At 63.3% G+C, this 52,402-nt stretch carries 51 protein-coding genes and 1 pseudogene; 20 read left to right on the top strand and 32 right to left on the bottom strand.

Going from position 1 to position 52,402, the window contains the following annotated elements:
- The 5 genes and pseudogenes from C7G61_RS31635 to C7G61_RS31615 form a co-directional block, all read right to left on the bottom strand.
- Positions 1 to 468 (bottom strand): annotated as a pseudogene (locus C7G61_RS31635) (IS21 family transposase); the annotation flags it as partial.
- A gap of 138 nt (positions 469 to 606) precedes the next feature.
- Positions 607 to 849, bottom strand: a complete 243-nt coding sequence (locus C7G61_RS31630; RefSeq protein WP_145963714.1) for a hypothetical protein — start codon at positions 847 to 849, stop codon at positions 607 to 609.
- Positions 850 to 993: 144 nt separating this feature from the next.
- Positions 994 to 1,407 carry a hypothetical protein gene (locus tag C7G61_RS31625; protein WP_108521287.1) on the bottom strand — a complete coding sequence of 138 codons (414 nt, stop codon included), beginning with the start codon at positions 1,405 to 1,407 and terminating at the stop codon, positions 994 to 996.
- A gap of 293 nt (positions 1,408 to 1,700) precedes the next feature.
- Complete coding sequence (locus tag C7G61_RS31620) at positions 1,701 to 2,597, bottom strand: hypothetical protein (RefSeq protein ID WP_108521285.1); 897 nt, start codon at positions 2,595 to 2,597, stop codon at positions 1,701 to 1,703.
- 165 nt (positions 2,598 to 2,762) lie between these two features.
- Positions 2,763 to 6,506: a vitamin B12-dependent ribonucleotide reductase gene (locus C7G61_RS31615; RefSeq protein WP_108521283.1), complete on the bottom strand. Its 3,744-nt coding sequence runs from the start codon at positions 6,504 to 6,506 to the stop codon at positions 2,763 to 2,765.
- A gap of 715 nt (positions 6,507 to 7,221) precedes the next feature.
- Here C7G61_RS31615 and C7G61_RS31610 point away from each other — a divergent pair.
- The 4 genes from C7G61_RS31610 (at position 7,222) to C7G61_RS31595 (ending at position 11,444) form a co-directional block, all read left to right on the top strand.
- On the top strand, positions 7,222 to 8,118 hold the full coding sequence (locus C7G61_RS31610) for a DMT family transporter (protein WP_108521280.1): 897 nt from the start codon (positions 7,222 to 7,224) through the stop codon (positions 8,116 to 8,118).
- Between the two features lie 32 nt (positions 8,119 to 8,150).
- Positions 8,151 to 9,569 (top strand): MFS transporter, encoded by a 1,419-nt coding sequence (locus C7G61_RS31605; protein WP_108521278.1) that lies wholly within the window; start codon positions 8,151 to 8,153, stop codon positions 9,567 to 9,569.
- A gap of 190 nt (positions 9,570 to 9,759) precedes the next feature.
- Complete coding sequence (locus tag C7G61_RS31600) at positions 9,760 to 10,821, top strand: ketopantoate reductase family protein (protein ID WP_108521276.1); 1,062 nt, start codon at positions 9,760 to 9,762, stop codon at positions 10,819 to 10,821.
- A gap of 107 nt (positions 10,822 to 10,928) precedes the next feature.
- Entirely contained in the window at positions 10,929 to 11,444 is a 516-nt protein-coding gene (locus C7G61_RS31595) for an arginine repressor (RefSeq protein WP_108521274.1), read from the top strand.
- Positions 11,445 to 11,477: 33 nt separating this feature from the next.
- On the opposite strand, the gene C7G61_RS31590 is transcribed toward C7G61_RS31595, so the two are convergent.
- A complete protein-coding gene (locus tag C7G61_RS31590) occupies positions 11,478 to 11,810 on the bottom strand; it encodes an HNH endonuclease (RefSeq protein ID WP_108521271.1) in 333 nt (110 codons plus the stop codon).
- Between the two features lie 162 nt (positions 11,811 to 11,972).
- On the opposite strand from C7G61_RS31590, the gene C7G61_RS44970 reads away from it, so the two are divergent.
- From C7G61_RS44970 to C7G61_RS31580, 3 genes are all read left to right on the top strand, one after another.
- Positions 11,973 to 12,236, top strand: a complete 264-nt coding sequence (locus C7G61_RS44970; protein ID WP_190242049.1) for a hypothetical protein — start codon at positions 11,973 to 11,975, stop codon at positions 12,234 to 12,236.
- Positions 12,182 to 12,544 (top strand): DapH/DapD/GlmU-related protein, encoded by a 363-nt coding sequence (locus C7G61_RS31585; RefSeq protein WP_244608548.1) that lies wholly within the window; start codon positions 12,182 to 12,184, stop codon positions 12,542 to 12,544. Before C7G61_RS44970 ends, C7G61_RS31585 begins: the two co-directional genes overlap by 55 nt.
- A gap of 192 nt (positions 12,545 to 12,736) precedes the next feature.
- Entirely contained in the window at positions 12,737 to 13,789 is a 1,053-nt protein-coding gene (locus C7G61_RS31580) for a TIR domain-containing protein (RefSeq protein WP_190242048.1), read from the top strand.
- Positions 13,790 to 13,846: 57 nt separating this feature from the next.
- Here C7G61_RS31580 and C7G61_RS31575 read toward each other — a convergent pair whose 3' ends face one another.
- Positions 13,847 to 16,081 carry an ATP-binding protein gene (locus C7G61_RS31575; protein WP_108521266.1) on the bottom strand — a complete coding sequence of 745 codons (2,235 nt, stop codon included), beginning with the start codon at positions 16,079 to 16,081 and terminating at the stop codon, positions 13,847 to 13,849.
- 18 nt (positions 16,082 to 16,099) lie between these two features.
- Positions 16,100 to 16,504 carry a response regulator gene (locus C7G61_RS31570; RefSeq protein ID WP_108521306.1) on the bottom strand — a complete coding sequence of 135 codons (405 nt, stop codon included), beginning with the start codon at positions 16,502 to 16,504 and terminating at the stop codon, positions 16,100 to 16,102.
- Between the two features lie 176 nt (positions 16,505 to 16,680).
- On the opposite strand from C7G61_RS31570, the gene C7G61_RS31565 reads away from it, so the two are divergent.
- Positions 16,681 to 17,571 carry a DMT family transporter gene (locus tag C7G61_RS31565; protein WP_108521264.1) on the top strand — a complete coding sequence of 297 codons (891 nt, stop codon included), beginning with the start codon at positions 16,681 to 16,683 and terminating at the stop codon, positions 17,569 to 17,571.
- 78 nt (positions 17,572 to 17,649) lie between these two features.
- Here C7G61_RS31565 and C7G61_RS31560 read toward each other — a convergent pair whose 3' ends face one another.
- Entirely contained in the window at positions 17,650 to 18,378 is a 729-nt protein-coding gene (locus C7G61_RS31560) for a BA14K family protein (protein WP_108521262.1), read from the bottom strand.
- A 265-nt stretch (positions 18,379 to 18,643) separates the two neighbouring features.
- On the opposite strand from C7G61_RS31560, the gene C7G61_RS31555 reads away from it, so the two are divergent.
- The 3 genes from C7G61_RS31555 to C7G61_RS31545 all read left to right on the top strand — a co-directional run bounded on the left by C7G61_RS31555 (position 18,644) and on the right by C7G61_RS31545 (position 20,347).
- The gene (locus tag C7G61_RS31555; protein WP_108521259.1) at positions 18,644 to 19,054 is read left to right on the top strand and encodes an NADH:ubiquinone oxidoreductase subunit NDUFA12; all 411 of its coding nucleotides are present in this window, start codon (positions 18,644 to 18,646) and stop codon (positions 19,052 to 19,054) included.
- Between the two features lie 87 nt (positions 19,055 to 19,141).
- Positions 19,142 to 19,582 (top strand): MarR family winged helix-turn-helix transcriptional regulator, encoded by a 441-nt coding sequence (locus C7G61_RS31550; RefSeq protein WP_108521256.1) that lies wholly within the window; start codon positions 19,142 to 19,144, stop codon positions 19,580 to 19,582.
- A gap of 69 nt (positions 19,583 to 19,651) precedes the next feature.
- Entirely contained in the window at positions 19,652 to 20,347 is a 696-nt protein-coding gene (locus tag C7G61_RS31545; protein ID WP_108521254.1) for a hypothetical protein, read from the top strand.
- Positions 20,348 to 20,785: 438 nt separating this feature from the next.
- On the opposite strand, the gene C7G61_RS31540 is transcribed toward C7G61_RS31545, so the two are convergent.
- A complete protein-coding gene (locus C7G61_RS31540) occupies positions 20,786 to 21,490 on the bottom strand; it encodes a DJ-1/PfpI family protein (protein ID WP_108521252.1) in 705 nt (234 codons plus the stop codon).
- A gap of 128 nt (positions 21,491 to 21,618) precedes the next feature.
- On the opposite strand from C7G61_RS31540, the gene C7G61_RS31535 reads away from it, so the two are divergent.
- The gene (locus C7G61_RS31535; protein ID WP_108521250.1) at positions 21,619 to 22,557 is read left to right on the top strand and encodes a GlxA family transcriptional regulator; all 939 of its coding nucleotides are present in this window, start codon (positions 21,619 to 21,621) and stop codon (positions 22,555 to 22,557) included.
- 16 nt (positions 22,558 to 22,573) lie between these two features.
- On the opposite strand, the gene C7G61_RS31530 is transcribed toward C7G61_RS31535, so the two are convergent.
- From C7G61_RS31530 to C7G61_RS31510, 5 genes are all read right to left on the bottom strand, one after another.
- A complete protein-coding gene (locus tag C7G61_RS31530) occupies positions 22,574 to 23,086 on the bottom strand; it encodes a hypothetical protein (protein ID WP_108521247.1) in 513 nt (170 codons plus the stop codon).
- 166 nt (positions 23,087 to 23,252) lie between these two features.
- The gene (locus C7G61_RS31525; protein ID WP_108521245.1) at positions 23,253 to 24,152 is read right to left on the bottom strand and encodes a coiled-coil domain-containing protein; all 900 of its coding nucleotides are present in this window, start codon (positions 24,150 to 24,152) and stop codon (positions 23,253 to 23,255) included.
- Between the two features lie 174 nt (positions 24,153 to 24,326).
- Positions 24,327 to 25,547 (bottom strand): citrate transporter, encoded by a 1,221-nt coding sequence (locus C7G61_RS31520; RefSeq protein WP_108521304.1) that lies wholly within the window; start codon positions 25,545 to 25,547, stop codon positions 24,327 to 24,329.
- 61 nt (positions 25,548 to 25,608) lie between these two features.
- Positions 25,609 to 26,556, bottom strand: a complete 948-nt coding sequence (locus tag C7G61_RS31515; RefSeq protein WP_108521243.1) for an alpha/beta hydrolase — start codon at positions 26,554 to 26,556, stop codon at positions 25,609 to 25,611.
- Positions 26,557 to 26,670: 114 nt separating this feature from the next.
- On the bottom strand, positions 26,671 to 27,450 hold the full coding sequence (locus tag C7G61_RS31510) for an SDR family NAD(P)-dependent oxidoreductase (RefSeq protein WP_108521240.1): 780 nt from the start codon (positions 27,448 to 27,450) through the stop codon (positions 26,671 to 26,673).
- Positions 27,451 to 27,756: 306 nt separating this feature from the next.
- Here C7G61_RS31510 and C7G61_RS31505 point away from each other — a divergent pair, with 306 nt between their 5' ends.
- Positions 27,757 to 28,746 carry a DUF2155 domain-containing protein gene (locus C7G61_RS31505; RefSeq protein ID WP_108521301.1) on the top strand — a complete coding sequence of 330 codons (990 nt, stop codon included), beginning with the start codon at positions 27,757 to 27,759 and terminating at the stop codon, positions 28,744 to 28,746.
- 43 nt (positions 28,747 to 28,789) lie between these two features.
- Here the strand turns inward: C7G61_RS31505 and C7G61_RS31500 are convergent, their stop codons facing one another.
- Positions 28,790 to 29,749, bottom strand: a complete 960-nt coding sequence (locus tag C7G61_RS31500; protein ID WP_108521238.1) for a LysR family transcriptional regulator — start codon at positions 29,747 to 29,749, stop codon at positions 28,790 to 28,792.
- Positions 29,750 to 29,852: 103 nt separating this feature from the next.
- On the opposite strand from C7G61_RS31500, the gene C7G61_RS31495 reads away from it, so the two are divergent.
- Together C7G61_RS31495 and C7G61_RS31490 are read left to right on the top strand one after the other, a co-directional pair.
- Positions 29,853 to 31,034 (top strand): MFS transporter, encoded by a 1,182-nt coding sequence (locus C7G61_RS31495; RefSeq protein ID WP_108521236.1) that lies wholly within the window; start codon positions 29,853 to 29,855, stop codon positions 31,032 to 31,034.
- A gap of 28 nt (positions 31,035 to 31,062) precedes the next feature.
- The gene (locus tag C7G61_RS31490; RefSeq protein ID WP_108521234.1) at positions 31,063 to 32,097 is read left to right on the top strand and encodes an aldo/keto reductase; all 1,035 of its coding nucleotides are present in this window, start codon (positions 31,063 to 31,065) and stop codon (positions 32,095 to 32,097) included.
- A gap of 46 nt (positions 32,098 to 32,143) precedes the next feature.
- Here C7G61_RS31490 and aat read toward each other — a convergent pair whose 3' ends face one another.
- Entirely contained in the window at positions 32,144 to 32,824 is a 681-nt protein-coding gene (gene aat, locus C7G61_RS31485; protein WP_108521232.1) for a leucyl/phenylalanyl-tRNA--protein transferase, read from the bottom strand.
- 134 nt (positions 32,825 to 32,958) lie between these two features.
- Here aat and C7G61_RS31480 point away from each other — a divergent pair, with 134 nt between their 5' ends.
- The gene (locus tag C7G61_RS31480) at positions 32,959 to 33,900 is read left to right on the top strand and encodes an AEC family transporter (RefSeq protein ID WP_108521229.1); all 942 of its coding nucleotides are present in this window, start codon (positions 32,959 to 32,961) and stop codon (positions 33,898 to 33,900) included.
- A 21-nt stretch (positions 33,901 to 33,921) separates the two neighbouring features.
- Here C7G61_RS31480 and C7G61_RS31475 read toward each other — a convergent pair whose 3' ends face one another.
- Genes C7G61_RS31475 through C7G61_RS31450 form a run of 6 tightly spaced genes read right to left on the bottom strand, consistent with a single transcriptional unit; the run spans position 33,922 to position 38,564 of the window.
- The gene (locus C7G61_RS31475; protein WP_108521227.1) at positions 33,922 to 34,797 is read right to left on the bottom strand and encodes an amidohydrolase family protein; all 876 of its coding nucleotides are present in this window, start codon (positions 34,795 to 34,797) and stop codon (positions 33,922 to 33,924) included.
- A 24-nt stretch (positions 34,798 to 34,821) separates the two neighbouring features.
- Positions 34,822 to 35,202: a RidA family protein gene (locus tag C7G61_RS31470; protein ID WP_108521225.1), complete on the bottom strand. Its 381-nt coding sequence runs from the start codon at positions 35,200 to 35,202 to the stop codon at positions 34,822 to 34,824.
- A gap of 28 nt (positions 35,203 to 35,230) precedes the next feature.
- Positions 35,231 to 36,034: a 2-oxo-hept-4-ene-1,7-dioate hydratase gene (hpaH, locus tag C7G61_RS31465; protein WP_108521223.1), complete on the bottom strand. Its 804-nt coding sequence runs from the start codon at positions 36,032 to 36,034 to the stop codon at positions 35,231 to 35,233.
- Positions 36,035 to 36,037: 3 nt separating this feature from the next.
- Positions 36,038 to 36,898, bottom strand: a complete 861-nt coding sequence (locus tag C7G61_RS31460) for a fumarylacetoacetate hydrolase family protein (RefSeq protein ID WP_108521221.1) — start codon at positions 36,896 to 36,898, stop codon at positions 36,038 to 36,040.
- Between the two features lie 59 nt (positions 36,899 to 36,957).
- A complete protein-coding gene (locus C7G61_RS31455; protein ID WP_108521219.1) occupies positions 36,958 to 37,575 on the bottom strand; it encodes a flavin reductase family protein in 618 nt (205 codons plus the stop codon).
- Between the two features lie 11 nt (positions 37,576 to 37,586).
- A complete protein-coding gene (locus tag C7G61_RS31450) occupies positions 37,587 to 38,564 on the bottom strand; it encodes a Bug family tripartite tricarboxylate transporter substrate binding protein (protein WP_108521299.1) in 978 nt (325 codons plus the stop codon).
- 169 nt (positions 38,565 to 38,733) lie between these two features.
- Between C7G61_RS31450 and C7G61_RS31445 the strand changes: the two genes are divergently transcribed.
- Positions 38,734 to 39,528: an IclR family transcriptional regulator gene (locus tag C7G61_RS31445; RefSeq protein ID WP_108521216.1), complete on the top strand. Its 795-nt coding sequence runs from the start codon at positions 38,734 to 38,736 to the stop codon at positions 39,526 to 39,528.
- Between the two features lie 5 nt (positions 39,529 to 39,533).
- On the opposite strand, the gene C7G61_RS31440 is transcribed toward C7G61_RS31445, so the two are convergent.
- The 9 genes from C7G61_RS31440 to C7G61_RS31400 all read right to left on the bottom strand — a co-directional run bounded on the left by C7G61_RS31440 (position 39,534) and on the right by C7G61_RS31400 (position 48,742).
- On the bottom strand, positions 39,534 to 40,625 hold the full coding sequence (locus tag C7G61_RS31440) for a sensor histidine kinase (RefSeq protein ID WP_108521213.1): 1,092 nt from the start codon (positions 40,623 to 40,625) through the stop codon (positions 39,534 to 39,536).
- Positions 40,622 to 41,062, bottom strand: coding sequence for a response regulator (locus tag C7G61_RS31435; protein WP_108521211.1), 441 nt, complete (start codon positions 41,060 to 41,062; stop codon positions 40,622 to 40,624). The genes C7G61_RS31440 and C7G61_RS31435 overlap by 4 nt, the downstream gene beginning before the upstream one ends.
- Positions 41,059 to 42,591 (bottom strand): sensor histidine kinase, encoded by a 1,533-nt coding sequence (locus tag C7G61_RS31430; RefSeq protein ID WP_108521209.1) that lies wholly within the window; start codon positions 42,589 to 42,591, stop codon positions 41,059 to 41,061. The genes C7G61_RS31435 and C7G61_RS31430 overlap by 4 nt, the downstream gene beginning before the upstream one ends.
- A 118-nt stretch (positions 42,592 to 42,709) precedes the next feature.
- A complete protein-coding gene (gene accC, locus C7G61_RS31425) occupies positions 42,710 to 44,068 on the bottom strand; it encodes an acetyl-CoA carboxylase biotin carboxylase subunit (RefSeq protein WP_108521207.1) in 1,359 nt (452 codons plus the stop codon).
- A gap of 23 nt (positions 44,069 to 44,091) precedes the next feature.
- A complete protein-coding gene (gene accB, locus C7G61_RS31420; protein ID WP_108521205.1) occupies positions 44,092 to 44,577 on the bottom strand; it encodes an acetyl-CoA carboxylase biotin carboxyl carrier protein in 486 nt (161 codons plus the stop codon).
- Between the two features lie 77 nt (positions 44,578 to 44,654).
- A complete protein-coding gene (gene aroQ, locus C7G61_RS31415) occupies positions 44,655 to 45,134 on the bottom strand; it encodes a type II 3-dehydroquinate dehydratase (protein WP_108521202.1) in 480 nt (159 codons plus the stop codon).
- A gap of 305 nt (positions 45,135 to 45,439) precedes the next feature.
- Positions 45,440 to 46,234, bottom strand: a complete 795-nt coding sequence (locus C7G61_RS31410; RefSeq protein WP_108521199.1) for a DUF1236 domain-containing protein — start codon at positions 46,232 to 46,234, stop codon at positions 45,440 to 45,442.
- Between the two features lie 207 nt (positions 46,235 to 46,441).
- Positions 46,442 to 47,209, bottom strand: a complete 768-nt coding sequence (locus C7G61_RS31405; protein WP_108521196.1) for a DsbA family protein — start codon at positions 47,207 to 47,209, stop codon at positions 46,442 to 46,444.
- A gap of 126 nt (positions 47,210 to 47,335) precedes the next feature.
- Positions 47,336 to 48,742, bottom strand: a complete 1,407-nt coding sequence (locus C7G61_RS31400; protein ID WP_108521193.1) for a M48 family metalloprotease — start codon at positions 48,740 to 48,742, stop codon at positions 47,336 to 47,338.
- Positions 48,743 to 48,967: 225 nt separating this feature from the next.
- Between C7G61_RS31400 and C7G61_RS31395 the strand changes: the two genes are divergently transcribed.
- The 3 genes from C7G61_RS31395 (at position 48,968) to C7G61_RS31385 (ending at position 52,274) form a co-directional block, all read left to right on the top strand.
- Entirely contained in the window at positions 48,968 to 50,155 is a 1,188-nt protein-coding gene (locus C7G61_RS31395) for a pyridoxal phosphate-dependent aminotransferase (protein ID WP_108521191.1), read from the top strand.
- 59 nt (positions 50,156 to 50,214) lie between these two features.
- Complete coding sequence (locus C7G61_RS31390) at positions 50,215 to 50,832, top strand: biotin transporter BioY (RefSeq protein WP_420836807.1); 618 nt, start codon at positions 50,215 to 50,217, stop codon at positions 50,830 to 50,832.
- 113 nt (positions 50,833 to 50,945) lie between these two features.
- Complete coding sequence (locus C7G61_RS31385; RefSeq protein ID WP_108521188.1) at positions 50,946 to 52,274, top strand: dicarboxylate/amino acid:cation symporter; 1,329 nt, start codon at positions 50,946 to 50,948, stop codon at positions 52,272 to 52,274.
- Positions 52,275 to 52,402: the final 128 nt, after the last annotated feature.

The following is a 52,402-nucleotide window of genomic DNA, read 5'->3' as shown; positions in this document are numbered from 1 at the left end:
ACCATCCATCACCTCAAGCGTCGTGCCGGCGTAATCAACGAACATGCGCTCGCCAGCGACGTGGCTCTGTCGCATAGTCGGCGACAGCCGCGCCGCCCAGGCGCCATAGAGCTCACAGTAGCGGCTGTACCCGTAACCATCCGGGTAGGCCGCGCGATGCTCCTCCCACAATAGCTGCAGCGTCACCCCTGGCCGGCGAAGCTCACGGTGGACCGCCGCCCAGTCTGGCTGCGGTCGACGCTTTGCGCCGACCGTTGGAGGTCGGTAGAGTCGGGCCTCCAGCGCCTCGTCCGTCAGGCCTTCCGGTACCGGCCAGGTGAGGCCGGCGCGGCGTGCCCGCTGGATGCACTCCCCGGCGGCCGTTGCACTCATCCCCAGGCTGGCAGCGATCTTGCGTTTGGACATGCCGGCGGCGGACAGCCGCAGCACGTCGCGAATTTTGCGCATAGGTAATCTCGGTCCTGGCATTTGCCCCCGCTCCTCGTGGAAAGGAGCGAAACCATGCCGATTCGCAGATCACCCAACGGCGCCCGTCACACCCGTCCACAGGCTGGTCGCGATCGCCCGGAATGGGTGGTCGCGATCAATCGGAACGCCTGGTCGCAATCAATCGGTACAGCCGGTCGTGATCAATCGGAACGCCCGGTCGCGATCGCTCGGTACGCGCAATGGGAAGTCGCCTTGCAGTAGAAAGGTGCCGATCAGGACCATTGGAAATGTGTAGATGGCAATCCAAATATTGGCGAGGCCATCGGGGTTCGATCTCGAAAAAGCCAGCCAGATAACCATTGCTCCCGCGATGTAGAGGGCGGGCACGACAAATTTCATCACTCTGAACAGTCTGGACAAGGCGTTTCTCATGTTGTTGCCCAACTTAAACTCATTCGCCTACAATCAAAAGCAAGTGTAGCCCGGATGAGCGAAGCGAAATCCGGGGCGGTGTTAGTGTGGTCCCGGATGTCGCTTCGCTCATCCGGCTACGCTTGCTACGGGCTATTCACCGTAAATCATGACTCGTTCAAAAACTGCTTTGCAATGCGGGCAAACGTCTTTGCTCATTAGGCGGGTCAAGTGGTAGAATTGTCCATGTTGCTGCTCGCACACCGGACAAAATGCTGCGCCCTTTGGTTTGCCGTCCTCACCCTTCTTGTATTTGAATCCCTTTACTTCGATCGTCTCAGCTGAACGCTGAAATTGCTTCTTGAGAGCTGTAATTTCAGCGTCCTTACCCGTCAGTTCTTCCTTCGCTTCCGCGAGAGCTAGCTTTATCTCGGAAAGCGCTACGGTCAGATTGGCGATCTTCAGCTTGAACTCGGCCGCATCGATAGCTTTGTCGATGCCGCGCAACTCTTGCGCTAGCTTAATAGCTTGGCCAGCGGTCGCGAGCGCTGTCATTATGTCGACCATATCTAATCCTTCAAAACAATGTAGCGAGCGTAGCCCAGATGAGCGCAGCGAGTAGGGTGGGTTAGCGCAGCGTAACCCACCGACCTGATCGCGAGAGAGCGGCGGATTACGCTGCGCTAATCCGCCCTACGAATTTATCCGGGCTACGCTTGCTCAACCAAGTTTAGCGCGTGGGGCGCGCAATAGCGGAGCGCATTGCGCCGATCTGCCCACGGAGTTGCGAGAGTCCGCCCTGCGAGCTGAATTGCGATCCCTAACGAGGGCGGTCCCGGTTTTCCCTACGCTTCACCCGGTTACGCTTGCTTCTTGTCGTCTCTCACTCGCTCGCTCTCTTCTAAGATTTTTATAAATTCTGCTTCGGAATATTCGCGCAGCCGCTTAACCATCGGTACGCCCGACAATTTCAAGATTAGTTCGATGGCGGGTTCCGCATCACTTTTATGGCCAAAGACTGAAGAGTAAATCGATCGAAAAAAGCGCCGCCAAACTTCGACCTCTTCTTCAAGTCGAATGATCCGTCTTTGCATGTAGACCCGGGTTCTCATCATTCGCCAATTGAGATTTTCTATTCCTTTGTCCGCGGTTTCTTTAATTCGGTTTGCTTCGTTGTGAAGCGTTTCTAATTCGGACCGCAGTTGCTTTCGTTGGGCAGTCATAGTCAGCGCAAAAGTCAAATATAACAATGCAGTGAAGGCGGAGTTGAAAAATGTGGATGGACTCCAGAGTTGCCGTGCGACAATTTTTGTATCTTCCAAGAGTGTTATCGTCGAACTGGAGCTGGCACGAACTCGGTTGCTTTCGAATGGGGCATCTGTGGTCACGAAAAGCGTAGCTTCACTATGAGGAGCGATGGTCTTTAATTTGACCATGCTTGGATGGGTGGAGGTCGACGTTTCAATCGAAATCGCGCCGTCGTATAGTACCGACCCGAGCCCCTTAGGCGCATCGATATAGATCGAGAGCTCATCTATCGGACGTCGTGAATAGTTCTGAATCGAAAACAGGTAGCCCGAGTTGTTACCTAACGTTACGTGCCGGTAGCGAATTTCGGCTGGTGAATAGAATTGTTCAGCCAGAACCGGCAGCCAGTAAACAAGGAATGCGATTAGTAGTGCGGCGCCGACATTCTTGAAAATATCAAGACCCGTAATCTTGGGTCCGCCCTGTTTATCGTCCTTGTCGGCCGCCATTTTCCCTCTCAAAGGCAGGTCGCATATGACATCGCTGCGGGCATTACTGTCTTACCGACCAAGCGCGCTATCCTCACGGCCGGTCTTCCTGGCTTCGCTGAACGGCGGCGCTTCATAGCGCCTCCGTTAGCGGCCTTCTGCTGCCGATGAGAGCTGAGGTGCGGCTCAGCTACACCCCGTCGTAGACCCACACGTATCGCACTTCATGCAGGTCCCGTTCCGCACCAGCGTGAAGTTGCCGCACTCCGAGCACATCTCGCCTTCGTAGCCCTTGGCCTTCGCCTCCGCCCGGCGTTCGGCCTTGGACGGGGCGACGGCCACTGCCGTGCTGCCGGACTTGCTCCATTGCAGGGCTTCCAGCTTTTCCGTCGGCGACAGGTCGTGCTGGGTTTCCTGCTTTAGCGCGACCGCGCCTTCATGGGCGTCGGAGGCGCGCCCGCTGGGGCCGTGCGAGGCGATGGCGGTGACGTTGTGGGAGCCGCGGGCATCGGCATCGACGCCGCGCATGACGACCAGATTATCCGTGCGCGAGCGGGTCAGGCCCTTGGACAGATATTTGGTGGCCTGGTGGCTGTCGGACGGCTCCTTGCCTTCCTCGACGCCTTTGCCCATCGCGTCGAAGTTGGACTCAGAGGGATCGACGTGCGCGAGATCGAAGCGCGACATGTAGCTGACCGCGAGTTCGCGGAACACATAGTCGAGGATCGAGGTCGCGTACTTGATCGAATCGTTGCCCTGTACGGGGCCCGCCGGCTCGAAGCGGGTGAAGGTGAAGGCATCGACATACTCTTCCAGCGGCACGCCGTATTGCAGGCCGAGCGAAACCGCGATGGCAAAGTTGTTGATGAAGGAGCGGAGCGCCGCGCCTTCCTTGTGCATGTCGATGAAGATCTCGCCGAGACGGCCGTCATCATACTCGCCGGTTCGCAAGTACACCTTGTGGCCGCCAACCACCGCCTTCTGGGTGTAACCCTTGCGGCGATCCGGCATCTTCTCGCGCTCGCGCATCACCACGATGCGCTCGACGAGTTTCTCGACGATCTTTTCCGACACTTGCGCGGCACGCGCGGCCATCGGCTTGTCGTAATACGCCTCGGCCGCATCGTCCTCGTCGTCATCATCGCTGATGAGCTGCGAGTTCAAGGGCTGGCTCAGCTTCGAGCCGTCGCGGTAGAGCGCGTTGGCCTTCAGCGCGAGCTTCCAGGACAGCAGATACGCCGACTTGCAATCCTCCACCGTGGCGTCGTTCGGCATGTTGATGGTCTTCGAGATCGCACCCGAGATGAACGGCTGCGACGCCGCCATCATGCGGATGTGGCTCTCGACCGACAGATAACGCTTGCCGATCTTGCCGCAGGGGTTGGCGCAGTCGAACACCGCATAATGTTCCGCCTTGAGGTGGGGAGCTCCCTCCACCGTCATCGCGCCGCAGATGTGCACGTTGGCGGCCTCGATCTCGCGCTTGCTGAAGCCGATCGCGGAGAGCAGGTCGAAGCCGGGGGCTGCGATCGCTTCCGGTGCGATGTTCAGCGTCTCGCGCAAAAAGTCCTCGCCAAAGGTCCACTTGTTGAAGGCGAACTTGATGTCGAACGCGGTCGGCAGGGCCTTTTCCACTTTCGCCAGGGCTTCGTCGGTGAAGCCTTTGGCCTTCAGTGTGGAAACATTGATGCCGGGCGAATTGGAGAGCGAGCCGTGGCCGACGGCGTAGGCCTCGATCTCCGCGATATCGGCCTCGCTGTAGCCGAGCGTCCGCAGCGCCACCGGCACCGCCTGGTTGATGATCTTCCAGTAGCCGCCGCCGGCGAGCTTCTTGAACTTCACCAGCGCAAAGTCAGGCTCGATGCCGGTGGTGTCGCAATCCATCACGAGGCCGATGGTGCCGGTCGGCGCCACCACCGTGGTCTGCGCGTTGCGGTAGCCGTTGAGCTCGCCGAGCTCGAGCGCCTTGTCCCAGGCCGCCTTGGCGTGGGTGATCACATCAGCCTGCGGGCAGGAGGCGTGATCGAGCGGCACAGGGTTGACCGCCAGCGCCTCATAGCCGCGGCTCTCGCCATGCGCCGCGCGGCGATGGTTGCGGATCACGCGCAGCATGTGCTGGGTGTTCTTCTTGTAGCCGGGGAAGGGGCCCAATTCCTTGGCCATCTCGGCCGAGGTCGCATACGCGACACCGGTCATGATCGCGGTCAGCGCGCCGCACAGCGAACGGCCTTCCTTCGAGTCGTAAGGCAGCCCCATGGTCATCAGCAGGCCGCCGATGTTGGCAAAGCCGAGGCCCAGCGTGCGGAACTCGTAGGAGAGTTCGGCGATCGCCTTCGAGGGGAACTGCGCCATCATCACGGAGATTTCGAGCACGATGGTCCAGAGCCGGCAGAGGTGCTCGTAGGATTCGACGTCGAACCGTTTTGTGGTGGTCGAATAGAAGGTGATGAGGTTGGCGGAGGCGAGGTTACACGCCGTGTCGTCCAGGAACATGTATTCCGAACACGGATTCGACGCGCGGATGTCGCCGGACGACTTGCAGGTGTGCCAGTCGTTCATGGTGGTGTTGAAGTGCAGGCCGGGATCGGCCGAGGCCCAGGCGGCGTGACCGATTTTCTCCCAGAGCTCGCGGGCCTTGAGAGTTTTTGTAATTTTCTTGTTGGTGCGGCCGATCAGGTTCCAGTCACCATCGGTCTCGACGGCGCGGAGGAAATCGTCCTTCAGCGAGACCGAGTTGTTGGAGTTCTGGCCGGAGACCGTGAGGTAGGCTTCCGAATCCCAGTCGGTGTCGTAGGTCGGGAAGTCGATCTCCTTGTAGCCTTGTTTTGCAAATTGGATGACGCGCTTGATGACGTTGTCGGACACCAGCGCGCGGCGCGCGAGCTTGATCTCGCGGCGCAGGGCAGGGTTCTTTTCGGGATCGAAGCAGTCGTCGCCGCTTCCTTCGCAGTTCACGCAGGCCTTCAGCACGGCTTTCAGGTGCTTCTGGTTGATCTTGGAGCCGGTGACCAGCGCCGCGACCTTCTGCTCCTCCTTCACCTTCCAGTCGATATAGGTCTCGATATCGGGGTGATCGGCGTCGACCACGACCATCTTGGCCGCGCGACGCGTGGTGCCGCCGCTCTTGATCGCGCCGGCGGCGCGGTCGCCGATCTTCAGAAAACTCATCAGGCCGGACGAGCGGCCGCCGCCGGAAAGCTTTTCTCCTTCGCCGCGCAGGCGCGAGAAATTGGAGCCGGTGCCGGAGCCGTATTTGAACAGGCGCGCCTCACGCACCCAGAGGTCCATGATGCCGCCCTCGTTGACGAGGTCGTCACCCACGCCCTGGATGAAGCAGGCGTGCGGCTGCGGATGTTCGTAAGCCGACTTCGATTTTGTGAGTTTCCCCGTGAACGGATCGACATAGTAGTGGCCCTGGCCGGGGCCATCGACGCCGTAGGCCCAGTGCAAGCCGGTGTTGAACCACTGCGGCGAGTTCGGCGCGACCATCTGCTTGGCCAGCATGAAACGCAGCTCGTCGAAGAACGCTTGCGCGTCTTCTTCCGTGGAGAAATACTTGCCCTTCCAGCCCCAATAGGTCCAGCAGCCGGCGAGGCGGTCGAACACCTGCTTTGCGCTGAGCTCGCTGACAAATCGCTCGGATTCGGGGAGGAGGGCGAGCGCCTCGGTGTCGGGCACCGAGCGCCACAGCCAGGACGGCACGGTCTCTTCCTCGACCTTCTTCAGGCGCGCGGCGACGCCGGCCTTGCGAAAGTACTTCTGGGCGAGGACGTCGGAGGCGACCTGCGACCAGAACTGGGGCACTTCGACATTTTCCAGCCGGAACACGATCGAACCGTCGGGGTTGCGGATCTCCGATGTCGTCAGCCTGAAATCAATCCCTGCATAGGGTGACTGGCCGGAAGTGGTGTTGCGTCGTTCGATTCGCATAGGTCGTGCCCCGTCTTGCCCGGTCCGCTTTTTGCGGTTGCCGGATGTTGTCAGTGAGCGAACCTCCCGCTCCAAGGTTGAAGACAACCTTGGGCCTGAGATCCGCCAGTTCGACCGGTGGACCCGGCCCTGTTTCTGTCTTCGCCACCCCAAGGGTTCGTCCCGCCTGCCGGCGAGGCCAACCCCTTCCAACTCAACTCCGCAACGCGTCACCTGAGCCATTCAGCTCGTTATTCGGTGCGCCGATCGCCCCGTTTCAAGGCAGACAAGCCCTCTGCCCGTGCCTCGACCGGCCGACGGAGTGCTCGTTTCGGAACCCATTTGGGAGCGACCGGCGGGACCAAAACTTAACTCGCGCCGTCCAGGAAGAAGGCTAGGCCAAACCCGTCGCGCCCGTCAAGGACTAGTACGAGTTCCTGAATCAAATACTAAATATGGTGGAAAGTGAGGGATAACAGGGGGTGCTCCCGCGCCTGTGATGGTGCCAAGTATCAGTGAGTCCTGAAGGATTCCCAAGACAAAAAATTTGTTGCGACGTGTGGAAATCCGCTTCGCCCCGCTGTTCACAGGGCAGGTATTTTTTCGCCGTTCGGGATTGCGTTGATGAGACTCACGTAGGGCTACGGACAGGGAGGTCTGACATGTCCGCGCACCCGTGGTCGCGGCCGCCGATAAGCGGCAAGGTGAGGGCCGATTCCACCCTTTGCCGGGCTCCATGACAGAATCAAAACCCACCGCGCCGGCGCGGATCGCGCCCGCAGGGCTGATGTTCCTCGCCATCACCTCGGTGGGCTGGGGTTTTAATTGGCCCGTCACGAAGTATCTCCTGAGCGAGTTGCCGCCGCTGACGTTGCGCGGCTCGACCGGCGTGATCGGCGCGGCACTGCTGGCCGTGCTGGCGCTGGCGCGCTCCCAGAGCCTGAAGGTCGAGCGGCATCTATGGCCGCGGCTGATGCTGGCGGCGCTGCTCAACGTCACCGGCTGGATGGTGCTGATGGGGTTGGCGCTGTTGTGGCTGCCGGCCAGCGAAACCGCGCTGATCGCCTACACCATGCCGGTATGGGCCTCGCTGCTGGCCTGGCCGGTGCTCGGCGAGCGGCCGACCGTCCTGCGCACGGTGGCGCTGGTGATGGCGTTCGCGGGGCTCGCTGCAATCATGGGCGGCAACGGCATTGCTGCCACGGCCGAAAAACTGCCGGGCATGGTGATGGCGCTCGGCGGCGCGTTCGGGTTCGCGCTCGGCACGGTGCTGGCGAAAAAACTGCCGGTGCCGCTGCCGCCGATCCCGGCCGCCGCCTGGCAGATCGGGCTGGGATGTTTGCCGATCGTCATCATCGGTCTCGCCGTCGAGACCACGCATATCGATGATGTGACACAGCTCGGCTGGTGGCTTTTGGTCTATTCGACCGTGATCCAGTTCTGCATCGCCTATGTGAGCTGGTTTGCCGCGCTGGCGCGATTGAAGGCGTCGGTCGCGGCGATCGGCACCATGGCGGTGCCCGTGATCGGCGTCGTCGCATCCGCGGTCGCGCTCGGCGAGCCGTTAGGGCTGACGCAGATCGTGGCGCTGGTGTTCACGCTGGCCGGTGTAGTACTGGCGACAAGGTCGTAGCCGGCAGGCAATCCCGGCGTGTGAGTCCTGGAATGGAAGCAACAGGCATGCAGCAGGACCCGGGGCGCGAGGGATGGCGATCGCTGCTCAGATGGGAGTGGATACCGACGCTCGGGATCCTGCTGGGCGGCGTGCTGCTTCAATCGATGAATGTTCTGATGCTGACGACCGTGCTGCCGTCCATCGTCGGTGAACTGGGCGGCGTCACCATGTTGAGTTGGCCGACAACCGCATTTCTTGCGTCATCCATTGTCGCGGCAAGCTGTGCCGGCATGCTCGCGGCTGCGGTCGGTCCCCGCGCAGCCTACTGCGCCGGGGTAGCGACATTCGGTCTCGGAGCGCTGCTTTGCTCGCTCGCGCCAACAATGGGCTGGATCGTCGTCGGCCGCTTGGTACAGGGATTCGGCGGTGGCCTGGAGGCGGCCGCAGCCTATGTCGCGGTGCGAGCGACTTTCCCGGAAGCCGTCTGGTCACGGACGATTGCATTGATGTCGACCAGCTGGAGCATGTCCGTCTTGCTGGGGCCGCTGGTCGGGGGAATGTTCGCCCGCTTCGGCAATTGGCGCGGCGCGTTCGTCGCGACCGCGATCGTCGCCGGCATATTGGCGGTCAGCGCCTATGTCATCCTGCCGCCGGGCACGTCGGAACGCCGGACGCCCGCAGCAAGCCTGCCGGCCGGACGCGTCGCATTGATCTGGCTCGCAATCGCCGCGATGTCTTCAGCCTCGATCGTCGAATGGCCGTTGGCCAAAGCCGGTCTGATCGTCCTTGCGATTGGCGCGCTGGCGGCGACGCTGCGGCTTGATCGTGTCGCTGCGGCGCCGCTGCTGCCGAGCGATGCGTTTTCATTGTATACGCCAACCGGCGTGGGGTTGTGGCTGGCGCTGCTGCTTTGCATCACCTTCAGCCCGTTGCAGATATACGTGCCGATCTTCCTGCAGCACTTGCGCGGACTGGATCCGCTGGCGGCCGGTTTCATGGTTGCAAGCGGCTCGCTGGGATGGACGATCGCTTCCCTCGTCACGGCCGGCGCATCCGGGTCATGGCCGGACCGGCTCATGCTGGCCGGACCGGTGGTGATGGGCATCGGCCTGATGGCTATCGCGTCGCTGCTGCCAGGCTCTGCGGCGACGCTGGTCTTGATCCCGGCCATCGTCGCACTGGGAATGGGCATCGGCCAATGCTGGCCCTTTGTCGCCCACCGGATCATGAGCGGCGCCAAAACGGGTGATGAGGTCGTCGCGGCCTCCGCGGTCCCCACCGTCCAGCAGACCGGGTTTGCCCTGGGCGCGGCGCTCGCGGGCCTGGTTGCAAATGCCAGTGGATTCTCAGCCGGGGCAACGGATGAAAGCATGATGCAAGTGGCGTTCTGGGTGCCGGCAAGTTTTGTCGTACCGGCGATCATCGCCTGCCTGGCGAGCTGGCGCCTGCGGCATCTGCGCAAGCCCTGAAGTTGTTTCGCCGGGCGGCGTCGTGCAGGAGGCGCGGGCCTAGGAATACCTCCCGTTTTATTTCCGTCTTGGCAGGCCGCTATGTGATTGTAGCGCCTATAAATTCGTTGTATGCCACGGACGAAATTTCAGCCCCGCCTGGGGCGTGGGCATCAGAGACAATCCCGGCATCACCCGTGAAAGAGAGAGTATGGCGCGCAACATTTTGATCCTTGGAGCCTCCTATGGCTCCTTGCTGGCGACAAAGCTTTTGATGGCGGGGCACAACGTGACCCTGGTTTGCCGGAAGAAGACGGCCGACCTCATCAACCGCGACGGCACCGAAGTTCGCATCAAGCTGCGCGACGAGGCGGTGCATCGTGCGATCTTCTCGCGCGATCTGCCGGGCAAGCTGGACGCGACCACGCCCGCCGAGGTCGACCTTTCGCGCTACGATCTGGTCGGCCTTGCGATGCAGGAGCCGCAATACACCAACCATACGATCCGCGTTCTGATGATCAAGATCGCCGAGGCGAAACTGCCTTGTCTTTCGATCATGAACATGCCGCCGTTGCCCTATCTCAAGCGCATCCCAGCGCTGGCGGATATGGACCTGGAGGAGGCCTATACCAATGCGCTGGTATGGGAGCGGTTTAAGCCGGGGCTGGTGTCGCTGTGTTCGCCCGATCCGCAGGCCTTCCGTCCGCCGGAAGAGGCGGCGAACGTCCTTCATGTCGGCCTGCCGACAAATTTCAAGGCCGCCGCCTTTGAAGACGCGCAGCACAACAAGATGCTGCGGGAGCTCGAAGCGGATATCGACGCGGTGACGCTGGACGGCAGGGACGTTCCGGTGAAGCTCAAAGTGTTCGACTCGCTGTTCGTACCCTTGGCCAAATGGTCGATGCTGCTGACCGGCAATTACCGCTGCATCACGCCGCACGAGCCGCAGTCGATCCGCGACGCCGTGCACGGCGACCTGAAACTCTCGCAGTCGATCTATGACCACGTCGACGGCGTCGCGCGACGTCTGGGCGCCGACCCGGCGGATCAGGTGCCGTTCGAGAAATATGCCAAGGCAGCCGAAAGCCTGCTCAAGCCGTCATCGGCGGCCCGTGCGGTCGCCGCCGGAGCGCCCTTCATCGAGCGGGTCGACCTCCTGGTAAAGCTGATTTCGCATGAGCTTGGCGCGCCCAATGCCGAGATCGACCGCACGGTGCAGACCGTCGATCAAAAACTGAACGAGAAGATCGTGTCGGGCGGCTCCGGCTCGTAGCGACGAGTGCGCGATCGCGCTTCGAGAACGCCGCGCCAGCATAGGCTGGCGCGCAAGAACATGCATGTTAAGAATTGAAGGCTGTGCAAGTTCTCGAAAATATCCCAATGCCCGGCGTCATCGCCGCCCTTCAATATGCGACCGCGGTCACGTTCCTGGTCATCGGTCTGGCAGCCTATCGGTACGGCGCCGCTGGCCAGCGTGCTGCCGAGACCGCCGTGACCAGACAGGGCTTCTCGGTTGAGATTCTTTCGCGGCACCGGGTGCGGATCGAAGAGAGCCTTGCAGAGCTGATGCTCCCCTTGGGGATAAGCGTAGTCCTCGCGACGCTCGCCACGCTCAACCTGACCGCGCCCTATATCGGCCGTATAGCGACTTGGATCATCCATCCGATCCTTCTCATCGCCGGGGGATTCATCACCGCCGGCCAGGTGTTCACGGTCCGGTTCGTGGAGGCCGAGTTTCGGAAGTCTCAAGACCCCGACGCCCGGGCGGTCGACGTCAGGGACGTCATCAACGCCGCATCCGCCGTCTTCCCGGTCTGGCTGCGTCCCATGATCGTGACCCGCTTTGTCCTCGTGACGCTCGGCTCGGCCCTGATTCTGTTGCTGACGGCCGGTTAGAGATGTGGAGCCGCGACATCTACGGATCATGCCCTAGACGTAAACCTGTTTCACCAGTTCGGGCAGGAGCCGTTTGAGCTGCCCGTGACTGAGAGGGCGCGTCGCGGCGATCTCGGCAAGCCTCCGTTGGACGTGCGGCCATTGATTCGTCTCGCGCGGGTCGGTGTCGCCTTTGGCGAGATTGCAGGGGTAGCAGGATAGCACACGGTTGCTCCGGCTGTTCTGACCTCCCTTTGAAAGCGGGATGAAGTGGTCGATGCCGGCCTTGACCTTGCCGTCCCACTTTATGCGCGGGAGTCCAATGTCACAGTAGGCGCAGCGTCCGCCCCAGTCGAAATAGCAGCGCTTGTAGGTTACGTCGGCCATTAGCCTTGGCTCTTCCCCCGAATCCCTTCGTCCAACGTATCATCCATTCATACATCAAGTCGGCATAAGACGACGCCGCAAGAGAAGAGGCTTGCGCTTTGGTCACCCCGACAGCGCGCGGCAGACCATGTTGGCCGCCTTGTCAGGGCGAGGGGGATAACGGTGAGCGCACAAGCGGGCCGGCAGAAAGAAGCCCCTTTTCAGTTTGCGGGATTGTGCAAACCTTCAGGAATGATCCGGATCATTGGCATCGCTGGTCTTATCGTTTCCGTTTTCAGCTTGGTGATGGCGTTGGCGCGGACGTCACCCGAGGAAGCGCGCACGACGCTCGGAAAGTGGCAGAGCGAGTTTAGTGGATACGCAAAAAAACCGTGGGTATCGGCAATTCTGTTGGTTGTTGTCGCCTTAAGCCTGCTCGCTTCGTAAATCAGAATTGCACCTTCTATGACCTTGGCGGGCTGGACATTGCCGATGATGTGATGATCGGACCGAACGTGAGCATCATCACGTCTGGCCATCCCATTGAACCTTCTCAGCGGCGCGCCGGCGTAACCGCGAAGCCCATCGCTATTGAGAGAAATGTCTGGATCGCAGCCGGCGCAACGATCATCGGCGGTGCGACTGTGGGCGAAAACTCTGTTGTTGCAGCGGGTTCCGTCGTCACCAAGGACGTTCCCCCAAATACTCTTGTCGGTGGGAATCCGGCGAGGATCATTCGCTCAATTGCCGAGTGAGGAAACGCCCGAAAGGGTCGAATGCAGCGGGAGCTGCTGGGCCAGCGTTAACGGTGGTAAGGTATGCTGCAAATCGGCCGAAGAAGTCGCTCTTTGCGCCACAACCGCATCTCGGAAACGAGAAAAATTGAGAGAGAATTCGTCTGAATGAAATGCGCGAGACGTGCGATTCACGTCCGTAGGAGCCTGCCCATGAAGATCGCCGCATTCGGGAGCTGGATAGTCGATTCAAAAGAAAACTGGAAATCGACAGGCAAGCAGGAGCAGTTCAAGGAAGCCTGCAACGCGATCGGTAAGGCCATCATTGCCGCAGGGCACGAGGTCATCGTCGGCAGCTCTCGAGAAAGTACGGCTGACAAACATGTTGTCGACGGAGTGTTGGCTGCACTGCCTCGCACGGAGCGCGAGGTGCGGAGTATCACGGTCATTCGACCCTACGAAGAAGTGGCCGCCTATGCTGAGCTCAGCGAAAAGTACCTGAATCGCTTTCTCTTTATCGATCGACCTGGGCTGCCGGCGGCAGCCGTCAAGGTACTCGCCGTCGCAGACGCTGACGCCGTCATCACGATCGGCGGTGGAGCAGGTACATACATGGCCGGCCTAGCCGCGATGATGGCCAAGAAGCCGCTAATTCCGATCGGGTCCTTTGGTGGAGCCTCCCGACAGTTGATCGCAGCCGCCAGGGCGTTCGACCAAGATGCCAAACCGTTGGACGCTCTGAACGCGCCCTGGGGACCGGGCGTGCTGCAGTGGGCCGAGACGATAGCCGGGCTGAGGCGGCCCGCGACAATTCTTCTGATCCACGGCCGCAGCAACGATTGGGAAAAACTGAGGTCATGGCTTTCCGACGAGCTCAAGGTCAACGTAATCGTGATGAAAGAGCAATTCGGCGATGGCAAGACATTGCCCGAGAAATTTGAGCAACTTGCCTGGGAGGCCGACGGCGCGATCGCTCTCGCAACGCCGGATGATTTCGGCGGCCTGGCGAGCCGGTCCGCGAAAGGAAAAGCCCTTAGAGCCCGCGAGAACGTTTGGATCGAATACGGTTGGTTCTGGGGACGCCTGGGAAGGAGCCGGATTCTCCTCCTTCACAAAGGTGACGTTCGGGTTCCGTCCGATCTGAACGGGCTTGAATACAATTCATATAGCAAAAAACCGACCGAACACTCTGAAACGATCCGCGTCTTCATCGAGCGGCTTGGCTGTGGAGGGCGCGCAAACTCTGAGAGCCGGGGCCGGATATGAAGGAGCGCCTGGAGCCGCTTCACATCGAGCATCGGCTCGCTCAAAACATTCGCCTGTTTACCCCGTCAGCGCGCGGCGGACCATATTCGCCAGCTGGGACTTCCGATACGGCTTGGTCAGCAGCAGCACGCCGGGGTCGAGGCGGCCCTGATGCACGATGGCGTTGTCGGTATAGCCTGATGTGTAGAGCACCTTGATGCCGGGCCGGAGCTTCAACACCTTCTCGGCCAGTTCGCGGCCGGACATGCCGCCGGGCATGATCACATCGGTGAACAGCAGATCGAACGCCTGGCCGTCTTCGATCAGGTTCAGCGCCGCCGGTCCGTTGGCGGCGCCCACCGTGCGGTAGCCGAGGCTCTGCAATTGCGTGGTGACGAAATTGCGCACCAGCGCATCGTCTTCCACCACCATGATGGTTTCGTTGCCATGCGGCAGCGGTGGCGCCGCGCTGGGGGCCGCCTCGACCTGGCCGCGGGCCGGCGGCAGATAGAGTTTGATCGTGGTGCCGTGGCCGACCTCGCTGTAGATCCGGATGTGCCCGCCGGACTGCTTGACGAAGCCGTAGACCATGCTCAGGCCAAGGCCCGAGCCCTTGCCGACCTCCTTGGTGGTGAAGAACGGCTCGAACACCTTGTCCAGCACTTCCTGCGACATGCCGGCGCCGTTGTCGCTGACCGCGAGCATCACATAGGGGCCGGGTTTCACGCCCGGATTGGCCTGCGCATAGGCTTCGTCGAGCACGACGTTGCGCGTCTCCAGCAAGAGCTTGCCGCCGTTCGGCATCGCGTCGCGGGCGTTGATCGCCATGTTGAGCAGGGAATTGGCGAGCTGCGAGGCGTCGATATGGGCGATCGCCGTTTCCTGTTCGAGGATCGAGTCCACCTCGATCTGCTCGCCGAGCGTCGGCCGAAGCAGTTTGGCGATATCGAGCACGGTGGCGTTGATGTCGACATTGCGCGGCTGCAGCGGTTGGCGGCGGGCGAAGGCGAGCAGATGCTGGATCAGTTCGCTGCAGCGTTCCGCCGCCTGGTCGATCAGTTCGGCCGTCTTCTGCAGCTCCGGCTCACGCGCAAGCCGCGCGACCAGCGTTTCGGTGGTGCCGGTGATCACCGTCAGCATGTTGTTGAAATCGTGCGCGACGCCGCCGGTGAGCTTGCCGATGGCGTCGAGCTTCTGCGCTTGCTGCAGCTTGTGTTCGGTTTCGCGCGAGGCGGTGGCGTCGTGATAGACCAGCGCGGCGCCGCTGATGGCGCCCGCGGCATCGCGCAGCGGCCGCCCGCTGATCAGGAGATGAACCGGCGGATTGCCGCTGACGGGGCGTACCACGATCTCGATGGCGTCAAAGCTTTCGCCGCGCAGCGCACGCGAGGCGGGCATGTCGTGGACCAGCAGCGGCGTGACGCCGTCGGCATGAAACACCGTGCTGAGCGAGCGCAGCAGTTCCACCGTCATTCCCGGCCGGTAGCGCAGCATCTTCTCGGCGGCCGGATTGGAGAGCAAAACCTCGCCTTTGGTGTCGATGACCAGCACCGCCTCCGCCATGCTGTGAAAGGTGCTGCGCAGCACGGCTGCCGAAAGCCTGAGTTCGTCATGCGCGGCAACCAGATGCTCGGTGCGCTCGGCGACCGCGGCCTCCAGCGCCTCGTTGGTGGCCTGGGTGGCACTCAGCGAATCCTGCAGTGCCCGGCGCGAGCGGCGGGCCGACACCGTCAGAACGGTGGCGAGGATCAGAATCAGCGCGACGCCGGCGAGATCGATCGCCAGCAGGAACCTGCCGATGGTTTCGGATTCGGCGCGTCTGGCGAACAGCAGCCGGCGCTCTTCCGCCACCGTCCTTTCGAGGTTCCCGGCGATCACGGCCGTCGCCGCACGGTCTTCCTGGCCGACAAGCGCCGCGACCGCGGCGGTGTCTCCCATGATTCGGCGCCTGATCAGCTCGCCATTGACCGTAACCTGGCGCTCCACCAGCGCGTTGGTCTCTTCGATGAGCTGCTTTTCGACTGGATTGTCCTTGGCGGCCTCGATCAGCGCCGCCAGCGCCGGCAGGATCGCGTCGCTGGCCTCGCGATATTCCCTGGCGAATTCCTGATCGCCGTTGATTGCGAAGGCGCGCGCCGCGCTTTCGGCCCGGCGCAGCAGCGGGCGCATGTCCGAGATTTTGCCGAGTATGCCGAGCGCACGGTCGACGGAAGCGGTATCGGACCGCGACTTGAGGTCCAAACCGATCGAGGCAGCGCCGATAACGAGGAGGATGGCGAGGCCAATCCCAAGAATGATACGCTGCGAGGGCATTGCCAGTTGCTTACTTCACTATCTCGAGTGGCGCGCAGAAACTTTCGGTGTGGCGATGCACTGTTTGAGCGAGGTCAACAGCGCATCCGGCGTGAAGGGCTTGCGCAGGCAGCATGCCGCGCCGAGCTCGATGGTCATCCGCAGGAAATCCGGCGCGCGCTCGGTGTTGGCGAAGGCGTAGCCCGACATCGCGACGATCGGCAGGTCCGGCCTGCGCTCGTGAAACATCCGGATCGATTCGAAGCCGCGCATATGCGGCATGAACACGTCGATCAGCATGACGTCGAAATCGGAGGATTCGAGTGCGCGCATTCCCGCTTCACCACCGTCGGCAACGGTGACCTCGAAACCCTTGCGGGTCAGACAAACCTCGATGGCAACGTAGACCATCGGGTCGTCATCGACCACGAGAACGCGCGGCACGATGATTCCTTCTTCCTCGGGCGGCGGCCAGGTGACCAGCACATCCCATGTGACGATTAAGTCGAAACGCCGACAGGTCGTCTGTATGATAGAGTGCACATAAAAGTTGTTGAGGGCAATTACGTTTAGCTGTGTCAGAACGAGAACAATCCACCGGTTCCGGAGCTGCGCCTGCCATGCCCCCGATCGATCGCGCGGGGCGGCTGTCGCCGCTCGGGTTCGTCCTGCTCGCCATTACGTCGGTCGGGTGGGGCCTCAACTTCCCGATCATGAAACATTTACTGACGGAATGGCCGCCATTGTCCTCGCGCGGCTTGTGCGGCATCGCCGGCGCTGCGGCATTGGCGCTGATTGCGCTCGCGCGGCGGCAAAAATTGAGCGTGCCGCGGCCGATGTGGCTAAGATTGCTAATTGTTTCCATGCTGACGATCGGCGGCTGGGTCGCGTTCATGGGACTGGCGCTGTTGTGGCTCAGTGCCAGCGAGGCCGCGGTGCTCGGCATATCGATCCCGGTCTGGGTGGCACTTCTGGCATGGCCGATCCTGGGGGAGCGGCTGTCGCCGCTGCGCGCCGTCGCGCTGACGGTCGCGCTCGCCGGCATCGCCGTGCTGATCGGCGGCAACGGCATTGAGGCCAGCGTCGATAAATTGCCGGGCGTCGCGTGCGCGCTGGCTGGTGCGGTGTGCGTCGGCCTCGGCACCGTGCTGACCAAGCATTTTCCGCTGGCGATGCCGCCGCTGTCGCTGGCCGCTTGGCAGATCGGGCTCGGCTGCCTGCCGATCGCGATCGTTGGGCTTGCGGTCGAGCAGCCGCAACTGGCAGCGCTATCATATGTCGGCTGGCTGTCGCTGCTCTACATGACGCTGGTCCAGTTCTGCCTTTGCCATGTGTGCTGGTTTGCCGCGCTGGAGCGGCTGTCGGCGGCGACGGCTTCGATTGGAACCCTGCTGGTCCCGGTCATCGGGGTGCTTGCGGCGGCGGCGATGCTGCGCGAACCGCTCGGCCTGCGCGAAATCTCGGCGCTGGCGTTCACGCTCGGTGGGGTCGCGGTGGCGCTGCGCGCGTAATTTCGCACACGAAAAGGGCGGCGCAGTAAGAATGCGCCGCCCTTCGAACTAACGATATCCTGCTATTGCGCGGTCCTTCTATTGCGCGGGGCAGGGATGCCGTAGTCCGTCATTGCCGAGATAGGTTCCCGACGCCGGATCGTAGGACCGGTATCTCCGCGTGCAATACGCCACAGCATCATCGTCGGCCGGGGGCGCTTCGGCTACTACGCTGTCGTCGTAATATCCATACGAGTCATCGTAGTAGGCGGGGCTGTCGTAATAGCCATAACTCGACCCGATGCCGGCGCCGATCGCGAAGCCGGGCCAGAAGCCACGGTGATGACGATGGTAACGGCCGCCGTAGTAGCCGCTACCCGCGACGGCACCTGCACCGACGCCGGGCGCGGGCCGGACGAAGCCGGGGCGGCCTTCCGTGCCGGCAACCGCGCCAGCCCGGAAGCCGGGACTTCCGCTGGGCGCAACGGCCACGCCACCACCTCTGAAGCCACCGCCACCGCTGGGTGCAACGGCCACGCCGCCACCTCTGAAGCCACCACCACCGCTGGGTGCAGCGGCCATGCCGCCACCCCTAAAGCCGCCACCACCGCCGGGTGCGGCGACGGAGCCGCCGCCACCGCCTCTAAAGCCACCGCCACCGCCAATGGCTGCGCCGCCGCCACCACCGCCGCCGGCCCTGGCACCGCCGCCACCGGCCGCCATGCCGCCTCTGCCTTCCTGGGCCTGGGCGGCGCTGATACTCGACGCGACTATCGGCAACACAAGCGCGATCGCCGCTGCTGTACTCAAAACTTTCAGATTAATCATCGTAGGCTCCATTTCCGGGATAGGGGTTCCAACCATCTTCGGAGGTGGACGTTCCCAAACCCACGCACTGATCGTGCGCATACCGAGCCTGTCCCGCCGGAGCTGTATGCGAAATGAACGAATTGCGCCGGTTCCGCGGCAACTGCCGCCGAAATGTGCCGTGTGGACCAAGGCGACGGGCAGGACGGGAAACAGCCTTTGGCTGGACAATTCGCCCCGCCGATGGCATCAGAGCGACACGTCACCTCGAACCGGCCGAGCCCTCATGAAGCAGTTTCTGCTCAAATTTTTCACTTGGTGGAACGGCCAGACGTTCGGCACGCAATTGTGGACGTGGCGATTCGGCGAGCTGGTCGGCCAGGACGAGCAGGGCAACCGTTACTATCGCACCAAGGGCCGCAAGATCGATCCGACGCTCGGCTTCGAGCGGCGCTGGGTGGTCTATAACGGTTATGCCGAGGCGAGCCGGGTGCCGCCATCGTGGCATGGCTGGCTGCATCACACCGTCGACGTTGCCCCGACCGAGGAGAGCTACACGCCGCGGGAATGGGAAAAGCCGCACGTTCCCAACCTGACCGGCACGCCCGCAGCCTACCGTCCGTCCGGCTCGACGCTGGCCAGCGGCCGCCGCCCCAAGGCGACCGGCGATTATCAGGCCTGGACGCCCGGAAGCTGAACTCCGGAAGCTGAACTCTCGGCAAGTTTACCCGCCGCTACCACCAGGTGTCTTGCTGGGCATTATAGGTGTATATACACTTATGGGATGAAACAACCGTCCGATCACAACACCGACTACATGGCCGCAGCCGGCTGCTTCTGCCTCGCGTCGCGACAGGCCGCGCGGAAGATCACCCGGCTGTACGATTCCCATATGCAGGGTTCTGGCGTCCGCATCACGCAGTTCACCATCCTGTCGCAATTGATGCTCCGCGGCGAAATGCCGATTGGCAAGCTGGCGGGTCTGCTTGGGATGGAGCGCACCACGCTGAGCCGCAACCTGACCCTGCTGGAGGGCAAGGGTTGGATTTCGATCAGCGCCGGCGAGGATCCGCGCGCGCGCATGATTGCCATTACCGCGCAGGGACGCGGCCTCGTTCGTCGCGGATTTCCCCACTGGTCGAAAGCGCAGGCGCATATCGGCAAGCTGCTCGGCGCCGACGGCCAGGCGGCGCTGAAGCTTTTGGGTTCCCGGAATTTGGGGTGAGACGAACCAGACACCTGGTCGGCATTTCATTCGTCTCAATAGGTGTAAGTACACATAAGGAGATGTATCATGCTGGACTTCATTGGAACCATCGTTCTCGTTGCCGCGATCATCGTCAGCGTCAATGCGCTCACCGGCGCGATGCCGATCAGCGCATCGCAGCTCATTGCCCTTTCGGTCGGCGCCGGTCTGTGGACGGGCCTGGCTGCCGCACTGGCCGCCGCGAACCTGTTCCTTGGCACAAATCCGATAGGGCCGCCGGTGATCGGTACGATGATCGCGCTTCCGCTGGTCGCGACGGCCGTTGCGGCGTCGATCTCGCCGTCGGTGCGCGCTTCGCTGCTCGGAATGCCGATGCCCTTCCTGATCGCTCTGAACCTCTGGCGGCTGGCGGGAGGATTTTTCCTCCTCCTCGCGGCCGAAGGCCGGCTTGGCGGACCGTTTCCAACGTCGGCGGGCTGGGGCGATGTCATCACCGGCGTATTGGCTTTGCCGGTGGCCTGGCTCGCGCTGCGCGGACAAGCTAGTCCGCTGGTCTGGGCATGGAATACATTCGGCATGCTCGATCTCGTGGCCGCGCTTGCACTCGGAATTATCTCCGCGAATGGCTCGCCGCTGCAGATCATTCACGCCGGGCAAGGCTCGGAAGCGGTGCAAGTGCTACCATGGTCGCTGATTCCGACCGTGCTGGTGCCAATGTATCTGATTGTGCACGGCATCATCTTTGCGAAGCTGGCGCAGGGCAGCCAGCGCGCGCCGGGCTGAAGCTCTGCGCCGCACTGCACGCGTTCCTATTTTGCACAAGCCTCGCCTGTGGATAACGGGATCAGCGGGTACAACCAACGCGACCGTCTTGCCCTCTCCGCGAGCTTGCTGCTCAATAGGGACATCTTACGGAGATGGGAAACCATCGCGTCGGTGTCGGGCTCCAGTTCGCGACTGTCCCGGCTAGCAGCGGCCACCGAGTAGGACACGGCCGGGAGATAGGCCCCTGGTGCAGAGGTTCTGAAATCGCCCGCTAATGTGTGGCTGCCGTAGGACAGGAAAGGTCGTCTGGGAAACCAGGCGGCCTTTTTCTGTGTTCGCGCGATATCGTGTGTTGTTTTTCATCGTCCGCCTTGTGCGCGATTGCGCACTGGGGCGGACGATCCAGTACGCCGTGATCTCTCGGCTCCAGCCGCCTTCACGGGCATGACGGCAGAGCTACGCCAGCCGCGCGGCGGCGCGGTCGATCATTTCACCACGGCGGATCTGCGCCGGTGCAATCCTGTCTTTCATGAAGGCGAGGACTTCCGGCGGCGCGGTGTCGGGCGAGCCGGAATTGAACGGCGGCGCAGGATTGTATTCGAGCCGGAGCTGGATCGTCTCCGCGGTCCGCCTGTCGTGCAGCAGCGAGACCAGCGTCAGCGCGAAGTCGATGCCTGCGGTAACGCCGCCGCCGGTGACGCGATTGCGATCGACGCAGACCCGCGTCTTGGTCGGGATCGCGCCGAACGCCGACAGGAAATCCATCGCCGTCCAGTGCGTCGCCGCGCGATAACCCTTGAGAAGGCCGGCGGCGCCGAGCACCAGTGAACCCGTGCAGACCGAGGTGATGTATTTGGCGCCGGGCGCCTGCTTGCGCAGGAAGGCCAGCATCTCGTCGTCGTTGATCATGTCGTCGGTGCCGAACCCGCCGGGCACGCAGATGACGTCGAGTTGCGGGCAGTCCGCAAAGGTCGTGGTCGGCGTCAGCATCAGCACGGAATCGCTGGTGACCGGCTCGATCCGCTTCCAGACCAGATGAACTTGTGCGCCGGGCAGGCTGGAGAACACCTGCAACGGCCCGGTGAAGTCGAGCTGGGTGACCTTGGGGAACAGCACGAGACCGATCTGAAGCGGCGTGGGCGTGGGAGACGGCGCGGACATCGTGACCTCCGGAAAGTTTGGCTTGACGCAAAATTGGCTTGACGGAAGGCATCCTGACATGGTCGCTTCGTGTCCGAAATGGCATTTTTCCCTCATTTCAGGACATTAGCCAAAAAGCGGGCTGCAGGATGATCGGCGTTCTCGTATTTCCGGATTTCCAGTTGCTCGACGCCGCCGGTCCGATTTCGGTGTTCGAGATCGGAGCGCGCTACGCCGAAAACGCCGCTTCGATCAGGGTTGTGGCCGTGACGCCGGGACCGGTGCGCTCGTCCTCCGGCGTCGAGATGCTCGCGCGCGGGCTAAGGCCGTCGGGCGCGATCACCACCCTGATCATCGCGGGGGGCGAGGGCGTGCGGCAGGCGGCGACCTGCGAGAAGACGCTCGGCTTCGTGCGCGCGATTGCCAAACGTGGCGTCCGCATCGCCAGCGTCTGCTCCGGCGCCTATATCCTCGCCGAGGCCGGCCTGCTCGATGGCCGCCGCGCCACCACGCATTGGCAGCGCACGCCGCATTTTCTCAAAACCTATCCGCAGGTGAAGCTCGAGCCGGACCGCATCTTCGTCCGCGACGGCGACATCTGGACGTCGGCCGGGATATCGGCCGGCATCGATCTGTCGCTGGCGATGATCGCGGAAGATTACGGCGACGAGATCGCGCAGAAGACCGCGAAGCAACTGGTGCTCTATCACCGTCGTAGCGGCGGCCAGTCGCAATTCTCCTCGCTGCTGGAATTGAAGGCACCGAACGGCCGGTTCGGACCGCTATTGGCCTGGGCGCGCGAGCATCTCGATGCGCCGCTCACGGTCGAGGATCTTGCCGAACAGGCCGGCATGAGTTCGCGGCATTTCACCCGCGCTTTCATGGCGGAGACCGGCACCACGCCGTCAAAGGCGGTGGAGCGGCTGCGCATCGAGGTGGCACGGCAACGCGTGCAATCGTCCAGCGAGGCGATCGAGCGGGTTGCCGAAGTCACGGGCTTTCGCGATCCCGAGCGGATGCGCCGCGCCTTCATCCGCGCCTTCGGCCAGCCCCCGCAATCGCTGCGCCGCGCGGCCCGGGCGGGATAGGGGCATTGGAGAAACGCTATCTCCGGAAATCCACCCGGCCTTGCGTAAAGTAACCGTCTATTCTCTGATCGCTCACCATCAGGCCGACCCAGGGGACCGTGATCTCCGGGTTGTTCAGGTTGATATATTTCCCGACCAGCCGGCGCGGACCTTCGCGCCTGGCCTCGATCAGGCCCCTGCGCTTACCGGAATCCCAATCGAATAGCAGGTACACGCGGTCCCCGACGATTCTTGCTTCGCCCTGGCCCGGCTTCCATTTATCGGGGGCATCGCCCGGTATGGTGGGGTCCGCTGCACCCTTCCAGCGGCTCGACCACTCGCCTTCGATCGTGCCGCGCGGGTCGCTCGTATTTCCAGCGCTCCATGGCTTTGCATTTTCGTCGGCGGCGGATTCTTCCGGTACCGTGTTGCGGGCAAACTGCGTCACGTCATCGTCGTTGGGGTTTGGAACGTCCATGACGCCGAATGGATTTCGGATTGCCGGATCGTTTTCGGATACGACGTTTCGGTTTGCGCTTTCGGATTTCATCGGTGCCTCCAACTGCCATGGCCGTGCTTCGCTCCGAGCGGCACGGCCTGCTTCAGGGGCGTTGGATCGCAGGATGGAGGCGCGGCGGCCACCCGATTTCCGGGGGAACCTTGTTGGCTATGTCTGATGTCTCCGGCGCGCGATGATCCGGCGCCGTTCGCCTGGCTCACGCAACATCGGCTTGCGCGCTCGGCGTCTCCTCCGCGAGCAAGGCATCGAGATCGACGAGCTGCGGATCGTCATTCTCGGGTTCGCCGTTGAGTCCCGCGCTGCCATGAAGATGCATCAGGGTCTGCACGCGGCGGGCGTTGAGATGGTCCACATGCTGATGCTGCAGGGCTACCGGCAGCAGCGCCTTGGGCAGCCCGACCAGCGCAAAGGCCGGAACCTTGCGCACCTCGTCGCCCTCGCGCCAAAGCAGGGGATGGAGGGTGTAAATCAGTTGCCGATCGATCTCCGCCGATGGCGGTTGCTCCGCCTCTGATAGCGTGATGCTGGCGAGGTTGGCGTTACCCGCGCGTGTGCGTACGGCTGCGGATCGCAGCTCCCAACATATCAAGTCTGCCGCCGCAAGAACCTCGCGGCGAACGGCATCCACGTTGCTCGAGAACCTGGTCGCTTCCGGTATCGACATCGCGCTTTTCGTGACGGCCTCGACCAGCGCGGTGGCGCCGCCGTCAAATCCCGGCGCGGCCCGCTCTATCGCCGCAGCCATCGCCTCGATCTGATCCGCCAGCCCATCGCGGTCGCGCTGGGCCTTGGCGTCCGCCAGTGCGCGTTCGGCTGAAGCGACCTGGTCGTCGAATTCCAGCAGTTCGGCACGCATCGTCTTGGTGCGGTCCTCGACCGCGCGCATGGCAGCTTCGGCGCGATCGAGCCGGGCATTGGCAGCACCGGCTACCGCCAGCCGTTCGGCGGCGGTGCGTTTTTCTGCAAGTTCCGACTCGGCGACGCTCAGCCGCTCGGCCAGCTTCTGCCGCGCCGCCAACTTTTCCTTCAGCGCGTTCTCAAAGCGCTCGATCGGGCCGAGCTCGCGCATAAAAAGCTCGCGCTTAAAAAATGCCATGGCAATACCCCCGCGCATCACGATCGTCCGCCGAATCAGCGGGCCGATTCGCTACATGTAAAAACTAGCCTGAAACTTGGATGACATTGCGGCTTTAATCTGTTTGGCGAAACCGGGCAGTGGATGATGGCCGGCGAGGGGCCGGTCATCAACGTCGCTGTGCATGGAACGCGGCTAAAGCGGCTTGTCAGGGTGCCAGCCGAGTACCGCCAGCATCACGAAAAATCCGACGACATAGGCCAAGGCCACCGGCCAGCCCTGGCTGATCCAGCGGCCGACGGATTTGGCTTCCGGATACATGTTCGACAAAGCGACGCCCGCCGACGAGCCGAACCAGATCATCGATCCGCCGAAGCCGACGGCATAGGCCAGATAGCCCCAGTCGTAGCCGCCTTGTTTCAGCGCAAGCGCGGTGAGGGGAATGTTGTCGAACACGGCGGAGACGAAGCCTAAGCCCAGCGCCGTCGGCCATGACGCGGCCGGCAGTTTCTCGACCGGCATCAACGAGGCCGCGGTGACCAATGCCAGAAGAAAGATCGTGCCCTTGAAGGTTTCGGGCATCACCTTCCAGTCCGGCGTGCGCAATCCGGCCGTCAGCAGAATGACGACCCAGACGGCGATGCCGAGAACCGGGACAGCATCGAGCAGGGCAGGGAACTTCAAATTGGCGGTGATGTTCGCGGCCAGTGCGGCGATCAGAATGGCGGCGACGATGAAGACCCGCGTCGGGTCGATCTTCAGCCCCTTCGACGCATCCTTCTGGATCGGCGAGTAGCGCTGTTGCTGAATGGAAGCGGGCACCGCGAAGATCAGCATCGCAACGATGGCCGCGACATAGGCCTCCACCACGGCGAGCGGACTGACGCCCGCGATCCACATCATGGTGGTGGTGGTGTCGCCGACGACGCTGCCGGCGCCGCCGGCATTCGAGGCCGCGACGATCGCCGCGAGATAGCCGATGTGAACCTTGCCCTGGAACACGTGCCGCGCAACGGTGCCGCCGATCAAGGCGGCGGCGATATTGTCGAGGAAGCTCGACAGCACGAACACCAGGACGAGCAGCACGACGCCGCCCTTCCAGTCGTCCGGCAGCAGCGCCGGCATCTCATCCGGAATGCGGCTTTCCTCGAAATGCCGGGACAGCAGCGCAAACCCCATCAGCAGCAGGAACAGATTGCCGAGCGTGACCCATTCATGCGCCATGTGGTGGCCGAGGCCGCCGATGCCAGTGCCGTATTTGAACCCGGTGAAGATCAGCTTGTAGACCACGATTGCGCTGAGCCCGGTCAGCGCGACGGGGAGGGTGTGATGATGAAACAGCGCGACCCCGAGCAGCGTCAGCGCGAACAGGATGAAGTCGACGGGTATCCCGAATACAAGGATGGGTTCGATCACAACGGCCTCGGATGAGGGCAAAGGAAATTCACGGGGTTCAGCGCGCAATCTGTAATGTGCATTATTTCAGCGTCTTGAGCCAATCGGCGATTTCGCTGACCGCGACGTTGGCCTGCTGCAAGAGCTTGCCCATGGTGAAGAAGCCGTGGAACTGGCCGGGGAAGTGCCGGTAGGTCATGGGCACGCCGGCTTCCTTGAGCCGCGCGGCATATTCGGCGCCCTCATCACGCAGCGGATCGGCGCCGGCGGTCAGCACATAGGCCGGCGGCAAGCCTGCGAGCGTTTTCGCGCGCGCGGGCGAGGCCTTCCAATGATCGATGTCGGCGGCGCCGTTCAGATAATGGTTGCAGAACCATTTGATCACGGAGTGCGTCAGCAAAATGCTGGTCTCGGGTTCGCTGTGCGAGGGATGGCTCATCGCAAAATCGGTGGCGGGATAGATCAGCACCTGCCCGGCGAGTTTTGGGCCGTCGCCGTCGCGCGCGGCCAAGGCCACGACGGCTGCAAGATTGCCGCCGGCACTGTCGCCGCCGACCAGCAATTGCGCGGCGTCGATGCCGAGCTGTCTGGCGTTGTCCGCAACCCATTTCGTTGCCGTGATCGCGTCATCGGCGGCGGCCGGGAATTTGTGTTCGGGCGCGAGGCGGTAATCGACGGAGATGACGATCAACTCGCCTTCATGGGCGAGCATGCGGCACACCACGTCATGAGAGTCGAGATTGCCGATCACCCAGCCGCCGCCATGGAAGAAGACGAGGCATGGCGCGAGACCGTTGGTCTTGCGCAGCGTCTTCGGTGTGTAGATGCGGGCCGGGAGCGCGCCATGCGGTGCCGGGATCGACAGCGGTTTGTCCGATTCCAGTTCAGGCGGTTCGGGATTACTGACGAAGCGGGCGTTCAGATAGTACTCGCGCGCTTCCGGTGCGGTCAGCGTTTCATAGGCGGGACGGCCAGCTTCCTGAAAAGCCTTGTAGACGGCGGCGGCATCGGGATCGAGCGTGACGGGCATGGTGGCGACCTTTGGTTCTCTGTTTCGTCATTCCGGGGCGGTCCGAAAGGACCGAACCCGGAATCTCGAGATTCCGGGTTCGATGCTTCGCATCGCCCCGGAATGACAGTTGCGCTACGCGGCGGTACGGCCGCCGTCGACGGTATAGGCGGAGCCGGAAACGTAGCTCGCCTCGTCGGAGGCCAGGAACGCCACGACGGAGGCGACTTCGGATGCCTGTCCGAGCCGCCGCGCCGGAATCCGGTCGACGATCTTCTCGGTCGGCGGCGGTTCATTGCCGGGATTGCGGCCCTGCAGGATGGTGCTCAGCATCCGGCTGTCGATCAGGCCGGGGCAGACACAATTGACCCGCACGCCGGTACCGGTGCATTCCCAGGCGGCGCTCTTGGTCAGCCCGATCACCGCATGCTTGCTGGCGCTGTAGACGGCGATCATTGGCGATCCGATCAGGCCGGCGATCGAGGCGGTGTTGATGATGCTGCCCTTGTTCTGTTTCAGCATCACCGGCAACACATGCTTCATGCCGAGAAAGACGCCGACGACGTTGACGTCGAGCACGCGCCGAAAACTCTCCAGCGAATATTCCGGGATCGGCTTGACGTCGCCCTCGACGCCGGCGTTGTTGTAGAACGCGTCGATCGCGCCGAACCTGTCGACGGTGGCGCGGACATAGTCCGCGACCTCGTCCTCCCTTGTGACATCAGCCGTCACCGCGAGCGCTTCGGCGGAGGCGGGCAGATCCTTGATGGCGGCCGCAAGATCCTGCTCCTTGCGGTCGACGGCGACGATGCGGGCACCGCGATCGGCCAGGAGGCGGATGGTTGCGGTTCCAATGACGCCGGCGGCGCCGGTCACGACGGCCACCCGGCCATCGAGACGAATTCGATCGGGCATATCCTGGGGTTTCCTCTCGCTCCTCCGGTTATCCCGGATTTTGGTGGTTATCGCGCCGGGAGTGGGCACCCTCGCGCGAACGGAAGTGACTATTTCATCTGAAACGGGGCGTGACTAGATCGTGGGGCCACGATCGAGATCATGGCGCGACCATCGAAAGCCGGGTTGTGGGCCAGGATCGAGTGCGGCGGGAAGGGGGCAAGCCGCCCTTTCCGCGCCGTATTCGCCGTGTTAACCGGGTGGGACGCGAGCGGCGGATAAGTCTGTACTATGTCGCGAGCCCGATTCGCCTGTAAAAGCCGCGAGATGCTTCGAACCATTGCCCTGACCGGTCTTGCGGCGCTGATCGCCGCCACCATGACTTCGCTTGTGCCGCCGGCGCAGGCGCAGATCGGCAATATCTTTTCCGATCCGCCGCTGCGGCCGCCGGGCGCCATTCCCCGCGGCAATCAGCAGCAGCAACAATTTCCCGACGACGACGAGGAAGTGCCGGAACTGCCGCGCGGCCGGCTGCTGCCGACCCCGAACCGTCCGCCGCCGGGGCAGGGCGCTCCGCCGCCGGGAAGCTTCCAGTCGCAGCCGCTGGCGCCGCCGCCGGGAACGACCGTCGCTCCCCAGGGCACGCAACCGGGTGTTGCGGTTCAGCCCCCGCAGCCGGGCCAGCCGGGCGTCGCCACCGCGCCGCCAGGCCAGCGCCAGCCGCCAGCCAAAGGCGTGCCGCAATCGCCGGCGACGCTACAGCCGGGAGATGAGGTCGTGTCCGAGCCGCCGGCCACCAAGATCACCAACAAGAAGGCGAGCTTCTCCGGCCTCGACAAGATCACCGGCCGCATCATCAATTTCGAGGAGGATATCGGCGAGACCGTGCAGTTCGGCGCGCTGCGCGTGAAGACCAGTGCCTGCTACACGCGGCCGTCGACGGAAGCTGCCAACACCGACGCCTTTGTCGAGGTCGACGAGATCACGCTGCAGGGCGAGGTGAAGCGGATCTTCTCGGGCTGGATGTACGCTGCAAGCCCCGGCCTGCATGGCGTCGAGCACCCGGTCTACGACATCTGGCTGACCGACTGCAAAGGTCCCGACCAGACCATCGTCAGCGCACAGCCCGATCCGGCGAAGACAGTCGCGCCGCCGGCCGGGCAGAAGCGTCCGCCGCAGCCGAAGCAGGCGGCGCCGCGTCCACCGGGACTACCGCCGCAGCCGCAATTCCAGCAGCAGCCGCAGCAGGCTCCGCCGCCGCCACCCCCGCCGCAGCAGCGGCCGGGTGGACTGTTTGGCGGATTGTTCGGGAATTAGGACGTCCGCGCCTCGGCGTCGGCATGTTGTATGCCCCAAATACTCAGCATTCACCGTGTAGCCGCCACTTGCCGTCGGCGGTGCGCCTTACAGTAAGATCGCCCATGCGGATGTGCGTCGCGAGGAAATCGATGAAGCTGCGCACGCGCGTCGGCAGCGGCCCGGCGTGGCCGACGTAGATCGCATGGATGTCTTCGCGGTCCCCCGGATTGTAGTTCTGCAGCACCGGAACCAGGCGCCCGGCCTCGATGTCCGGACCGACGTGGAATAGAGCCAGGCGCGCGCAGCCGACTCCGCCGAGCGCGAGCCGGCGGACCGCTTCGCCGTCGCTGGCGCGTGCTGCTGGCGGCGGCAGCACCTCCTCGATCCGCTCGCCGCGACGGAACGGCCAACCGCGAATGCTGCGCGGAAAAGTCCAGCCGATGCCGCGATGGCTGGCGAGTTCAGCCGGGGTCTTCGGCTCGCCGAAACGGGCAAGATAAGTCGGCGCGGCCACCACCGCCATGCGGCTGGTCCCGAGCTTGCGCGCGACGAGGCGCGAAGCCCCCAGCGGCCCGACGCGAATCGCCACGTCGGCACGCTCCTGCATCAGGTCGATGACCGTATCAGTGAGAACGACGTCGAGCGTGATATCAGGATGCTCGGCGAGGAAGCGCGGCAGCAGCGGCATCACGTGCTGCATGCCGAAGGGTATGTTGCTATTCACCATCAGATGCCCGCGCGGCGCTGCACCGGAGCCGGCCTCGCGCTCCGCCTCCTCGATTTCGCCGAGGATGCGCAACGAGCGCTGATAGAAGGCTTGGCCTTCCTCGGTCAGTTGAAGCTTGCGCGTGGTCCGGTTCACAAGTCGCGTGCCGAGCCGGGCCTCCAGGCGGGATACCAGCTTGCTCACGCCGGATGGGGTCATGCGAAGGCTTTTTGCCGCCGCGGTGAACCCGCCGAGGTCGACGACCCGGACGAAGACCTCCATCTCGGCGGAACGATTGGTATCGAGCCGGCTCATGTTGAATTCGTGTCACAAATGATTGGACTGCCGGCATCCTAATTCTTCCGCCGCGCTTCCGCTATTTGCGTTGCAGCAACCCTGTCCTGATCCGGAGCAACGCATGCCTGCCGCCGTCCTTGCGCTGACCGCCGGTGCCTTTGGCATCGGCACCACTGAATTCCTCATCATGGGCCTCTTGCTGCAGGTCGCCGCCGATATGCAGGTCTCGGTCTCCGCGACGGGCCTGCTGATCTCCGGCTATGCGCTCGGGGTGTTCGTCGGCGCGCCGATCCTGACGCTGGCGACGCGGCGGATGCCGCGCAAGGCGGTGCTGCTTGCTCTGATGGCGATCTTTACCTTCGGCAACGCCGCCTGCGCGCTGGCGCCGGACTACGGGCTGTTGATGGCGGCGCGGATCCTCACTTCTCTCGCCCATGGGACGTTCTTCGGCGTCGGTTCGGTGGTGGCTACGAGCCTCGTCGCCGAGGACAAGCGTGCTTCCGCGATTTCCACCATGTTCATCGGGCTGACGGTGGCTACTCTGCTCGGCGTTCCCTTCGGCGCGTGGTTCGGCCTGATGCTGGGATGGCGCGCCGCGTTCTGGGCGGTGACCGCGATCGGTGTGGTCGCCTTCGCCGTGCTGGTCATTCTCGTTCCCGGCAATGTGGGCGGCAATCAGAAAGTAACTTCGCTCCGCGAGGAACTGGCGGTGGTCGGCCGTCCGCAAGTCCTGCTCGGCCTCGCCATGACCGTGTTCGGCTTTGCCGGCCTGTTCGTGGTCTTTACCTATGTCCAGCCTATCCTGACGCGGCTGACCGGCTTCTCTGAAGCGGCGGTCTCGCCGATCCTTCTCGTGTTCGGGGTCGGCCTGTCGATCGGCAATGTTGCGGGTGGGCGGCTCGCGGACCGCGGTCTCGGACGCGCCCTGATCGGCACACTTGCGGCGCTTGCGCTCGTGCTCGTCGCGCTTGCGGCGGTGCTGTCGATCAAAGGCCTCGCCGTTGCGTTTATCTTCCTGCTCGGCGCCGCCGCTTTCGCCACTGTGGCGCCGCTGCAGCTTCGCGTGCTCGAAGCGGCCGGCACGGAGGGGCGCACGCTCGCGTCCAGCCTCAACATCGCGGCCTTCAATCTCGGCAATGCGCTCGGCGCCTGGGCCGGCGGGCTAACGATCGATCACGGCCTGGGTCTGGCCGCGCTTCCACTCGTCGCGGCGGCGATCACCGCGGCGGGGCTCCTGCTGGCGCTATGGAGTGTGCGTCTCGACCGGCCGGTATCTTCCGCTGCGGCGTGCCCGGCGGAATGAAGCAAAAGCATCAAAAGGGAGCACGACAATGCAATATCGCAACCTGGGTGCCTCAGGCCTGAAGGTTCCCGTTCTCAGTTTCGGTACTGGCACGTTCGGCGGAGAGGGGCCGCTGTTCTCGGCTTGGGGCCGGAGCGGCGCCGAGGAAGCGAGGCGGCTGGTCGACATCTGCCTCGAAGCCGGCGTCAATCTGTTCGACACCGCCGATGTCTATTCGAACGGCGCGTCGGAAGCGATTCTCGGCGCCGCGATCAAAGGCCGCCGCGACAGGGTGCTGATCTCTACCAAGACCAGCCTGCCGATGGGTGACGGTCCATTCGACGCGGGCTCATCGCGGCATCGCCTCGTTTTGGCGGTGGACGCCGCCTTGCGGCGGCTCGGGACCGACTACATTGACTTGCTGCAGCTCCACGCCTTCGATGCCTTCACGCCGATCGAGGAAGTGCTGTCGACGCTCGATGGGCTCGTCCGTGACGGCAAGCTGCGCTATGTCGGCGCCTCCAATTTCTCGGGCTGGCAATTGATGAAGTCGCTCGCCATTGCCGAGCGTCACGGTTGGCCGCGCCATGTGGCGCACCAGGTCTATTATTCGCTCGTCGGCCGCGACTACGAGTGGGAGCAAATGCCGCTCGGCCTCGATCAGGGCGTTGGTGCGCTGGTCTGGAGCCCGCTGGGTTGGGGACGTCTCACCGGCAGGATAAGACGCGGCCAGCCGCTGCCGGCGGGCAGTCGCCTGCGCGAGACGGCGCAGTTCGGTCCGCCCGTCGACGAGGAGCGGCTCTATCGCATCGTCGACGTCCTGGATGCGGTCGCGACCGAGACCGGTCGCACCGTGCCGCAGGTCGCCATCGCATGGCTGCTCACCCGCCCAAGCGTGGCGTCCGTGATCATCGGCGCGCGTGACGAAGCGCAGCTCCGCGACAATCTCGGCGCCATTGGCTGGTCGCTGACCGCCGAGCAGATCGCGCTCCTCGACAAGGCGAGCGCGGTGATGCCCTGCTATCCCTATTATCCTTATCGTGTCCAGGAAGGCTTTGCGCGATTGAACCCGCCGCCGGTTTGAGCCGATCGGAAGCGGACGCCACCGCGCCTCGGTGTTTTGCAAGACATCAATTGCGTTCGGCAATGATCGCGAGCGCTTCCGCGCCGCTGACCGGCTGGCCGGCGGCCAAATTCAGGAAATCCGCAGGCTCGCCCGCAATCGCCTTGTCGAGCAACATGCGATAGCGGCGCCTTGGAATTTCGACCGCGCCGAAGCTGCGCAGGTGTTCGGTCACATATTGCGTGTCGAGCAGCTCGAATCCGCCAGCGATCAACCGCGCCACCAGATGCACCAGCGCCACTTTCGATGCGTCGCGGGTGCGATGGAACATGCTCTCCCCAAAGAACGCCCGCCCGAGGCTGACACCGTAGAGGCCGCCGACGAGGTCGCCGTTCTGCCAGACCTCGACGCTGTGGCAGTGCCCGAGCTCGTGGAGCCCGACATAGAGATCGCGGATGCGCTTGTTGATCCAGGTGTCGTCGCGGCCCGGCTGCGGCGCCGCGCAGCCCGCAATGACCGCCTTGAAGGCGGTATCGACGGTAACGCTGAAGGCGTCCGAGCGCACGGTGCGGGCAAGCCGCGAGGCGATGCGGAAGCCCTCGAGCGGGATCACGCCGCGCATTTCCGGCTCGACCCAGAACAGCGTCGGATCACCGGCGCTCTCGGCCATCGGAAAGATGCCGCAGGCATAGGCCCGCAGCAGCACTTCGGGCGTGATTTCGGAAACGGCTGACTCGCGCGATGTCATGGGCTGATGATAGCAGGACGGAGGGGGCCTATGCTACGTTCCGCAAACAATCAGTGCGCAGCCGTAGCCGCACAATGCGAGACGGATGACGGTAAGGCAATCCGCCCGGCCGAATTTCCGCAGATGAGTGCAGCATGAGCGCAGTGTTGATCGTCGTTCCGGTGTTCGCGTTGATCGCGGCCGGCTATGCGGCGGTAGCGCTGCGCTTCATCTCGCCTACGGCGCACAAGGGCATTTCCGAGTTCGCCTTCAGCATCGCCATTCCCGCGCTCTTGTTCCGGATCGTGGTCGTCGCGGAATTTCCCGCCGTCAACGCCTTCGCGGTGTGGGGCGCCTATTATGGCGCAACCGCGGCTATATGGATCGTCGCGCTGCTGGCGTCATCCGTTCTTCGGCAATCCCGGGCCGACGGCGTGGTGCTTGCGATCGGCGCGGTCTACGGCAACGTCGTGATGCTCGGCCTTCCCCTGACGCTGTCGGCGCTGGGAAGTCAGGCGGCCGGCTCGATGGCGTTGATCCTGTCGGTCAACACGCCGCTGCTTTGGCTTTGCGGCACGCTGCAGATGGCATGGGCCGAGCGGAAGTCTTCCGAGTCAGCGCCGCTGCTGGTGCTGCGGGCCGTGCGCGAGATCGCGCGCAATCCGATCATGCTCGCGCTCGGCTTCGGCTTTCTCTGGCGCCTGACCGGATTGGGGCTGCATCCCGTTGCGGACAGGACGTTGGAACTGCTGGCGCAGGCGGGTTCGCCCACGGCCCTGATCGCGCTCGGCATCAATCTGTTCGGATTCAGGATCAAGGGCCAGGCGGTCGCGATGGCCGTGATGTGCGCGCTCAAACTGCTGGCGATGCCGGCCATTGCCGCGATCCTCGCGTTCTACGTCCTCGCACTGCCGCCGATTTCTGCGGCTGTGGTTGTCCTGTTTGCCGCGATGCCGACCGGCGCCAATGCCTACCTCTTCTCGGCCCAGTACGGACGGCTGAGCGAGGCCGTCTCGGGCGCGGTGGCGCTCGGCACGGTCCTGGCCGCCGTGACGTTGCCCGTCATCGTGGCGTTCGTGACGGTCGCGCTGCGCTAGGCGCTCGACAACGGTCGCATCCTAGTCCTCGAAGCCGAACAGCTTTGCCGGATTGGTCACCAGGATCTTCCGTAGCTCGGCCTCGTCGGGCGCGTAGCGATAGAGCAGCTCGAGCAGGTCGGCGTCGTTGGGCGGCTGCACCACCGAAACCGGATGCGGCCAGTCGCTGGCCCATACGCAGCGGTCGGGGGCGGCTTCGATATAGGCGCGCGCGATCGGAATGACGTCGTCCCAGGGCGGGCCGTTTTTCGACGTCTTCTCCCCGAGCGACAGCATCACCCAGAAATTGCCCTTCGACAGCAGCTCCAGCATCTTTTGCAAATTCGGATCTTCCTTGCCGCGCACAGGGTCAGGGCGGGCCATGTGGTCGATCAGCACTGGTACGTCGAGGTTTTCGTATTTGGCGGCGCTGGAAATGATGCCGTCCTTTTCAGGCTGGATTTTTGCGTACCAGCCGAGCTCGCGAATTTTCGCGATCGCGCGGGCAAAATCCTTGTCCGAGAGCACCGCACCCAGTTCCTGTCGGAAACTGAAGCGGGCGCCGCGCACGCCGGCATCATGCAGTTTGGCGAGATAGGCATCGTCGGCTTCGGCAAACACCAACGCGTTGGCGCAAGCGCGATAGTTCGGTCCCATCGCCGCGAGGGCGTCGAGCACCACGGAATGATCGGCGCCATAGGTCGTGGTCTGCACGATGATGCCGCGCTCGATGCCGAGCGCCTTGTGGACGCGAAGCGCGGCTTCCCAGGTCGCGGTCGGCATCTGGTAGGCGGCGCCCGGCCGCACCGGATATTTGTCCAGCGGACCCAGCACGTGAAACTGGCTGTCGATGCTCTTCGACGGCGGCAGTTTTGAGGGACGGCGCGGGTTCGGATCGAAGGGGAGATAGGTCGGCATGTCAGGTTCCTTGACTGGTCGCGGTCAGCCGATCACGGCGGTGAAATCGCATTGCACGAGCGCGCCGTTCTCCATGTCCATCTGCAGCGCATGGCGGGCGGGGCGCGAATGCTCGTCGGGAAACATTTTCAGCCATTCGGTATTTACGGGCGCGCGCTGCGTGCGGTCTTGCAGCCATACGGTCATTTTGATGATGTCGTCCGTGGTCCCGCCGCCGGCTTCCACGATGGCCTTCATGTGGCCGAACATGTTGGCGCACTGGTCTTCGATCTTGTCCGGCATCTTGCCGGCGGCGTCGCGGCCGAGAATGACGCCGGACATCAGGAGATTGCCGATGCGGCAGGCGTTTGGAATTGGATTGGCGTGCTTGAATTCGCCGATATGAATGCTCTTGCGCCGTGTCATCGGTTCTCTCCCTGGGACGCTTTCTTGTTCAGACGAACTGGCAGGACACCGATCCGAACTGGCCGTAATCGGCATGAAACGTGTCGCCCCTGATAATTTCGACCGGGCGCGTAAACGATCCCGCCAGCACCACTTCGCCGGCTTCGAGATACTCGCCCTGAGCCGCCAGCCGGTCGGCAAGCCAGGCCACGCCGTTGGCGGGATGATTGAGAACGCCGGCGGCGATGCCGGTCTCCTCGATCTGGCCGTTGCGAAACAACAGCGCGCCGATCCAGCGCAGGTCGAAATCGAGCGGCCGAATGGGCCGGCCGCCGACGACCAGCGCTGCATTCGCGGCATTGTCGGAAATCGTGTCCATCACCTTGCGCGGCGCTTTCGTCTCGGGATCGACGCGATGCATCCGGGTTTCCAGGATTTCGAGGGCCGGCGTGACGTAGTCGGTGGCGTTGAGCACGTCGAACAGCGTGCAGTCCGGGCCCTTCAACGGCGTCTTCAGTACGAACGCCAGTTCGACCTCGATGCGCGGCGCGCGAAAGCGGTCGAACGGGATCGGCGATGCATCCGGATAAAACATGTCGGCGAACAGAACGCCGTAGTCCGGCTCGGAAATGCCGACGGCGTTCTGCATCGCTTTCGATGTCAGGCCGATCTTGTGCCCCCTGACGACGCGACCGCGGGAGAGCTGCAGTTTCGTCCATGCGCGCTGGATGGCGTAAGCATCCTCGATCGTGAGATCAGGATATTCGCGCGTGAACGCAGGTATCAGCGACTTGCTGCGTTCGGCCTCGTCCAGGCGCTGCGCCAGCCGTTCGACGGTTTGTTGATCGAGCATCGGTTACTGCTCCTCCGCCACGGTGTTGCGAAGGACGCCGATCCGAGCGGATTCCACCTCGACGACGTCGCCTGGCTTGAGCCAGCGCGGCGGCGTGAACCGGGCGCCGGCCCCGGTCGGGGTGCCGGTCGCGATCATGTCGCCGGGTTTCAGGGTGGCAAAGGTGGAGAGGTAGGCGATCAGGAAATCGAACGGAAACATCAGCCGCTCGGTGGAATCGCTCTGGCGCACCTCGCCATTGACGCGGGTAATGATGTCATGATGCCCACGCGGATCGCATTCGTCCGAGGTGACGATCCACGGCCCGATGCTGCCCGATCGATCGAAATTCTTGCCCTGGGTGACGTTGAACTTGCCGTGGTGCAGCCAGTCGCGAACGCTGCCCTCGTTGCACAGCGTCATGCCGAAGATGTGCTCAAAGGCGCGCTCGCGGGGGATGTGCCGGCCTTCCTTGCCGATCACGATGACGAGCTCGCCCTCATAGTCGAGCTGTTCGGAGATCTTCGGCTTCTCGATCGGTTGACCGGAGCCGACGACGGAGGAGGGGTTGCGGACGAAAAGGCTCGGATATTTCGGCAGGTCCGAATTGTCCTTGTACTCGGCGTTGCGGTCTTTGTAGTTGACGCCGATGCACCAGAGTTTTTCCGGATTGGGAATCGGCGGCAGCAGCACGAGATCGTCGAGCGCATGGCTCGGCTTGAGGCCGGCGACCATCTGGCGCGCGACGTCCAGACCGTCCTTGGCGATCAGGGTCCGAAGGTCAGGACATTTCAGTCCGAGCCGTTGGGTGAGGTCGACCACGCCGCCGGCAACGGCCGCGCCGAAGCGCGGCTCGCCGTTTGCGAGATAACTTAAGAGATGCATGCGGTGGATCTCCGGATCAGCGCCGCGTTCACGCGGGCGACGGCGCGCCTTTCGACGCTTCAGGATTCAGTTTTCGAGGTCTGGAACACGGGCTTCAGGGTGACGATCTCGCCGAGCTTGGCGTAACGCGGACCGGCAATGCGGCAGATCGGATCGAGCGCCTCGGTTTCGATCTTGCCGTTGTTCAGCAGCCCGTCCCTGATATGGAAGACCAGCACCTCGCCGACGATGAGCCGGCTGCGGGTTTCGCCGAATTCGAGGCATTGCCGGAAGCGGCATTCCATCGCGATCGGCGCGGCGGCCAGACGGGGCACCTTGATGCGTTCGCCCGGTAGCGTCGAGAGCCGCAATTCCTCGACCTCGCTGACATCGGGCGGATGCTCGGTGGAACTCTCGTGCACCGCCTTCATCAGGCTCGAATCCGCGATGTGAACGACATACTCCTCGTTGTTGAGGATGTTCTGCGCGGTATCCTTGTAGATTGTGCCCTTGCGGCCGACGCTGATGGCCAGCATCGGCGGCTTCGGCGAGACGAACATAAAGGCGCTGAAGGGGGCGAGGTTGAGCACCCCGCTACCCGACAGGCTGGTCACCCAGGCGATCGGGCGGGGCACTACGACGCCGGTGATCAGCCGGTAGGCCGTTTCGGGGTCGAGATATGCAGGATCGATCCGCATCGGGATGCGCCTCAGTCAGCCTTGATGTTCGCCTTGCGGACCACGGGAATCCACTTGGCGTCCTCGCGTTCGAGGTAGCTCGTAAACTCCGCCGGCGTCATCGATACAGCCTCGGCGCCGAGCGCGTTGAACTTCTCGACGATGGCGGGATCTTTCAGGATCTCCGCGAGGGTATCGTGGAGCTTGGTCACGATCTCGGCCGGCGTGCCTGATGGCGCGAACAGGCCGGTGAAGGTCTGGCCGTCGAGTTCCTTGTAGCCGAGTTCGGTGAAGGTCGGGACATCCGGAAGCCATGAGGCGCGGTGGCTGCCGGTGACGGCGAGCGCGCGCAGCATGCCGCTCTTGATAGAAGGCAGTCCGACCGAGATCTGGTCCAGCGCAAATTGCACCTGTCCGCCGATCAGGTCGTTGAGAGCCGGTGCGTTGCCGCGGTAGTGCACCGTCAGCCATTGCAGGCCGAGCGACGACTGCATCAACTCGCTGAGCAGATGGTTGGTGGTGCCCTGACCGGGAGAAGCCATCGTCAGCTTGCCGGGATCGCGGCGGGCAAGCTCGATGAATTCCTTCAGATTCTGGGCCGGCACCGTCGGATGCACTTCGAGCACCAGCGGCGTCATCGTGATCGAGGTGATCGGAAGGAAATCCCGCTTCCAGTTATAGGCCTCGCGCTTGGCGATCTCGGGTGCGAACAGCACGGGGCCGTTGGCGCCGACGAACAGGGCGTAGCCGTCGGGTTTGGCTTTCGCGAACGCCTCGCCGGCGATCAGGCCGCCGGCGCCGGCCTTGTTTTCCACGATGAACGGCTGGCCCAGCTTCGCCTGCAGCCTGTCGGCGATGACCCGCGCCGCGCTGTCGACATTGCCGCCTGCCGGATAGGGCACGATCAGGCGTACCTGCCGCGCCGGCCATTGCTGGGCGTCGGCCGGCGTGCTCAACGCTGCCAGGAATAGTGCCGATACAGCGACGCCTGCGATCGCGAAAATTTTCATCGCATTCTCCCGAAAAGCGGCATATTCGCCGCTACATTTTGTTGTTTTGCGCGAGCCCCGTCCCAGCAGCATGCGCATGTATTGTTCCGCGTCGCGATCTTGCGCGCGGCCCTTCCGCTGTCGACCAAATTGTGGTGTTTTTGTCCACATTGTGGACAGGACAGCGCGTATGACAAACGGTCTGTTAAAGGCGCGCGGGCGAGGGCCGCGGCAAGGCGGGCAGGCGATCCGCCGCGCCTTGGCCGTGCTGCGAACGCTCGCGGTTGGCGGGGAAAAAGGCGTGCCTCTGGCTGAAGTCGTGCAAGCGACCTCGCTCGCGCGTCCGACGGTACATCGCATCGTGCATGTGCTGATCGAGGAGGGGATTGTCGAGCGCAGCGAGCGGACAGGAAATTACGTCGTCGGCCGCCAGGTGCCCGAACTGGCGCTGGCGCGTCCATCGCGTTCACCCCTGATGGTTGCAGCCGAGCCGCATCTCGCGGAGGCGTCGGCGGAACTCGGCGATACCTTGTTCCTGACGGTGCGCACCGGGCTCGACACGCTATGCGTGGCGCGCCGCATCGGCAGCTATCCGATCCAGGTGTTGTCGATTGAGGTCGGTGTGCGGCGTCCGCTGGGCGTCAGCAGCGCGGGGGTGGCGATACTGGCCGCCATGCCTGCCCCTGAAGCGCGCAAGATTGTGCTCGCCAACGAAACCAGATTTGGCGCCTACCGAACCGACACGGCGACGGTGCTCGGCCAGGTCCAGCTCGCGCGCCGCCGGGGCTACAATCTGCGCGATGTCGGCCTGGTGCAGGGAACGAAGTCGCTTTCAGCCTGGATCCGGACGCCGGACGGCCAGCCAGCCGCCGCGATTACGCTCTCCGCCATCCGAAACAGGTTGAGCCCGCGTCGCGCAATCGAGGTGGCGGACGTTCTCCTCGCTACCGCGCGCGCGATCGAGGCGGCGACGCCGAGGGATTAGCGGCTTTAACTCGCCGCGGCGTTGGTCGATTTCGGCGCCGCCGCCGGGATGCGGCGGAAGCGCAGCACGATCCTGGTGCCGTGATGGTCCGGATCGCGCTCGGCGCTGGCGTCGAGCTTCGCGGCCATCGCGCTCACGATGCGTTGCCCCATGCCGGTGGAGCGCGGATCGGCCTTGGCGTTGAGACCGACGCCGTCGTCCGCAATCGCGACCACGAGGTCGTCGCCCTCGGGCTTGAGCTCGACGTGAATCGGACCGGCGCCGTCGGGATAGGCGTATTTGACGGCGTTCATCACCAGCTCGTTGACGATGATGCCGATCGCCACCGCGCGGTCCGGGTCGATCTCGATCGGTTCGGCCTTGAGCGTCAGCCGCGACATCCTGTTGCCCTCGGCCGAACGCCGGAGGTCTTCCAGCAGGGCTTCGAGATACTGGTTCAACAGTACGCTCTTGAGGTCGTGCGAGGTGTAGAGGCGGCGATGCACCTGGGCGACCGCGGCGACGCGGCCCATCGCATTGGTCAGCGCCGCCTTGACGTCGTCCTGGGTCGTCGAATTGGCCTGCAAATGCAGCAGCGAGGCGATGATCTGCAGGGAATTGCCGACGCGGTGGTTGACTTCGCGCAGCAGCACCTCGCGTTCGGCGGCAAGCGCCGCATAGCGGTCGCGCGAGGCGTGGACCTCGGCTTCGGCCTCGTCGCGGGCGCGCTGAAGCTCGGCCTGCCGCAGGGCGCCGTTGACGGCGACCTGGAGCAGGGGGATGAAATCGCCGTGCGTGTCCTTGACCAGATAGTCGGCGGCGCCGGCCTTCAGCGCCGTAACGGCGATCGCCGAATCCTGGGCGGCCGTGACGAACACTACGGGAGGGGCGTCCGCTATCGCCATGATCTGTTCCAGCGTTTCGAGGCCGTCGAGACCCGGCATGAACTGGTCGAGCGCAACCACATCGATGCCGCCTTGCGCCAGCCGCGCCAGCCCTTGCTCACCGCTCGCCGCGTGGACGACCTTGAAGCCTGCCCGCGTCAGGCCGCGGTCGACTAGCCGGGCCAGCCCGGCGTCGTCGTCGATATACAGCAGTGTCGGCGTCGCTGGTTTCATGTGGCGGCCGGAGGAACCTGAATGACGGAGAAGAACAAACCGAGCTGGCGAATGGCGTTGGCGAAGCTTTCGTAGTTCACGGGCTTGGTGATGTAGACATTGCACCCGAGGTCGTAACAGCGCTTGATTTCCTGGGAATCGTCGGTCGTGGTCAGCACCACCACCGGCGTGGTCTTGAGATATTTGTTTTCCTTGACCCGCTTCAAAATGTCGATGCCGGTCATATCGGGCAAATTGAGGTCGAGCAGGATCAGGAGCGCGCAGCCCTTGTGGTCGAGGCCCGTTCCATCCTGGCCAAAGAGATAGTTCAACGCGGCTGTACCGCTGGTGAACGGGATTATCTCATTATTGACACCGGACCGGCGGATATTTCGCTCGATCAGGCGCGCATGGCCCTCATCGTCCTCGATCATGATGATGGTGACGGGAATATTCATGTCCGTGTGTTCCGGTTACCGACTGGCCAATTGATAGGCAGTGTAATCGTGAATGTGCTGCCTTGGTGAAGTTCCGACGCGACTGACATGGTACCTCCCAGGCGGCGCACCAAGGCGCGGACATGGGCAAGGCCGATGCCCTGTCCGGGCCTGTCCTGGGTTCCCGCGCGGCGGAACAATTCGAAAATGCGTTGATGGTCCTTGGGATCGATGCCGCGCCCATTATCCGAGATCTCGAAAATCGCAAAGCCGAGCTTGGTGCGGCCACGTACCCTGATTTCGCCGGGGACTCCGGTCTTGAGGTATTTGAGTGCATTGTCGATCAGATTGGAGAAGATCTGCTCCAGCGCAAGGCGATCGCTGACGATATTCGGCAGCGCGTCGATCCGGATCTCGGCCTGGGCTTCCGCCGCCTGATGCGCCACAGTCGCCACGATGCCGTCTATCAGCTCCCTGGTATCGATCCAGACCGGCTCGAACTCGCGCCGCCCCTCGCGGGTGAGGCTCAGGATCGCCGATATCAGCCGGTCCATCTTGCCGATCGACGACTTGATGAAGGCGAGCGCCTCGGAGAAATCCTCCGAGAGCTGCTTGTCGGAGCCCTCGAGCACGGGTTCGGCGGTATCGGTGGCGTTTTCCGGGGCAGGCTGCGCGGCGGACTGCTCGCGGGAAAGCGCTGCGATCCGTTTGAAGATGTCGCCGCGCAATTCCTCCAGCTCGCTGGTGAAGCCCATGATGTTCACCAGCGGCGAGCGCAGATCGTGGCTGACGATGTAGGCGAAGCGCTGGATCTCGTCATTGGCTTCGCGCAGGTCCGCGGTACGCTCGTCGATCGCGGCCTCGAGGTTGAGATGACTGTCGCGCAGTCTGGCGTCGGCCTGGTCGCGCGCATGCGATGAACGTCGGACCAGGAAGATAGCGATGCCGGCCAGCACGACGACTAGGCCCGAGCCGATGCCGGTGATCGAGGCTGCCAGCGTCTGGCTGCGGTCGGCGTTGGTCGTGCGCTCCACAAACAGACGGTCCTCCTCGGCCCGCATCCGGCCCGCGAGATCTTCGATATGTTTCATGGTGTCGCGCCCGATGCCCTCGCGGACGATCTTGGCAGCGTCGTTCATGCGTTGCGACCGGGCCAGTTCGATAGTCGTACGGAATTCCTCGATCCGCTGATCGTAGAGCGGCATCATCTCGCTGATGAGCCGCCTTTGAACCGGATTGTCGCTGAGGAGCTGGCTCAACCGCGTCAGCGCCGGCGTCAGTTCGGATAGAGCTTGCTCAAAATCGGTCCGAAAATCCGGCCGCAATGTCGCGAGGTAGCCGCGCTGTGCGCTTTCGGCCCGCCGCAACTGCAGTTGGACGAGCGATATCTGGTTTTCAACCTCAAGGGTGCGCAGAACCTTGCGCGCGTCCTCGCGCGCCTTGTTCACCAGATGGACCGAACCGGCGCTGATCGCGGTCAACACCAAGAGCCCCGCCGCAAGCAGCAGGATGTGCCCCATGGCGCGCTTGCGCTGGGCATTAGCGGTCACGGTGATCTCTCGTCATGAACAAACGGAACAAGCGCCCCTGACACCCCCTTTTGCACTCCAACGTGCGATGGAACCCGACGGTTCCATGCGCCGTCGAATATTTCAGGTGGTTTTTCGCTCAGGTCTTGCCGTCCAGCGGCTGGCCGGCAAGGTACTGCTCGAGCCAGTGGATGTGGTAGTCGCCGTTGATGATGTCGGCCTCCCGGACCAGAGCCCGGAACAGCGGCAGGGTGGTTTCGATGCCGTCGACCACCATCTCGTCGAGCGCCCGGCGCAGCCGCATCAGGCATTCGGCGCGGGTCTTGCCGTGCACGATCAGCTTGCCGACCAGCGAGTCATAATAAGGCGGAATGACGTAGCCCTGATAAACGGCGGAATCGATCCGCACGCCGAGCCCGCCGGGCGGGTGGAATTGCGTGATCCTGCCAGGCGACGGGCGGAAGGTCTGCGGATTTTCCGCATTGACGCGGCATTCGATGGCATGCCCGATGATGGCGATCTCTTCCTGCTTCGCGGGCAGGTCGCCGCCGGCGGCGATGCGGATCTGCTCCAGCACGAGGTCGATGTCGGTGATGCTCTCGGTGACGGGATGTTCGACCTGGATGCGGGTGTTCATCTCGATGAAGTAGAACTCGCCATCCTCATAGAGAAATTCGATGGTGCCGACGCCGAGATACTTCATGTCCCGCATCGCCTTGGCGCAGGTCTCGCCGATCCTGGCGCGGGCGGCGGCGGCGAGAACCGGCGAGGGGCCTTCTTCCCAGACCTTCTGGTGGCGGCGCTGCAGCGAGCAGTCGCGCTCGCCGAGATGGATCGCACCGCCGCGGCCGTCGCCGAGAATCTGGATCTCGATGTGGCGCGGCTTCTGCAGGTATTTTTCGAGATAGACTGAGGCGTCGCCGAAGGCCGATTTGGCCTCGTTGGATGCGGTCGACAGCGCCATCATCAAATCGTCGGCGGAGTGCGCCACCTTCATGCCGCGTCCGCCGCCGCCGGCGGCGGCCTTCACCAGCACGGGGAAGCCGATCGCCTTGCCGATCGCGAGCGCATCATCGTCGGGCGAGACCGCGCCATCGGAACCCGGAACGACGGGGATGCCGAGCCGCTTGGCGGTCTTCTTGGCTTCGATCTTGTCGCCCATCAGGCGGATGTGCTCGGCCTTCGGGCCGATGAAATGCAGATTGTGCTCGGCGAGGATTTCGGCGAAGCGGGCGTTCTCCGACAGGAAGCCGTAACCGGGATGCACCGCGTCCGCGCCGGTGATCTCACAGGCCGCGAGCAGTGCGGGGACGTTGAGATAGGAATCTTTCGACGGCGGCGGGCCGATGCAGACGCTCTCGTCGGCGAGCCGCACATGCATGGCGTCGGCGTCGGCGGTCGAATGCACCGCAACGGTGTTGATGCCGAGCTCCTTGCACGCGCGCAGCACGCGGAGCGCGATCTCGCCGCGATTGGCTATGAGAATCTTATCGAACATCGCAGCGCCTGACGTTGACGAACTTATTCAATGATCACGAGCGGCTCGCCGAATTCGACCGGCTGGCCGTCCTCGACGAGAATCTGCGTCACCGTGCCCGCGCGCGGCGACGGGATCTGGTTCATCGTCTTCATCGCTTCGATGATCAGCAGCGTTTGCCCGGCCGATACCTTGCTGCCGACGTCGATGAACGGCTTGGCGCCGGGCTCGGGCGCCCAATAGGCGGTACCGACCATCGGCGAGGGGACCACGCCCGGATGCTTGGCCAGATCGGCACCCGCCGCGGGGACGGCTACCGCCGCGGCCGCCGGCTGGAAGCCCGCCGGCATCGCCGCCGATACCGTGATGTTGCGCGCGACCCGCACCCGCAAGCCGGAGCGCTCGATCTCGATCTCGGTCAGGCTGGTCTCATCCAGCAACAGCGCGAGTTCGCGAATGAGCGCGCTGTCGTCGCTCTTCAGATTTGCGGCTGAATTGTCCGCTGACTTGTTGTCGGGCTGGCGGGCCATGCTCTTGATCCGGAATTCTCGATGTGGGTGACGGCGTAAGCGTCAGGCTTGGTTTCGTTCGACGTCAGGATTTGAAGTCAGGTTGTGGCCTTGGCGCCGAGTTTGGCGGCAAGGCCTGATATTGCGAGCCGGTAGCCATCGATGCCGAAGCCGCAGAGCGATGCAAAGGCGGCCATGGCCGTGTAGGAGTGATGACGGAAGCTCTCGCGGGCGTGGATGTTGCTGATATGCACTTCCACTGTCGGGATTTTCACCGCGACCAGCGCGTCGTGCAACGCGATCGAGGTGTGCGAATAGCCGCCGGCGTTGATGATGATGCCGGCTACTTTCTTGGCATGCGCCTCGTGGATGAAGTCGATCAATTCGCCTTCGCGGTTGGACTGGCGGCAATCGGCCTTCAGGCCGAATTGCGCTGCGGTTTCCACGCAAAGCTTTTCGACATCGGCGAGCGACGCATGGCCATACTTTTCCGGCTCCCGTATCCCCAACATGTTGAGGTTCGGGCCGTTGAGCACATAGATCGTCGCGGCAGAGGCTTGGGGAGTTCCTTGGGCCATCCAAATTCCAGTAAACGGGGCGGGACAGGTCGCGGGGTTATAGGTAACAACGCGGCCAAGGGGAAGCCTCTAGGGCGCTTTTGAACCTTTGAAAGGCCTCATCCTGTTCATAAAAAGGCGTGCAGAACCTCCTGAAACTGCTTCGTTAACCAATGCCTGGTAATCGGCCTGGATCTGCCGCGCGCCATTGTCACGCGGCCTGGACCCGAACGTCCGGGGCTCAGGCTAAAGTCACCACGGAAATTTCGACCATAAAAAAGGGGCGGGCATTTCTGCCCGCCCTCAATCGTTGCGAAAGCCCGCTGTCAGGCTTCCAGAACAGCCACGATCTCGTAGGTGTTCGGATCCACGATCACGATCTGCTCCTTGACGAGGATAAACTTATATCTGCGCCATTCCGGGTAGATCGTCACCACGCGCTCCGGCAGGGTGTGGAAGGTCACGTCGCGCGGGACGCGAGTGCCGACCGAGATCGAGAAGTTGACGTTCGTCACCGGCGACACGCGCTGTTCCTTGATCACGCTGGTGATCTGGGTGCGCTGCTCGGTCGAGAGCTTCGCTGCCGCGCCAGCCTGGCCCGTCGTGGTCGTGCTTTGGCCCGCAGCTCCGCCCTGAGTCTGGGTCTGCATGCGGTCCTCCTTGCCCTGAGCCTTCTGGTCACGGCTCGGCTGATCGCGACCCTGGGTCGTGGTCTGGTCACGCTGCGTCTGGTCACGCTGCGTCGTGCCCTGATCACGTTGCATGCCCTGGCCGGTGGTCTGGCCCTTTTCGGATTTCTGTTCGGACTTCATGCCGCCGCGGTCTTCCTTACCCTCGGCCTTCATGTCCTTGCCGCCCTTCGCGCGGTCCTCGGACCGCTGGCTCTTTTCAGCGCCCGTCGACTTCTCGGATTCCGCACCCTTCATACCCGTCGTGCCGCCGCTATCGCGCTGCATCGTGCCGCCCGACGCACCACCACCGCGTTCGGAGGGCGCGCTCTGCTGCGTTGTGGAACCTGGTGACCCTGCGTCACGCCCCATTCCGGTACCCTGCGCATTCGCAAAGCCGGTTCCGGCGATCAGGGCCGCTGTCGCGACCGTAATCAAGAAGCGATTAGTCATCGAATGTCTCCTCACGTTTCTGCATTGCCCGCGCCATCAACGAAAGGAATTGCCTGATGTTCCTGCTATTTGATCGGTTCCGACGGCTTAGTTTTGTGAATGCGAGATGAACTGATGCGCACGAGAATGCCGCAAACAAAAAGGCCGGCTGTTGAGCCGGCCTTTCATTGCAATTTGTTACTCATTGCAAATTTGCGAAGCGTCGCCTCAGCACGTCGCCTTGCCGCAGCGTGCGTTGCTGATCTTTTCCCGCAGGCTTTCGACGCCGACCGCGCCGATCACGACCTGCTTGCCGATCACGTAGCTCGGCGTGCCGTTCATGCCCATCGCTTCGGCGAGCTTGAAATTTTCCTCGAGCGTGTTGCGCACTTCGGCGCTCGAAAGGTCCTTTTCCAGCTTCGCCATGTCGACGCCGGCTTCCTTGGCAACGGCCATCGCGCGCGCCTTGTCGGCGGCGCCGCGGCCGGTGAGCAGCTTCTGGTGGAAGTCGAGATATTTCTTGCCGGTCGGATCCTGCATGCGCACCGCGACGCCGACCTGGGCGGCTTCGACCGAGCCCGCGCTCAGCACCGGAAATTCCTTGAGCACGACCTTCAGCTTCGGGTCGCTCTTCATCAGCTCCATCATGTCCAGCATCGCGCGCTTGCAGTAGCCGCAATTGTAATCGAAGAATTCGACGAAGGTGACGTCGCCGTCCTTGTTGCCGATCGTGACGTTGCGCGGCGAGTTGAAGATCGCGTCCGCGTTCTTGGCCACGCCGGCTTCGTGCTTGGCGGATTCCGCCGCGGCCTGACGCTTGCTGAGTTCGGTCATCGCCTCTTCGAGCACTTCGGGATGCGCGATCAGGTAATTCCGGATGATGGTCTCGATGTCGCCGCGCTGGGTGTCGCTGAAGCTCTGCGCGGAAGCGGACATCGGCGCGCCGCAGAGCGCGAGAGCGAACAATGCGGGGATGAGAAGACGGAACGAGGGCATCGGTAAATCCTTATGCGGCGGGTTCCCGGGCAATTCTGCTGAAGGCCGGCTCCTGGAGAATGTCCTGGTCGCGGGTGACCAAGTCCTCGGTGATCAAGTCCGATTATAGCCGAACGCGGCTTAATTCTAGTTGCTCTTCTGGCCCGGCAGCGGCTTGGCGCTCACAATGTCGTCAGCCTTGACCCATCCCGGCGTCCCGATCGCGAAGCGCGTTTTCGCGCGCGATGCAAGATCGCGCGCCGTCTTGTTGTCGCCGCGGAGGTAGGCGGCCTGGGCCGACGCCAGATCGGCCTGCGCGTAGTCGCCCTTGCGGCCATAGGCCATCGCGAGCTGCATGTAGCCGATCGGCGCTTCACTCTCGCGTGCCACCGCCGCGCGCAGGATGGCGATCGCCTCGTCGGTGTAGGCATTGTTGCCGGTTGCGACGAGGGCCTGCCCAAGCAGCATCTCGATGAGCGGGGAGTTGTTGGAGAGCGCGACCGCCCTGCGCAGCGGCGCGATCGCCTCCTGCGGCTTGCCGCCCTCCAGCAATGCCTGGCCACGCACTTCGTGGAAATAGGGATTGTTGGGCTGCTGCTGGATCAGGGCATCAATCTGGGTGAGCGCGCTGCGCAGGTCGCCGTGCAGATAGGTCGAGATAGCGTGGGCATAGCGGGAGGGCAGGCTGTTGTTGGACAGCGGATAGCGCCGGTACACGGTCTCCTGCCGCTCCATGAAGGCCGAGATCTTGGCGCGCACCATGTCGTGGCGCAGCTGCAGGGCAGGGTCGTCCTTCTTGTCCCAATAAGGGCTCGACCTTGCCAGTTCTTCCAGCGCGGCGACGCGCTGGGCCGGCATCGGATGCGACTGAACGTAGGGGTCCGAGCCGCGTGCCGCGAACAGGCTTTCGTCGGTGAAGCGCTTGAAGGTCTCGTACATGCCCCGGGCGGACTGGCCGGTGGCGGCCAGAAACTTCACGCCGGCCTTGTCGGCGTTTTCCTCCTGCTGACGCACGTAGGACAGCAGGTTGCGGCGGATCATTTCTCCCGGCGCGGAGAACATTGCCGCGCCGGCATTCGCCAGGCCACTGTTGCCGCCGCCGCCTTGCGCGCCCGCCACCATCGCGCCGGCGCCGAGCAGCATGGCGATGATCATCTGGGTCTGGGCCTGCGCCATCTGCTCGCGCATCTTGGCGAGATGGCCGCCGGCGAGGTGGCCGGTTTCGTGCGCCATCACGCCGATGATCTGGTTCGGCGTCTCCGACTGCATGATCGCGCCATAGTTCACGAAGATGCGGCGGCCGTCGGCAACGAAGGCGTTGAAGACGCCCTGGTTGATGATCACCATCTGGATGTTTTGTTTTTCCAGGCCGGAGGCGCGCAGGATCGGCCGCGTGTATTCGCGCAGCAGCTGCTCCGTCTCGGTGTCACGGAGCACCGGCGGACCCTTGTTCTCCTGCGCCACAGCCGCCATTGGTGCGGCGGCGAGCGCTGCGGCCGTCATCAGCGCGGTCAGTTTCAGTGGCTTCTTGCGTAAGGCGATGCGGAGCAGCATGAGCGATCTTTGGCGATTTGCGAGGCCCGGTTGTGGTCCGAGGGCAGTTCGGTTCTGATTAGATCAGAAACAGGTCCCAGTCTGTTGTTTCAACGTGTTTGTTGATGTGAACCGGTATCACTTCGCGTCAAAACGCTATAACAAGCCACCGAATACGGCCAGTCTGGGGCGGTAACCGGTTCGGGAACCCGAATTCGGAGCCGCCCGTGCAAATAGCAGATATCGATGCTGGAATCGACACTTAGAGACCGCGTGAAAACCCTGTTGACTCCGTCGGCGCGGAGCGATGTTCCGCCCTTCATGGTGATGGACGTGATGGCGGCCGCGGCCCGCATCGAGGCGACCGGCGGCCACGTTATTCACATGGAAGTGGGACAGCCGGCGGCGTCAGCCCCCAAGGTCGCGATTGCGTCCGCGCATGCCGCGCTCGATGCGGCGCGGATCGATTACACCTCCGCGCTCGGCATTCCCACGCTGCGCACGCGGATCGCAAAACACTACCGCGATACTTACGGCTGCGCGGTCGATCCCGAACGCATTGTGATCACGACCGGCTCGTCCGGCGGTTTCATTCTGGCGTTCCTGTCGATGTTCGAGCCGGGTGATCGCGTGGCGGTCACGGTGCCGGGCTATCCGCCGTACCGGCACATCCTGACGGCGCTCGGCTGCGAGCCGGTGCTGATCGAGACATCGAGCGCGACGCGTCATGCGTTGACGGGCGAGGCCTTGCTGGCCGCGCATCGCAAGGCGCCGTTGAAGGGCGTGCTGGTCGGCAGCCCCGCCAATCCGACGGGAACGATGATATCGCGCGAGGCGCTCACCGGCCTGATCCATGCGGCGGAAGGCGCCGGCATCCGCTTCATCTCCGACGAGATCTATCATGGCCTCGACTATGCGTTTCCGGCGGTGACGGCGGCGGAGCTTTCGCCGGATGCGCTCGTGATCAATTCGTTCTCGAAATATTTCTGCATGACCGGCTGGCGGGTCGGCTGGATGGTGGTGCCGGAGCCTCTGGTGCGGCCGATCGAACGGCTGCAGCAGAACCTGTCGATCTCGGTGCCGACGCTGTCGCAGATCGCGGCCGAAGCGGCATTCGAAGGCGCTGCGGAGATGGAGGCGATCAAGCGCGGCTATCAGGAAAACCGCCGCATCCTGATCGAGGGACTGCCGAAGGCCGGCCTCACCAGGTTCCTGCCTGCCGATGGCGCGTTCTACCTCTACGCTGATGTATCGGATTTCACCTCCGACAGTTTCGAATTTGCCGGCCGCATGCTGGAGAAGGCGCATGTGGCGGCGACGCCGGGCGTCGACTTCGATCCGATCCACGGCCGCAGCTTCATTCGCTTCTCCTACGCGCGCTCGGCCGACGAGATGCGTGAAGCGGTGACGCGCATCGCGCAGTGGCTCGGTTAGCACCGACCGGTCACCATCATCCAAATCATACGTACCTAAAATCAATCGGGGAGCCATCCGTGTCCGCCAGAACCATGCCTGAAACCGCCGCGCCATCGCATTTCCCGCTTGCCGCCCTGCTGTGGCCGCATCGTGCCGATGGATCGTCGGGTCTGTTGCGCAGCGTGATCCTGGTCGCGCTGGGGACGGCGCTGCTGACCTTGTCGGCCAAGGTCAATCTGCCGTTGCCCTATGTGCCGATGACGTTGCAGACGCTGGTTGTGCTGGTGATCGGCGCGGCCTATGGCTGGCGGCTCGGCAGCGTTACGCTCATGGCCTATCTGGCCGAGGGGGCTATTGGATTTCCGGTATTCGCAGGCCCGGTCGGCGGCCTTGCACCGTTGATCGGTCCGACGGCCGGATATCTCTTCGGCTTCGTGGCGGCGGCCTTCGTGACGGGATGGCTGAGCGAGCGCGGCTGGGACCGATCAGTGCTCCGGCTGTTCGTTGCGATGGCGCTGGGACACATTCTCATTCTCGCCGCCGGATTTGGTTGGCTTGCGTTCGGCATGAAGCTCGGCGTTGAAAAGGCGTGGCTGGTCGGCATTGCGCCATTCATCGCGGCGTCCTTGATCAAGAATGCGCTCGGCGCTGCCCTCGTGCCGGCGATCCGGAGGATTTTCGACCCGCGCGGCTAAGCAGTCGCGTCTGCCAACACCATTGACTCCGCTCGCCCAAAGGATTTTGGCTGTGTGCGACGGATTGGCGCAGGTGCGACCAGTCCGCGACCGCTGAGGGAGGAGTAAGCGTCATGGCGGCAACAATTGCGACCGAAGCGCCGGCAAGTGCGGCAAAGCCCTGGTACCGCGTTCTTTACGTTCAAGTCTTGATAGCGATCGTGCTCGGCGCGCTGTTCGGCTGGCTGTGGCCCGCGCTGGCGACCAACGACTGGATCAAGGCGCTCGGCGACGGCTTCATCAAGCTGATCAAGATGGTGATCGCGCCGATCATCTTCTGCACCGTGGTATCCGGCATAGCGCATATACAAGATGCCAAGAAGGTTGGCCGGATCGGCGTCAAGGCGCTGGTCTATTTCGAGGTCATCTCGACCTTTGCGCTGGTGATCGGTCTGCTCGTCGGCAATCTGGTCAAGCCGGGCGCGGGTTTCGGCGGCGGCATGGCGAATGCGCAAGCCGTCGCCGGCTTTGCCAAGCAGGCCGAGGCGCAAAAGAGCGTCGATTTCTTCCTGCACATCATTCCCGATACGGTCGTCGGCGCCTTCGCGCAGGGCGAAATCCTCCAGGTGCTGCTGTTCTCGATCCTGTTCGGGTTTGCGTTGATGGGCCTCGGCGAGCGCGGCCACACGATCCGCGCCTTTATCGACGATGCGGCGCACGCGGTGTTCGGCGTCATCGCCATCGTGATGAAGGCCGCCCCGATCGGCGCGTTCGGCGCAATGGCGTTCACGATCGGCAAGTTCGGGACCGGCGCGATCCTGAACCTGATCGGGCTGATCGCGACCTTCTATGTCACTGCCGCGCTGTTCGTGTTCGTGGTGCTCGGCATCGTCGCGCGGATCGTCGGTTTTTCGATCTTCAAGTTCCTGGCCTACATCAAGGACGAGCTCCTCATCGTGCTCGGCACGTCGTCCTCGGAAAGCGCGCTGCCGTCCTTGATGGAAAAGCTCGAACGGCTCGGCTGCTCCAAGTCGGTCGTGGGCCTCGTGGTGCCGACCGGCTACTCGTTCAACCTCGACGGCACCAACATCTACATGACGCTGGCGACCCTGTTCATCGCGCAGGCGCTTGGCTTCGATCTGACGTTCGGCCAGCAACTGACCATCCTCCTGGTCGCGATGCTGACCTCGAAGGGCGCCACCGGCATCACCGGTGCCGGCTTCATCACGCTGGCGGCGACGCTGGCCGTGGTCGATCCGCGGCTGGTGCCAGGCATGGCCATCCTGCTCGGCATCGACAAGTTCATGAGCGAGTGCCGTGCACTGACCAATCTGTGCGGCAACGGCGTGGCCTGCGTGGTGGTGTCGTGGTGGGAGGGCGAGCTCGACAAGGACAAGCTGCACGCCAATCTGAACAAGCAGGTTGATCCGTCCGACGTGGAGACGGCGCTCACGACGGGATAGGACGTTTCCAGCGACGTGGGGACCGGTTCGCGTCAAGAAAACGCGTCAAATCAAAATCTAGAGCGGCGTTCCGAATCCATCGGAACGGCGCTCTAGCGATCAGCTCGATGCAAATAAAAACCGCCCGG

The sequence above is a fragment of the Bradyrhizobium algeriense genome, assembly GCF_003062295.1.
In the GTDB taxonomy this organism is placed as follows: Bacteria; Pseudomonadota; Alphaproteobacteria; order Rhizobiales; family Xanthobacteraceae; genus Bradyrhizobium; species Bradyrhizobium algeriense.
This window is presented reverse-complemented; position numbering and strand designations above follow the sequence as displayed.

What these genes read in the sequence shown, in the direction of transcription:
- C7G61_RS31505 (WP_108521301.1), top strand. Translation starts at nt 27,757, where the DNA reads ATGCTTCGAACCATTGCCCTGACCGGTCTTGCGGCGCTGATCGCCGCC.
- C7G61_RS31460 (WP_108521221.1), bottom strand. Translation starts at nt 36,898, where the DNA reads ATGCATCTCTTAAGTTATCTCGCAAACGGCGAGCCGCGCTTCGGCGCG.
- C7G61_RS31525 (WP_108521245.1), bottom strand. Translation starts at nt 24,152, where the DNA reads ATGGCATTTTTTAAGCGCGAGCTTTTTATGCGCGAGCTCGGCCCGATC.
- C7G61_RS31490 (WP_108521234.1), top strand. Translation starts at nt 31,063, where the DNA reads ATGCAATATCGCAACCTGGGTGCCTCAGGCCTGAAGGTTCCCGTTCTC.
- C7G61_RS31405 (WP_108521196.1), bottom strand. Translation starts at nt 47,209, where the DNA reads ATGCCCTCGTTCCGTCTTCTCATCCCCGCATTGTTCGCTCTCGCGCTC.
- C7G61_RS31400 (WP_108521193.1), bottom strand. Translation starts at nt 48,742, where the DNA reads ATGCTGCTCCGCATCGCCTTACGCAAGAAGCCACTGAAACTGACCGCG.
- C7G61_RS31455 (WP_108521219.1), bottom strand. Translation starts at nt 37,575, where the DNA reads ATGCGGATCGATCCTGCATATCTCGACCCCGAAACGGCCTACCGGCTG.
- C7G61_RS31620 (WP_108521285.1), bottom strand. Translation starts at nt 2,597, where the DNA reads ATGGCGGCCGACAAGGACGATAAACAGGGCGGACCCAAGATTACGGGT.
- C7G61_RS31590 (WP_108521271.1), bottom strand. Translation starts at nt 11,810, where the DNA reads ATGGCCGACGTAACCTACAAGCGCTGCTATTTCGACTGGGGCGGACGC.
- C7G61_RS31605 (WP_108521278.1), top strand. Translation starts at nt 8,151, where the DNA reads ATGGAAGCAACAGGCATGCAGCAGGACCCGGGGCGCGAGGGATGGCGA.
- C7G61_RS31495 (WP_108521236.1), top strand. Translation starts at nt 29,853, where the DNA reads ATGCCTGCCGCCGTCCTTGCGCTGACCGCCGGTGCCTTTGGCATCGGC.
- C7G61_RS31615 (WP_108521283.1), bottom strand. Translation starts at nt 6,506, where the DNA reads ATGCGAATCGAACGACGCAACACCACTTCCGGCCAGTCACCCTATGCA.
- C7G61_RS31625 (WP_108521287.1), bottom strand. Translation starts at nt 1,407, where the DNA reads ATGGTCGACATAATGACAGCGCTCGCGACCGCTGGCCAAGCTATTAAG.
- aroQ (WP_108521202.1), bottom strand. Translation starts at nt 45,134, where the DNA reads ATGGCCCAAGGAACTCCCCAAGCCTCTGCCGCGACGATCTATGTGCTC.
- C7G61_RS31395 (WP_108521191.1), top strand. Translation starts at nt 48,968, where the DNA reads ATGCTGGAATCGACACTTAGAGACCGCGTGAAAACCCTGTTGACTCCG.
- C7G61_RS31595 (WP_108521274.1), top strand. Translation starts at nt 10,929, where the DNA reads ATGCCCGGCGTCATCGCCGCCCTTCAATATGCGACCGCGGTCACGTTC.
- C7G61_RS31410 (WP_108521199.1), bottom strand. Translation starts at nt 46,234, where the DNA reads ATGACTAATCGCTTCTTGATTACGGTCGCGACAGCGGCCCTGATCGCC.
- C7G61_RS31440 (WP_108521213.1), bottom strand. Translation starts at nt 40,625, where the DNA reads ATGAAACCAGCGACGCCGACACTGCTGTATATCGACGACGACGCCGGG.
- aat (WP_108521232.1), bottom strand. Translation starts at nt 32,824, where the DNA reads ATGACATCGCGCGAGTCAGCCGTTTCCGAAATCACGCCCGAAGTGCTG.
- C7G61_RS31530 (WP_108521247.1), bottom strand. Translation starts at nt 23,086, where the DNA reads ATGAAATCCGAAAGCGCAAACCGAAACGTCGTATCCGAAAACGATCCG.
- C7G61_RS31480 (WP_108521229.1), top strand. Translation starts at nt 32,959, where the DNA reads ATGAGCGCAGTGTTGATCGTCGTTCCGGTGTTCGCGTTGATCGCGGCC.
- C7G61_RS31580 (WP_190242048.1), top strand. Translation starts at nt 12,737, where the DNA reads ATGAAGATCGCCGCATTCGGGAGCTGGATAGTCGATTCAAAAGAAAAC.
- C7G61_RS31475 (WP_108521227.1), bottom strand. Translation starts at nt 34,797, where the DNA reads ATGCCGACCTATCTCCCCTTCGATCCGAACCCGCGCCGTCCCTCAAAA.
- C7G61_RS31535 (WP_108521250.1), top strand. Translation starts at nt 21,619, where the DNA reads ATGATCGGCGTTCTCGTATTTCCGGATTTCCAGTTGCTCGACGCCGCC.
- accC (WP_108521207.1), bottom strand. Translation starts at nt 44,068, where the DNA reads ATGTTCGATAAGATTCTCATAGCCAATCGCGGCGAGATCGCGCTCCGC.
- C7G61_RS31500 (WP_108521238.1), bottom strand. Translation starts at nt 29,749, where the DNA reads ATGAGCCGGCTCGATACCAATCGTTCCGCCGAGATGGAGGTCTTCGTC.
- C7G61_RS31555 (WP_108521259.1), top strand. Translation starts at nt 18,644, where the DNA reads ATGAAGCAGTTTCTGCTCAAATTTTTCACTTGGTGGAACGGCCAGACG.
- C7G61_RS31445 (WP_108521216.1), top strand. Translation starts at nt 38,734, where the DNA reads ATGACAAACGGTCTGTTAAAGGCGCGCGGGCGAGGGCCGCGGCAAGGC.
- C7G61_RS31575 (WP_108521266.1), bottom strand. Translation starts at nt 16,081, where the DNA reads ATGCCCTCGCAGCGTATCATTCTTGGGATTGGCCTCGCCATCCTCCTC.
- C7G61_RS31550 (WP_108521256.1), top strand. Translation starts at nt 19,142, where the DNA reads ATGAAACAACCGTCCGATCACAACACCGACTACATGGCCGCAGCCGGC.
- C7G61_RS31515 (WP_108521243.1), bottom strand. Translation starts at nt 26,556, where the DNA reads ATGCCCGTCACGCTCGATCCCGATGCCGCCGCCGTCTACAAGGCTTTT.
- hpaH (WP_108521223.1), bottom strand. Translation starts at nt 36,034, where the DNA reads ATGCTCGATCAACAAACCGTCGAACGGCTGGCGCAGCGCCTGGACGAG.
- C7G61_RS31565 (WP_108521264.1), top strand. Translation starts at nt 16,681, where the DNA reads ATGCCCCCGATCGATCGCGCGGGGCGGCTGTCGCCGCTCGGGTTCGTC.
- C7G61_RS31450 (WP_108521299.1), bottom strand. Translation starts at nt 38,564, where the DNA reads ATGAAAATTTTCGCGATCGCAGGCGTCGCTGTATCGGCACTATTCCTG.
- C7G61_RS31545 (WP_108521254.1), top strand. Translation starts at nt 19,652, where the DNA reads ATGCTGGACTTCATTGGAACCATCGTTCTCGTTGCCGCGATCATCGTC.
- C7G61_RS31540 (WP_108521252.1), bottom strand. Translation starts at nt 21,490, where the DNA reads ATGTCCGCGCCGTCTCCCACGCCCACGCCGCTTCAGATCGGTCTCGTG.
- accB (WP_108521205.1), bottom strand. Translation starts at nt 44,577, where the DNA reads ATGGCCCGCCAGCCCGACAACAAGTCAGCGGACAATTCAGCCGCAAAT.
- C7G61_RS31385 (WP_108521188.1), top strand. Translation starts at nt 50,946, where the DNA reads ATGGCGGCAACAATTGCGACCGAAGCGCCGGCAAGTGCGGCAAAGCCC.
- C7G61_RS31435 (WP_108521211.1), bottom strand. Translation starts at nt 41,062, where the DNA reads ATGAATATTCCCGTCACCATCATCATGATCGAGGACGATGAGGGCCAT.
- C7G61_RS31600 (WP_108521276.1), top strand. Translation starts at nt 9,760, where the DNA reads ATGGCGCGCAACATTTTGATCCTTGGAGCCTCCTATGGCTCCTTGCTG.
- C7G61_RS31560 (WP_108521262.1), bottom strand. Translation starts at nt 18,378, where the DNA reads ATGATTAATCTGAAAGTTTTGAGTACAGCAGCGGCGATCGCGCTTGTG.
- C7G61_RS31610 (WP_108521280.1), top strand. Translation starts at nt 7,222, where the DNA reads ATGACAGAATCAAAACCCACCGCGCCGGCGCGGATCGCGCCCGCAGGG.
- C7G61_RS31470 (WP_108521225.1), bottom strand. Translation starts at nt 35,202, where the DNA reads ATGACACGGCGCAAGAGCATTCATATCGGCGAATTCAAGCACGCCAAT.
- C7G61_RS31510 (WP_108521240.1), bottom strand. Translation starts at nt 27,450, where the DNA reads ATGCCCGATCGAATTCGTCTCGATGGCCGGGTGGCCGTCGTGACCGGC.